General features: G+C 63.9%; 56 protein-coding genes (1 of these 56 running past the window's edge). 33 read left to right on the plus strand and 23 right to left on the minus strand.

All coding sequences use genetic code 11. The annotated features are described in order from the left end of the window. The 10 genes from RCH10_RS14280 to RCH10_RS14325 all read left to right on the plus strand — a co-directional run. Window positions 1–189, plus strand: a 189-nt coding sequence (locus RCH10_RS14280; RefSeq protein WP_409052874.1) for a hypothetical protein, incomplete at its 5' end; no start/stop codon positions are given. Between the two features lie 160 nt (window positions 190–349). Then, entirely contained in the window at window positions 350–1,054 is a 705-nt protein-coding gene (locus RCH10_RS14285; RefSeq protein ID WP_409052875.1) for a glutathione binding-like protein, read from the plus strand. Continuing rightward, window positions 1,051–1,995, plus strand: a complete 945-nt coding sequence (gene gnd / locus RCH10_RS14290) for a phosphogluconate dehydrogenase (NAD(+)-dependent, decarboxylating) (RefSeq protein ID WP_409052876.1) — start codon at window positions 1,051–1,053, stop codon at window positions 1,993–1,995. Before RCH10_RS14285 ends, gnd begins: the two co-directional genes overlap by 4 nt. Before the next feature lie 121 nt (window positions 1,996–2,116). Beyond that, window positions 2,117–2,737: a LysE family translocator gene (locus RCH10_RS14295; RefSeq protein WP_409052877.1), complete on the plus strand. Its 621-nt coding sequence runs from the start codon at window positions 2,117–2,119 to the stop codon at window positions 2,735–2,737. A 269-nt stretch (window positions 2,738–3,006) separates the two neighbouring features. Continuing rightward, window positions 3,007–3,432 (plus strand): hypothetical protein, encoded by a 426-nt coding sequence (locus RCH10_RS14300; protein WP_409052878.1) that lies wholly within the window; start codon window positions 3,007–3,009, stop codon window positions 3,430–3,432. 492 nt (window positions 3,433–3,924) lie between these two features. Beyond that, window positions 3,925–4,713 carry a hypothetical protein gene (locus RCH10_RS14305; RefSeq protein WP_409052879.1) on the plus strand — a complete coding sequence of 263 codons (789 nt, stop codon included), beginning with the start codon at window positions 3,925–3,927 and terminating at the stop codon, window positions 4,711–4,713. Window positions 4,714–4,808: 95 nt separating this feature from the next. Beyond that, window positions 4,809–5,090, plus strand: coding sequence for a hypothetical protein (locus tag RCH10_RS14310; RefSeq protein WP_409052880.1), 282 nt, complete (start codon window positions 4,809–4,811; stop codon window positions 5,088–5,090). Between the two features lie 442 nt (window positions 5,091–5,532). Beyond that, window positions 5,533–7,842 (plus strand): FdhF/YdeP family oxidoreductase, encoded by a 2,310-nt coding sequence (locus RCH10_RS14315; RefSeq protein ID WP_409052881.1) that lies wholly within the window; start codon window positions 5,533–5,535, stop codon window positions 7,840–7,842. 129 nt (window positions 7,843–7,971) lie between these two features. Further along, window positions 7,972–8,529 (plus strand): hypothetical protein, encoded by a 558-nt coding sequence (locus tag RCH10_RS14320; RefSeq protein ID WP_409052882.1) that lies wholly within the window; start codon window positions 7,972–7,974, stop codon window positions 8,527–8,529. Window positions 8,530–8,773: 244 nt separating this feature from the next. Beyond that, complete coding sequence (locus RCH10_RS14325; RefSeq protein WP_409053067.1) at window positions 8,774–10,792, plus strand: TonB-dependent receptor; 2,019 nt, start codon at window positions 8,774–8,776, stop codon at window positions 10,790–10,792. Between the two features lie 3 nt (window positions 10,793–10,795). Here the strand turns inward: RCH10_RS14325 and RCH10_RS14330 are convergent, their stop codons facing one another. From RCH10_RS14330 to RCH10_RS14340, 3 genes are all read right to left on the minus strand, one after another. Continuing rightward, window positions 10,796–11,995, minus strand: coding sequence for an acetate/propionate family kinase (locus tag RCH10_RS14330; RefSeq protein ID WP_409052883.1), 1,200 nt, complete (start codon window positions 11,993–11,995; stop codon window positions 10,796–10,798). A 39-nt stretch (window positions 11,996–12,034) separates the two neighbouring features. Further along, window positions 12,035–14,224, minus strand: coding sequence for a glycogen debranching protein GlgX (gene glgX / locus RCH10_RS14335; RefSeq protein WP_409052884.1), 2,190 nt, complete (start codon window positions 14,222–14,224; stop codon window positions 12,035–12,037). A gap of 139 nt (window positions 14,225–14,363) precedes the next feature. Then, the gene (locus tag RCH10_RS14340) at window positions 14,364–14,921 is read right to left on the minus strand and encodes a DUF4865 family protein (RefSeq protein ID WP_409052885.1); all 558 of its coding nucleotides are present in this window, start codon (window positions 14,919–14,921) and stop codon (window positions 14,364–14,366) included. A 100-nt stretch (window positions 14,922–15,021) separates the two neighbouring features. Here RCH10_RS14340 and RCH10_RS14345 point away from each other — a divergent pair, with 100 nt between their 5' ends. Beyond that, on the plus strand, window positions 15,022–15,885 hold the full coding sequence (locus tag RCH10_RS14345) for a LysR substrate-binding domain-containing protein (RefSeq protein ID WP_409052886.1): 864 nt from the start codon (window positions 15,022–15,024) through the stop codon (window positions 15,883–15,885). Between the two features lie 104 nt (window positions 15,886–15,989). After that, window positions 15,990–16,394 (plus strand): SRPBCC family protein, encoded by a 405-nt coding sequence (locus RCH10_RS14350; RefSeq protein ID WP_409052887.1) that lies wholly within the window; start codon window positions 15,990–15,992, stop codon window positions 16,392–16,394. An 18-nt stretch (window positions 16,395–16,412) separates the two neighbouring features. Here RCH10_RS14350 and RCH10_RS14355 read toward each other — a convergent pair whose 3' ends face one another. Further along, window positions 16,413–17,978, minus strand: a complete 1,566-nt coding sequence (locus RCH10_RS14355) for a cation:proton antiporter (RefSeq protein WP_409052888.1) — start codon at window positions 17,976–17,978, stop codon at window positions 16,413–16,415. Window positions 17,979–18,037: 59 nt separating this feature from the next. Here RCH10_RS14355 and RCH10_RS14360 point away from each other — a divergent pair, with 59 nt between their 5' ends. The 4 genes from RCH10_RS14360 to RCH10_RS14375 all read left to right on the plus strand — a co-directional run bounded on the left by RCH10_RS14360 (window position 18,038) and on the right by RCH10_RS14375 (window position 22,734). Then, on the plus strand, window positions 18,038–19,225 hold the full coding sequence (locus RCH10_RS14360) for a multidrug effflux MFS transporter (RefSeq protein ID WP_409053068.1): 1,188 nt from the start codon (window positions 18,038–18,040) through the stop codon (window positions 19,223–19,225). An 86-nt stretch (window positions 19,226–19,311) separates the two neighbouring features. Next, window positions 19,312–20,646 carry an MFS transporter gene (locus RCH10_RS14365; RefSeq protein ID WP_409053069.1) on the plus strand — a complete coding sequence of 445 codons (1,335 nt, stop codon included), beginning with the start codon at window positions 19,312–19,314 and terminating at the stop codon, window positions 20,644–20,646. A gap of 11 nt (window positions 20,647–20,657) precedes the next feature. Continuing rightward, window positions 20,658–22,238, plus strand: a complete 1,581-nt coding sequence (locus RCH10_RS14370; protein WP_409052889.1) for a DHA2 family efflux MFS transporter permease subunit — start codon at window positions 20,658–20,660, stop codon at window positions 22,236–22,238. Further along, window positions 22,231–22,734: a CinA family protein gene (locus tag RCH10_RS14375; RefSeq protein WP_409052890.1), complete on the plus strand. Its 504-nt coding sequence runs from the start codon at window positions 22,231–22,233 to the stop codon at window positions 22,732–22,734. The genes RCH10_RS14370 and RCH10_RS14375 overlap by 8 nt, the downstream gene beginning before the upstream one ends. Before the next feature lie 61 nt (window positions 22,735–22,795). Here RCH10_RS14375 and RCH10_RS14380 read toward each other — a convergent pair whose 3' ends face one another. From RCH10_RS14380 to RCH10_RS14410, 7 genes are all read right to left on the minus strand, one after another. Continuing rightward, window positions 22,796–23,110, minus strand: coding sequence for a hypothetical protein (locus RCH10_RS14380; RefSeq protein WP_409052891.1), 315 nt, complete (start codon window positions 23,108–23,110; stop codon window positions 22,796–22,798). Next, window positions 23,107–23,547: a MaoC/PaaZ C-terminal domain-containing protein gene (locus RCH10_RS14385; RefSeq protein WP_323500765.1), complete on the minus strand. Its 441-nt coding sequence runs from the start codon at window positions 23,545–23,547 to the stop codon at window positions 23,107–23,109. Before RCH10_RS14385 ends, RCH10_RS14380 begins: the two co-directional genes overlap by 4 nt. A 17-nt stretch (window positions 23,548–23,564) precedes the next feature. After that, window positions 23,565–23,975, minus strand: a complete 411-nt coding sequence (locus RCH10_RS14390; RefSeq protein WP_409052892.1) for a MaoC family dehydratase — start codon at window positions 23,973–23,975, stop codon at window positions 23,565–23,567. Next, on the minus strand, window positions 23,972–25,135 hold the full coding sequence (locus RCH10_RS14395; RefSeq protein WP_409052893.1) for an acyl-CoA dehydrogenase family protein: 1,164 nt from the start codon (window positions 25,133–25,135) through the stop codon (window positions 23,972–23,974). The genes RCH10_RS14390 and RCH10_RS14395 overlap by 4 nt, the downstream gene beginning before the upstream one ends. Window positions 25,136–25,148: 13 nt before the next feature. Continuing rightward, window positions 25,149–26,348 carry a CaiB/BaiF CoA transferase family protein gene (locus RCH10_RS14400; protein ID WP_409052894.1) on the minus strand — a complete coding sequence of 400 codons (1,200 nt, stop codon included), beginning with the start codon at window positions 26,346–26,348 and terminating at the stop codon, window positions 25,149–25,151. A 402-nt stretch (window positions 26,349–26,750) separates the two neighbouring features. Next, window positions 26,751–27,065 (minus strand): hypothetical protein, encoded by a 315-nt coding sequence (locus RCH10_RS14405; protein WP_409052895.1) that lies wholly within the window; start codon window positions 27,063–27,065, stop codon window positions 26,751–26,753. Window positions 27,066–27,137: 72 nt separating this feature from the next. After that, a complete protein-coding gene (locus tag RCH10_RS14410; RefSeq protein ID WP_409052896.1) occupies window positions 27,138–27,536 on the minus strand; it encodes a hypothetical protein in 399 nt (132 codons plus the stop codon). A 405-nt stretch (window positions 27,537–27,941) separates the two neighbouring features. Here RCH10_RS14410 and RCH10_RS14415 point away from each other — a divergent pair, with 405 nt between their 5' ends. From RCH10_RS14415 to RCH10_RS14425, 3 genes are read left to right on the plus strand one after another with little or no spacing between them, the layout of a single operon-like run. Next, on the plus strand, window positions 27,942–28,871 hold the full coding sequence (locus RCH10_RS14415) for a dihydrodipicolinate synthase family protein (protein WP_409052897.1): 930 nt from the start codon (window positions 27,942–27,944) through the stop codon (window positions 28,869–28,871). A gap of 30 nt (window positions 28,872–28,901) precedes the next feature. Beyond that, entirely contained in the window at window positions 28,902–29,246 is a 345-nt protein-coding gene (locus RCH10_RS14420) for an amidohydrolase family protein (RefSeq protein ID WP_409052898.1), read from the plus strand. 1 nt (window position 29,247) lies between these two features. After that, the gene (locus RCH10_RS14425; protein ID WP_409052899.1) at window positions 29,248–30,051 is read left to right on the plus strand and encodes an HpcH/HpaI aldolase family protein; all 804 of its coding nucleotides are present in this window, start codon (window positions 29,248–29,250) and stop codon (window positions 30,049–30,051) included. 9 nt (window positions 30,052–30,060) lie between these two features. Here the strand turns inward: RCH10_RS14425 and RCH10_RS14430 are convergent, their stop codons facing one another. Then, a complete protein-coding gene (locus RCH10_RS14430) occupies window positions 30,061–30,906 on the minus strand; it encodes a transporter substrate-binding domain-containing protein (RefSeq protein WP_409052900.1) in 846 nt (281 codons plus the stop codon). A gap of 208 nt (window positions 30,907–31,114) precedes the next feature. Here RCH10_RS14430 and RCH10_RS14435 point away from each other — a divergent pair, with 208 nt between their 5' ends. Together RCH10_RS14435 and RCH10_RS14440 are read left to right on the plus strand one after the other, a co-directional pair. Further along, a complete protein-coding gene (locus tag RCH10_RS14435; RefSeq protein ID WP_409052901.1) occupies window positions 31,115–32,059 on the plus strand; it encodes a LysR substrate-binding domain-containing protein in 945 nt (314 codons plus the stop codon). A 102-nt stretch (window positions 32,060–32,161) separates the two neighbouring features. Next, window positions 32,162–33,034, plus strand: coding sequence for a phytanoyl-CoA dioxygenase family protein (locus tag RCH10_RS14440; RefSeq protein ID WP_409052902.1), 873 nt, complete (start codon window positions 32,162–32,164; stop codon window positions 33,032–33,034). Between the two features lie 67 nt (window positions 33,035–33,101). Here RCH10_RS14440 and RCH10_RS14445 read toward each other — a convergent pair whose 3' ends face one another. The 7 genes from RCH10_RS14445 to RCH10_RS14475 form a co-directional block, all read right to left on the minus strand. Then, a complete protein-coding gene (locus RCH10_RS14445; protein WP_409052903.1) occupies window positions 33,102–33,809 on the minus strand; it encodes an amino acid ABC transporter permease in 708 nt (235 codons plus the stop codon). 31 nt (window positions 33,810–33,840) lie between these two features. Further along, window positions 33,841–34,680, minus strand: a complete 840-nt coding sequence (locus RCH10_RS14450) for an ABC transporter substrate-binding protein (protein WP_409052904.1) — start codon at window positions 34,678–34,680, stop codon at window positions 33,841–33,843. 69 nt (window positions 34,681–34,749) lie between these two features. Continuing rightward, window positions 34,750–35,238 (minus strand): MaoC family dehydratase, encoded by a 489-nt coding sequence (locus RCH10_RS14455; protein WP_409052905.1) that lies wholly within the window; start codon window positions 35,236–35,238, stop codon window positions 34,750–34,752. Continuing rightward, the gene (locus RCH10_RS14460; RefSeq protein ID WP_409052906.1) at window positions 35,235–36,827 is read right to left on the minus strand and encodes an acyl CoA:acetate/3-ketoacid CoA transferase; all 1,593 of its coding nucleotides are present in this window, start codon (window positions 36,825–36,827) and stop codon (window positions 35,235–35,237) included. The genes RCH10_RS14455 and RCH10_RS14460 overlap by 4 nt, the downstream gene beginning before the upstream one ends. Before the next feature lie 13 nt (window positions 36,828–36,840). Further along, window positions 36,841–37,983 (minus strand): acyl-CoA dehydrogenase family protein, encoded by a 1,143-nt coding sequence (locus RCH10_RS14465; RefSeq protein ID WP_409052907.1) that lies wholly within the window; start codon window positions 37,981–37,983, stop codon window positions 36,841–36,843. Then, window positions 37,980–38,384 (minus strand): hypothetical protein, encoded by a 405-nt coding sequence (locus RCH10_RS14470; protein ID WP_323500750.1) that lies wholly within the window; start codon window positions 38,382–38,384, stop codon window positions 37,980–37,982. The genes RCH10_RS14465 and RCH10_RS14470 overlap by 4 nt, the downstream gene beginning before the upstream one ends. 19 nt (window positions 38,385–38,403) lie before the next feature. Beyond that, entirely contained in the window at window positions 38,404–39,426 is a 1,023-nt protein-coding gene (locus RCH10_RS14475; RefSeq protein ID WP_187051884.1) for a LacI family DNA-binding transcriptional regulator, read from the minus strand. Between the two features lie 181 nt (window positions 39,427–39,607). Between RCH10_RS14475 and RCH10_RS14480 the strand changes: the two genes are divergently transcribed. The 3 genes from RCH10_RS14480 to RCH10_RS14490 are packed head-to-tail and all read left to right on the plus strand — an operon-like array spanning window position 39,608 to window position 42,238. After that, complete coding sequence (locus tag RCH10_RS14480; RefSeq protein WP_409052908.1) at window positions 39,608–40,549, plus strand: dihydrodipicolinate synthase family protein; 942 nt, start codon at window positions 39,608–39,610, stop codon at window positions 40,547–40,549. Window positions 40,550–40,562: 13 nt separating this feature from the next. Then, window positions 40,563–41,468, plus strand: coding sequence for a dihydrodipicolinate synthase family protein (locus RCH10_RS14485; RefSeq protein ID WP_409052909.1), 906 nt, complete (start codon window positions 40,563–40,565; stop codon window positions 41,466–41,468). Beyond that, window positions 41,465–42,238 carry an amino acid ABC transporter ATP-binding protein gene (locus tag RCH10_RS14490; RefSeq protein WP_409052910.1) on the plus strand — a complete coding sequence of 258 codons (774 nt, stop codon included), beginning with the start codon at window positions 41,465–41,467 and terminating at the stop codon, window positions 42,236–42,238. The genes RCH10_RS14485 and RCH10_RS14490 overlap by 4 nt, the downstream gene beginning before the upstream one ends. A gap of 48 nt (window positions 42,239–42,286) precedes the next feature. Here RCH10_RS14490 and RCH10_RS14495 read toward each other — a convergent pair whose 3' ends face one another. Further along, window positions 42,287–43,585 (minus strand): MATE family efflux transporter, encoded by a 1,299-nt coding sequence (locus tag RCH10_RS14495; protein ID WP_409053070.1) that lies wholly within the window; start codon window positions 43,583–43,585, stop codon window positions 42,287–42,289. 165 nt (window positions 43,586–43,750) lie between these two features. Between RCH10_RS14495 and RCH10_RS14500 the strand changes: the two genes are divergently transcribed. Genes RCH10_RS14500 through RCH10_RS14515 form a run of 4 tightly spaced genes read left to right on the plus strand, consistent with a single transcriptional unit; the run spans window position 43,751 to window position 47,441 of the window. Beyond that, window positions 43,751–44,389, plus strand: a complete 639-nt coding sequence (locus RCH10_RS14500) for a paraquat-inducible protein A (RefSeq protein ID WP_323495965.1) — start codon at window positions 43,751–43,753, stop codon at window positions 44,387–44,389. Between the two features lie 44 nt (window positions 44,390–44,433). Next, on the plus strand, window positions 44,434–45,129 hold the full coding sequence (locus RCH10_RS14505) for a paraquat-inducible protein A (RefSeq protein ID WP_409053071.1): 696 nt from the start codon (window positions 44,434–44,436) through the stop codon (window positions 45,127–45,129). Continuing rightward, a complete protein-coding gene (locus RCH10_RS14510; RefSeq protein ID WP_409052911.1) occupies window positions 45,130–46,794 on the plus strand; it encodes an intermembrane transport protein PqiB in 1,665 nt (554 codons plus the stop codon). Then, complete coding sequence (locus RCH10_RS14515; RefSeq protein WP_409052912.1) at window positions 46,791–47,441, plus strand: membrane integrity-associated transporter subunit PqiC; 651 nt, start codon at window positions 46,791–46,793, stop codon at window positions 47,439–47,441. Before RCH10_RS14510 ends, RCH10_RS14515 begins: the two co-directional genes overlap by 4 nt. 24 nt (window positions 47,442–47,465) lie before the next feature. Here RCH10_RS14515 and RCH10_RS14520 read toward each other — a convergent pair whose 3' ends face one another. The 3 genes from RCH10_RS14520 to RCH10_RS14530 are packed head-to-tail and all read right to left on the minus strand — an operon-like array spanning window position 47,466 to window position 51,120. After that, window positions 47,466–48,374, minus strand: a complete 909-nt coding sequence (locus RCH10_RS14520) for an alpha/beta hydrolase (protein ID WP_409052913.1) — start codon at window positions 48,372–48,374, stop codon at window positions 47,466–47,468. 12 nt (window positions 48,375–48,386) lie between these two features. Then, on the minus strand, window positions 48,387–49,874 hold the full coding sequence (locus RCH10_RS14525) for an NAD-dependent succinate-semialdehyde dehydrogenase (RefSeq protein ID WP_409052914.1): 1,488 nt from the start codon (window positions 49,872–49,874) through the stop codon (window positions 48,387–48,389). Between the two features lie 22 nt (window positions 49,875–49,896). Beyond that, entirely contained in the window at window positions 49,897–51,120 is a 1,224-nt protein-coding gene (locus RCH10_RS14530; RefSeq protein WP_409052915.1) for an iron-containing alcohol dehydrogenase, read from the minus strand. A 202-nt stretch (window positions 51,121–51,322) separates the two neighbouring features. On the opposite strand from RCH10_RS14530, the gene RCH10_RS14535 reads away from it, so the two are divergent. The 5 genes from RCH10_RS14535 to RCH10_RS14555 form a co-directional block, all read left to right on the plus strand. Beyond that, on the plus strand, window positions 51,323–51,991 hold the full coding sequence (locus tag RCH10_RS14535) for a GntR family transcriptional regulator (protein WP_323495972.1): 669 nt from the start codon (window positions 51,323–51,325) through the stop codon (window positions 51,989–51,991). A 10-nt stretch (window positions 51,992–52,001) separates the two neighbouring features. Beyond that, on the plus strand, window positions 52,002–53,582 hold the full coding sequence (locus tag RCH10_RS14540; RefSeq protein WP_409053072.1) for a sugar ABC transporter ATP-binding protein: 1,581 nt from the start codon (window positions 52,002–52,004) through the stop codon (window positions 53,580–53,582). Then, on the plus strand, window positions 53,579–54,586 hold the full coding sequence (locus tag RCH10_RS14545) for an ABC transporter permease (RefSeq protein ID WP_323495974.1): 1,008 nt from the start codon (window positions 53,579–53,581) through the stop codon (window positions 54,584–54,586). The genes RCH10_RS14540 and RCH10_RS14545 overlap by 4 nt, the downstream gene beginning before the upstream one ends. 75 nt (window positions 54,587–54,661) lie before the next feature. Then, complete coding sequence (locus RCH10_RS14550) at window positions 54,662–55,609, plus strand: substrate-binding domain-containing protein (protein WP_323495975.1); 948 nt, start codon at window positions 54,662–54,664, stop codon at window positions 55,607–55,609. A gap of 41 nt (window positions 55,610–55,650) precedes the next feature. Next, window positions 55,651–55,892 carry the beginning of a DJ-1/PfpI family protein gene (locus tag RCH10_RS14555; RefSeq protein WP_323495976.1) on the plus strand. It continues 352 nt past the right edge of the window, so the window shows 242 of its 594 coding nt (coding positions 1–242); its start codon is at window positions 55,651–55,653; its stop codon lies off the right edge, out of view.

Consider the following 55,892-nt stretch of genomic DNA (forward strand, 5'->3'; position numbering starts at 1 on the left):
ATCGCCGGCGGGGCCAGCCCGACACCGGCAAAGAGACTCAACGCCCACGCAAAGCTTCGGGCCTTCGAGCGGCGCACGACGCCTGATTCGATGCGCCGCGGGCCGGGCGCTCGACTTGTGAAAGACATCATGGCAAGGACAAATCAACGAAAGGTTTTTGAAAGCGCGTTGGTCCGACGGGATGGCTGATGCAAGCGCTGAACTTTTTTAGCAGAGATCCGAAAAGATCGTGTGCTGCCCGACACATGGGCTGCAAAAGCCGGTGCTGCCGGACCTGCCCGCCGCAGGATTTTCTGGGGTATCGCGGAGATACTCAGCGTCGGCCCATCTTTTTCGAAACCCTCCGCATATGACCGATCTTTCAACTTTCCCGATCACCAGGAAGTGGCCAGCCGCGCATCCCGACCGCCTTCAGCTCTATTCGCTGCCGACGCCCAACGGCGTCAAGGTCGCGATCATGCTGGAGGAAATCGGGCTGCCTTACGAGCCGCATCTCGTCAGCTTCGAAACCAACGACCAGATGTCGCCGGAGTTTCTGTCGCTCAACCCGAACAACAAGATCCCAGCCATCCTCGATCCCGATGGACCGGGCGGCAAGCCGCTCGGCCTGTTCGAATCAGGCGCCATCCTGCTCTACCTCGCCGAGAAAACCGGCAAGCTGATCCCGCAGGACGCGGCCGGCCGCTACGAAGCCATCGAGTGGGTCATGTTCCAGATGGGCGGCATCGGACCGATGTTCGGGCAGCTCGGTTTTTTCAACAAGTTTGCCGGCAAGGACTACGAAGACAAGCGGCCGCGCGATCGTTATGCAGCCGAGTCGAAGCGGCTGCTCGGCGTGCTCGAAAAACGCCTAACGGGCCGCGACTGGATGCTGGGCGACGCGTACTCCATCGCCGACATCGCGATCTTTCCGTGGGTGCGCAACCTGGTCGGTTTCTACGAAGCTGGCGAGCTGGTCGGCTTCACCGATTTCCCGAACGTGGCGCGCGTGCTGGCTGCTTTCGTGGCGCGTCCGGCTGTGGCCGCCGGCCTCGCTATCCCCAAGCGCGGTTGAACAAAACGAAACGGAGCACATCGATGAAGCTTGGAATGATCGGCCTCGGCCGCATGGGCGCCAACATGGCAGAACGCTTGCTGCGCGGCGGGCATCACGTCGTCGGCTTCGACCCGAATGCTGCGGCACGGACCGCGCTCGAAGCCAAGGGCGCGACATCGGCCGATGCGCTCGCGTCGCTCGTTCGGAGCCTGGAGGCTCCGCGCGTCGTGTGGCTGATGGTGCCGGCCGGCAAAATCACCGACGACACCGTCGATGCATTGCTCGCGTTACTGGCACCGGGCGACACCGTCATCGATGGCGGCAACTCCAACTACAAAGACACGCTGCGCCGCGCGATGGCGTACGCCGGCAAAGGACTGGCCTATGTCGACTGCGGCACCAGCGGTGGCGTGTGGGGTCTGCAAGAGGGCTACAGCATGATGATCGGCGGCGACGAAGCGGTGGTCGCTGCGCTGCGCCCGATCTTCGAAACGCTGGCGCCTGGCAAGGATGCGGGTTGGGGCCGTGTCGGGCCGGTCGGCTCGGGGCACTTCACCAAGATGGTTCACAACGGCATCGAGTACGGAATGATGCAGGCGTACGCCGAAGGCTTTTCGATCCTGCAGCACAAGACCGACTTCGCGCTGGACCTGCACCAGGTCGGCGAGATCTGGCGCACTGGCAGCGTCGTGCGCTCATGGCTGCTCGACCTCACGACCGACGCGCTCGGCAAGAACCCGACCATGGCCGGAATTGCCCCGTACGTCGCCGATTCGGGAGAAGGGCGATGGACCGTGAACGAGGCAATCGAGTTGGGTGTGGCTGCGCCGGTCATCACGTTGTCGTTGCTCGAACGGCTGCGCTCGCGCGACGACGACTCCTTCACCGACAAGCTGCTGGCTGCGATGCGGAATGAGTTTGGGGGGCATCCGATCAAGACGGAGCCGCCGAAGGTTTAAGGGTTCACGGTGAGGCTGGGCTGGCGCCGTAGGCGCATATCAACGACGGTGGGTTAAGACCGCAATCGGGCCAGGAGCAGACCTATCAGGATCGAAGCCATACGAATATTCAAGGTAATCAATGTCGCTCGTCACCTTCTTGTTAGCCGCTTTCCTTCTTGCGATTACGCCCGGCCCGGGTATCGCATATGTGGTGGCCCGGACGGTGTCCCGCGGCCGCCGTGAAGGTCTGGCCTCGTGCTTAGGCACTGGCGTCGGCGGAATGGCGCACGTCCTGGCTGCAGCTCTCGGCCTGTCAGTCTTGGTTGCGCAGTCAGCAATGGCCTTCAATGTGATCAAGTACATCGGCGCGGCTTACCTTGTCTTCCTCGGCATTCGCATACTCATGAGCAGGGACAGGACTGCGCAGGGCGTTGAGGTCAGCGGCTCGAAGGGTGTACATCGCGCGTTTCTCGAAGGCATCGTGGTCGAGGTTCTGAACGTTAAGACTGCGCTCTTTTTCCTCGCATTTCTTCCACAGTTCGCCTTGCAATCAGAGCCCTTAATTCCGCAGCTGGCAATGCTTGGCAGCGTCTGCGTGGCTCTCAACACCGCCGTAGATGTCGTCGCCGTATTCGCAGCCCAGAAGCTTCTTGACTCAGGAGCCGCGCGTGCAGCACGCGCTCGATGGCTGACTCGGTTTTCAGGTGGAACGATGGTTGGCCTTGGCATTTTCCTTGGCCTTGCTCGACGCGAGTCGTAGGCGGCAATCGGGCCAGAACCGGTCATACAACACGATTGCTCGAAGTGATCTTGGCAACGCTCACGGCGGTAACTTCTGCGTCGAATAGATTGGGTCAGCAGTTGAGTTGTCCGACCGCTTGAAGTGATTTTGATTGCGTTTGGATCCGTCCTCCGCGGCAAGCGCGGTCCAGAGCGCTAACCCTCCAAACGCGAAAAGCAAGGACTTCACGGATTCGGGAACTGCATATGTCCACGTCATTTGTCAGTATCAATGGCAAGGGTTTTTGGATGAACGATTCCATCCTTGAGCTCTTTTTGCGATTTGCAGCTCTTCACATTGAAGATTCGCAAGAACAGTACTCATTGGCTCATCGAATTCGCGATGACTGGCTCCTTGCATCGCGCGGCTTCATTTCAGGCTCATCAATGCTTTCCCTTGACGTTGACACCGCCACTGAGGAAGGGCGACAGGTAGTTCTAAGCGCGATTGCATCGTTGCTTGAAGCACTTCGCGAAAACACTGGCTTGATCGACAAGAACGCGCTGAACCTCATGGGGATAGCAAGCGGGCGTTGGACCGCCGGTATCCCTACAAATCTGCTGATCGAAGTTGGAGAGGCATTTGTGGCACTCGTCAACGGCCACCCCTTTGGCGACGCCGGCAGCGGGGGGGCCATGCCGGGGAGTCGATACCCCAAAGATAAAACTTCATGACAGCGAATTGCTTGGCTACTGTCGGCCAAGACCGGACCTTCGAGGCTCGTTCAGAATCGCCCGCCTGGATGGGCCAAATTCGATACCTTCATGGGAACATGATGCAGTCAACCACTTTGAAGTTCACGGCAGGCCAGCTAGCGACGACGCGCGCCATTCGCAAGTTCTGCGAGATTCACGGCCACTCAAGCGGTTGGCTTGAGCGGCTGGACGCAGTCCTTCATGCAATGGAGGCGCGCGATGCTCCCGGCGTGGCGGGCGCGTTGGCGCCATTTGCAGGCGGTGGCATGGGCTCCTTCATCGATTGGTTTCCTCAGCCATCGTCTGCAACGGACGACGACACGTACGTCGAGGTTGTATGGAACGCCCTCTACGGGCATTGGCGAGAACAGATGAGGCCGCACTGGCCAGTCAGAAGATGATGATGAATCTCAACGCCGCTTCCGGCCAAGAACGGACATCCACACCAAACAGTTTAAAAGAAAGCACTGAATGAAAGATGGCGTTGCCGTTCCTGAGGCCGTGCTATGCATCCCCGGCCCTTGGGTAGAGAGAGCGGACCTGACGAGGCAACTCGTCAAGGCAAACACGGGCTATATTTTCGCTGGCATGTTGTTGATGGACATGAAGACCAGCACCTCATGCGAGCTTCAGATGGAAGCTCGCGACGAGAGAATGTTGTTTGCTTTCAAGGTGGCTGGCCCTCACTGGGGGCAAACCGATGAAATGACGCGCATTGAGAACCACAATTCTGTCATTTATCTAATCGGTCACGGCGGCTCAGAGACCAACTTTGCTCCGTTGATGCACGCCGCGCGTGCGCTGCTAGATGCGGGAGGGTTTGGCGTCAAGGTCGAGAGTACGGGCCTTGCGCATAGCCCAGAGACGTGGCGCAGGTTCTGCGGTGATCTGCATCTTTTCAGTGTTCACGAAGCTTGCGTCCTGTACCTCACCGGCACTGACGTTTACTCGTGCGGTATGCACAATCTTGGCCTGAAGGACGTGGTCACCGCAGCAGATGGCACGGAAGACCCTGTCGAGTTACTTCGGGCCTTCACACTCTATGCCTTCGCTGAGAAAGCGGACATCCGTACTGGCCAAACCTTTTCTGTGGCTTCGGACGCTCCCGTCTACAGGATCTTAGAAGACGAGGGCGTGCTGTACGACGCTTCATCACTCTTTAAGAACCCGTATGGCTTCTGGCGCCTTGAACCTGAGGGCTCGGAGCCTGCGACAAGCACCCCCGCCAGACGTTCCTGGTGGAAGTTTCGCAAGCACTAGCCCAACGTCCGCTTTCAGGCACCGGACAGCTGCGATGGGCACGAATGCCCGTTCGGCGTCACCGTATACAGTCGGCCAAGGGCAGCCACTAAGCCATGTCATCAGACTCCGAGTTCATTCGCTTTCTACCGGCGCTGGAGTCGCCGTACTCGGCGTACTCCGGTTCGATGCCTGCAAGCGAGATTCTTCTCGGTGCGCTGAACTGGCCGACCGACTACTGGCCCGCGCTTGCGGTCGGGTGGCTGGAGCAAGGCGCACCAATCGACTCCGTAATCGCGACGAGGCTTGAAGCCATCGGTCGCGGACGACAGTACGAGCAACGGACCCGGCATCGTAGCTTCGCACTGCACAAGCGGTGGGCGAAAGCTCAGGGGTAGTGGCGCCATGGCCCTGACGGACGTCTGCTTTCGGGCATCGTGGATGTCTGCTTCGGGCCCGAAGCTGCCGGTCGCACACCCCGATCAACCGCGGCCCTCACATGGCTCAGGCCGGTGGGTTGTACTGCGCAGCGAAGTAAAGGAGGAGGCGAAGCCGGGGGACATGAGCGGAGTAGTGCACCGCGCCGGCCTGAGCCCCGCACGAGCGCATCGTCAACGCGCCGTCTTCTTGTCCTCGCCCATACCTGTGGGTCGTCGTCATTCGCGATAAGTGTTGGCGCGTACCGTCACATGGCTCGCGCAAGAGCCGTAGCAGCAATAGCATCCCTCAGTCTTACAAAGCGCGGTCCGTCTACCCTACCTGACAAGCCGCTTCCCTTGACTACCTTTCGAGACATCGATGCCTGTTGCGGCACCGGCCGTTTCAAAAAGGTAGTCCCCGATGAGCGCAGTCCCCGAATTCAAGCCCAATGACCATCCATCGGGCGGCTGGGGCTCCGTCAAGGCAGTGACGACCTACCTGATTCGGGAAGAAGCCCTGGTCGCCGGAACCAAAGCACTGCTCGTTCAAAACAAGCCCGGCGGCTTCTCTTGCGTGAGCTGTGCCTGGGCCAAGCCGTCCAAGCCGCACCTCGCCGAGTTCTGCGAGAACGGCGCCAAGGCGACCGCCTGGGAACTCACCGGCAAGCGCATGCCGGCAAAGTTTTTCGAAGAACACACATTGACCGAGTTGGAAACTTGGAGCGACCACGAACTCGAAGTCGGCGGCCGTCTCACGGTGCCAATGCGATGGGACTCCGCCACCAATCGCTACCTCGAAGTCAGTTGGGAAGATGCCTATGCCGACATCGGCGTCGAGCTTAAAAAGTTGCGCGCCGAAGACCCGAAGTCGACTGTGTTCTACGCCTCAGGTCGCGCTTCGCTGGAGGCCAGCTACATGTACCAGTTGCTGGCCCGGCTGTACGGTAACAACAACCTGCCCGACAGCTCGAACATGTGCCACGAGAGCACATCGGTCGCGCTGCCGTTGACCATCGGCGTGCCAGTGGGCACTGTCACGCTCGACGACTTCGAGCAGACCGACGCGATGTTTTTCTTCGGCCACAACACGGGCGTCAACAGTCCGCGCATGCTGCATCAGCTGCAAGACGCGCGCAAACGCGGCGTGCCGATCGTCACCTTCAACCCGCTGCGCGAACGCGGGCTGGTGAGCTTCGCCAATCCACAGTCGCCGATAGAGATGCTGACACTGGCCGAGACGAAGATCAGCACGCAGTACCACCAGCTAAAGATCGGTGGTGACATCGCAGTGCTCACCGGAATGTGCAAGTCGCTCATCGCGATGGACGATATCGCAAGGCTCGCTGGCATCAAGCGCGTGCTCGATGTCGACTTCTTGGCGGAGCACACCAGCGGCTTCGAGATGTTCGCGGCAACGGTCCGCGAAGCCTCGTGGGCCGGGATCGAGAAGGAGTCGGGACTCACGCGCGACGACATCGAGCAGGCAACGCTGGTCTATGCCAAAGCGCACGCCGTGATCGCGGTGTACGGCATGGGCCTGACACAGCACCGCAAGGGCGTGCAGAACGTGCAGATGCTGTCGAACCTGCTGCTCCTGCGCGGCAACATCGGCCGGCCGGGCGCAGGCATTTGCCCAGTGCGCGGGCACTCGAACGTGCAGGGCCAGCGCACGGTCGGCATCACGGAGAAGCCGGCGCTGGCGCCGCTCGACAAGCTGGCCGCGCTGTACGCATTCGAGCCGCCGCGCACCAAGGGGCTGAACACCGTAGAGGCCTGCGAGGGTGTGATCGACGGGTCGGTTCGCGCCTTCATCGGGCTGGGCGGCAACTTTGTGCGGGCGGTTCCGGAGACGGAGCGTGTCGAGGCGGCCTGGCGTCGCTTACGATTGACTGTCAACGTGGCGACCAAGCTCAACCGGAGTCACTTGATCCACGGCGAGGTCTCGTACCTGCTGCCGTGCCTGGGCCGCATCGAGATCGATCGGCAGGCGAGCGGCGAGCAGACCGTGGCGCTCGAAGACTCGACAGGCTTCATCCACGCCTCCAAAGGCGTTGCGGAGCCGGCCGAGTCGACCCTTCGTTCGGAGGCCTCGATCATTGCCGGCATCGCGCAGGCGACGCTCGCGCCCAACCCGATGGTGCCTTGGCAAGACTGGGTCGCCGACTACGGGCGGGTGCGCAGCGCCATCGAGGCCACGTACCCGGAAATTTTCCGGGACTTCGAGCAGCGCTTTCGCATTCCCGGCGGCTTTCAGCGGCCGATTCCGGCACGGGAGCGCATCTGGAAGACCAGCAGCGGCAAGGCCAACTTCATGGTCGTGAAGAGCCTGGTTGCCGACCCCGACGCGCCGGAGACCGACCCCGACGTGCTGCGACTCATGACCATGCGCAGCGACGACCAGTTCAACACCACCGTCTACAGCCTGGACGATCGCTTTCGCGGTGTGTACGGCACGCGCAAGGTGCTGTTGATGAACCGCGACGACATCGACCGGCTCGGGCTGGCCGAAGGCGCGATCGTGACCGCGTCGACCGCTGTCGACGACGGGCACACGCGCGAGGTGCCAGGACTGCGCATCACCGGCTTCGACATCCCGGCTGGTTGCGTCGCCGGCTATTACCCGGAATGCAATCCGCTGATTCCGCTCGCTCACCACGCCGAGCAAAGCAAGGTGCCGGCTGCAAAGTCGATTCCGGTGCGACTCCGACTTGCTTCGCCTGACTTCGCCTGACTTCGCGTTACCGTCCCGTTACCGTCGCAGAGCGATTGAATCCGCCGGCATGTTCCCCGCGTACCAAGTCTGGATTCAAATAGCATTTTTCGCTCCATGCCAACTCCGCAAGCCAGACTTTGCCACGCGTTGCCAGCTCTTCCCAGAGGGCTGGCAACGTTGGGCGAAGCGTTTCGGCTGCTTCAGTGGCTGGTCGTTGCGATCCTCGCGGTGAGCCTTCCGCTGCAAGCCGTCTCGGCTGCGGTCACGGCGATGTTGGGGGCGCGGCACACCCACCGCGCGGAGGTCACTGAAAGAATCGTCGCAAGCGACGCGAAGGATTCGATGAGTGGCTGGCGCGACTTTCGGCGCATGCAGTACAGCAATGCGCGCAGCCATCCGCATGACCGCGCTGAAGCCCAGGCTGAGGCTCATGAGTATGCCCACGCACTCGGCCTCCGGCATCATCACCAGCTCGACGACACGAGCGTGATTCTGGACGACGCTTCCGACTTTGCCGACCGCGGTGACTCGACCGACACGGCGCAAGCCAGTGCGTCGTTCGTGTTCATGGCGGCCAGCAACGACGTCGATTTGCCTCCACCCCCCGAAGCATTCGGCAAGGCTTGGAGAGTCGCACGGTCGGTTGCACCGGGCAGCGCCGACCCGTGGCGCATCGAGCGGCCGCCGCAGGCACTGTCGACCTGAACGACTGACGACAGTCGGGCGTCCCGCCGAGCGCGGCGGCGCCGTTTGAAACCTCTACCGCTCTGAAGCTCGCGACGAGTATCGCGCGACGCTGCGCATCGCCACGCGCACTCCAATGGCAACCAACCCACCCAAACAAGAGGAGATTCGCATGGCTCGAATCCAAACACTGACGCGCTCCAATTGCCGTTCTCGCGTCTTCAGCGCCACGCTCGGCACACTGTCATTGCTCGGAGGACCCGCAATGGCGCAAGACAGCCATCTGCCAGAAATCGAAGTGCGCGGCCCGCGAGACGCCACCATCGGCGCGGCCGACAGTGCCAGCGAAGGTGCGGCCGAGCGCCAAGTATTCCAGGCGCGACCGAAACTGCGCCCCGGCGACATCGTGGAAGCCGTGCCGGGCGTTGTCGCCACCCAGCACTCCGGCGACGGCAAAGCCAACCAGTACTTCCTGCGCGGCTTCAATCTTGACCACGGCACCGACTTCGCCGTGAGCCTGGACGGCATGCCCGTCAACATGCCGACGCACGGCCACGGACAGGGCTACGCCGACCTCAACTTCCTCATCCCCGAACTGGTGTCCGGCGTGAAGTACCGCAAAGGACCTTACTTTGCCGAAGGCGGAGACTTCTCGCTAGCGGGCAGCGCGTCGCTCGATTACTTCAGTGCACTCGATGCGCCGTTCGCCGAGATCAGCTACGGCTCGAATAACTACAAGCGCCTGCTGGCCGCCGGCTCACGCACCGTGGGTGACCAGACCTGGCTCGGCGCCGTCGAGCTCGTTGGCAACGACGGCCCATGGAACGTGTCGGAAGACCTGAAGAAGGCCAACGCGGTGCTGCGCTATTCGCAGGGCTCGCCGACGCAAGGCTTCAGCATCACCGGCATGGCCTACAAGAGTCGCTGGACCTCGACCGACCAGGTGCCGGAGCGCCTGATCGACAGCGGCGCGTTGCCGCGCTTCGGCTCGCTCAACCCAACCGATGGCGGCGAAACCCAGCGCGTCAGCCTGTCGGGCAAGTGGTTCAACAAGACGGCCGCAGGCGAGACCAACGTCAGCGCCTATGCCATCGCCTATCGCTTCAAGCTGTTCTCCGACTTCACCTACTTTTTGAACAACCCGGTCAACGGCGACCAGTTCGAGCAGACCGACCGGCGCAACATCTTCGGCGCGCAAGCCTCGCATGTCATGCCCAACAAGATCGGCTCGCTCGACGGCGTGCTCACCTTCGGCGCCTCGTGGCGTGGCGACCGCATCGGCGAGGTCGGGCTCTACAACACAGAAGCGCGGCAACGGCTGTCGACAGTGCGAGACGACAAGGTCTCGGAGGATCTGTTCTCGATCTACGCGCAGCAGCTGGTGTACTTCAGCGACCGTTGGCGCGGCTACGTGGGGCTGCGCGGGGACACGCTGCGTTACGACGTGCAGGGCCGCGAGCCGGTCTACGGTCCGCTCAACAGTGGCAAGGGACACGACTCGCTGGCCAGCCCGAAGGCGGGGTTGATCTTCACGCTCACGCCACAGCACGAGTTCTATCTGAACGCAGGTGTCGGCTTTCACAGCAACGATGTGCGTGGCGCCACCATCAGCGTCGATCCGCAGACCGGCCAGGCTGCAGACCGCGTGCCCGCGCTCGTGAAGGGCAAGGGCGCCGAGCTCGGCTGGCGCTTTCAGCCCAACGAAGACCTGACGACGACCGTGGCGCTCTGGAAACTCGACCTCGACTCGGAGCTGGTCTATGTCGGCGACGCAGGCTCGACCGAGCCGGGCCGGGCAAGCAGCCGTCGCGGCATCGAGGCGACGCTGAAGTGGAAGCTCAACAATGCCTTTCGCTTCGAGGTCGACGCCGCCCTGTCACGCGCCCGCTTCAAAGGGATCGCGCCGGAAGGTGAGGGCAACTACGTCGACAACGCGGTGGAGCGCGTGCTGGCGACCGGCGTCACCTATATCGATGGGCCGTGGACCGCGTCGCTCTGGCTGCGCTACCTCGGGCCACGCGCGCTCGATACGCTCAATACGGTGCGCTCACGCTCCACCACGCTACTGAACTTCGGGACCAGCTACGCGGTAAACAAGCACCTGACCCTCGGGCTGAACGTGTTCAACATCGCGGGCAAGAAGGGCAACGACATCGAGTATTACTACGCGTCGTGCACCAGCGGCGAGGTCGTCAGCGGATCGTGCAACGGCGGCGTGAACGACCGGCATGTGCATCCGATGGAACCGCGCAGTGCGCGAGTCAGCGCCAAATGGACTTTTTAGCCGCTATCTCACTTCTATATGAAATAGCACCTGACATGCCTCGTCGGCGATCACATGTTCTTCGTCGGTGTGCATGACGAGAAGCGAGATCTCGCTGTCGGGTGCGTCGATGCGAAGCTTGTGTGCGTTGTTCGCCTCGGCGTCTACGCGCACTCCCAGCCAGCCGAGATGCGCCGCAATGGCCGCGCGAACGCTCGGCTGATGTTCGCCGATGCCGGCGGTAAAGACGATGGCGTCCAGGCCGCCGAGGGTGGTGGCGATCGCCGCCATCTCGCGCGCAACGCGCAATGCGAACAGTGCCAAGGCCTGACGTGCTTCCGGTGCATCGCTGGCGACAAGCTCGCGACTGTCCTCTGAAATGCCGGAGACGCCGAGCAATCCGGAGCGGTGATAGAGCATGTCTTCGAGCGCGTCGAGGGACATGCGCTTTTCCTTCTGCAGATGCAGCAGCACGCCGGGATCGAGCGCACCGGGGCGCGTCGCCATCGGAATGCCGTCGAGCGTCGAGAACGACATGCTGGTATCGCGGCTGATGCCGTTCTCCAGGCCGCACAAGCTCGCGCCGCTGCCCAGATGGGCGACGACGACGCGGTCGCCGATATCGCCCACGTCGCCATCGCCGTTCAGTGCCAGTTGGCCGGCAATGAACTTGTACGAGAGCCCGTGAAAACCGTAGCGCTTGACACCCTGGTCGAACAGATCGCGGGGCAGGGCGAAGCGACGCACCAGGTCGCTTTGCGTGCGGTGAAACGCCGTGTCGAACGACGCGGCTTGCGGCAAGTCAGGACGCAGCTTTTGCACCGCGCGAATCAGACGCAGGCTCTGCGGCTGATGCAACGGGGCGAGAGACGACAACGCATCGATGGCCGCCAGCGTGTCGTCAGAGATCTTCGTCGGCCCGTCGAAACGATCGCCGCCATGCACCACGCGATGCGCAACAGCCAAGAGCTTGTCGGACTGGAAATGGCTCGCGAGCCAGCTGAGCGTTTCATCGATAACGTCGTGCAGGTCCTCTGTGGCGTGCGACTTCAAGGTCACCTGAAGCGGTCGATTCGCCTCCTCGATCTTCAGCGACAGCGGCTTGTGCCGGAGATCGATTGCACCCTGCCCAAACGCTCGCGCCTTGCCGTCTTCGATCGCAAAGAGCCCGAGCTTGATCGTCGATGAGCCAGGGTTGAAGGTGAGGAGTACGTCGCGTGCCATGGGTGCATCTTGTACCGACGCTCAGTCACCGCACCATCGTCAGAGCGATGCGACGAGCGCCGCGACCGCGTTCGCAGACTGCTTTTCACCGGCAGCGACAAACAGCAGCATCGACCTTCCCGTGACCGTGTAGATCGCCTCTGGCTCGAAGTCCTCGGGCTCCTGCGGGTCGAGTGCAGTGTCGATCAGGCGCGACCAATGCACACCGTCGGCACGCGCCGGCAGCTTGAACTCGATCGCGTCTTGCCAGCTGTTGATCATGATCATCACGGTCGCATCGTCGGCGGGCCGCGCGATCGAAGAAGCTTGCGCGGTGCCTTCGAGCAGCATGCCGAAGCAACGCGTTTGCGGGTCGTCCCAGTGGCCCGAATCCATCTCGGCACCATCGGGCGCGAGCCACGTCACGTCCTTGAGCTGCGTCTCTTCCTTGACGTCGCCTGACAGGAAGCGTCCGCGGCGCAGCACCGGCAATTCTTTACGCAGCTTCGTCAGACGTTGCGTAAAACGGTTGAGCGCCTGACCACGTTCGTCGATTTCCCAGTGCAACCACGAGATGTCGTCGTCCTGGCAATAGGCGTTGTTGTTGCCTTGTTGCGTACGGCCGAACTCGTCGCCGGCCAACACCATCGGCGTGCCCTGTGACAGCAGCAAGGTCGCCAGCATGTTGCGCTGCTGCCGTGCGCGCAGGTCGAGCACCGCCACATCGTCGGTGTCGCCTTCGACGCCGCAATTCCACGAGCGGTTGTCCGAGGAGCCATCGCGGTTGTCTTCGCCGTTGGCGTCGTTGTGCTTCTCGTTGTAGCTCACCGTGTCGGCCAGCGTGAAGCCGTCGTGCGCGGTAATGAAGTTGACGCTGGCCCAAGGACGGCGGCCGCGATGGTTGAAGCGGTCACCGCTGGCCGACATGCACTGCGCCAACTTGGGCGCCAGCGCTTCGTCGCCTTTCCACCAGGCGCGCACGTTGTCGCGGAACTGGTCGTTCCACTCGGCCCAGCCCGGAGGAAAGCCTCCGACCTGATAGCCGCCGGGGCCGATGTCCCATGGCTCGGCCACCAGCTTGACACTCGACAGCACCGGGTCTTGCCGGCAGCTCTTCAGGAAGCCGCCGCCTTCGTCGAAGCCGTACGGCTCGCGCGCCAGGATGGTCGCCAGATCGAAGCGAAAGCCGTCGACGCGCATCTCCGTCACCCAGTAACGCAGACTGTCCGTCACCATCTGCAGCACGCGCGGATGGCTCAGGTTGAGCGTATTGCCGGTACCGGTGTCGTTGATGTAGTAGCGCGCACCGGGGCCTTCAGCGCCGTTGCCGTCTGCACCACCGCCCGGCATCAGCCGGTAATAGCTCGCGTTGTCGATGCCCTTGAAAGACAGCGTCGGGCCAAGCTCATTGCCTTCTGGCGTGTGGTTGTAGACCACGTCCATGATCACTTCGAGCCCGTTCTCGTGGAAGCGGTCGACCATCGCCTTGAACTCGTCGATGTTGGGCCCGTCCATGTAGCGCTGGTCGAGCGCGAAGAAGCCCATCGTGTCGTAGCCCCAGTAGTTGGTGAGGCCCTTATCCGTGAGGAACGGCTGGTTCAGGAACATCTGGATCGGCAACAGCTCGACGCTGGTCACGCCCAGTTCGCGGATGTGCTTGATAGGACCGTCTTGCGCAAGGCCGGCGAAGGTGCCACGCATGTGCTCGGGCACGTCGGGCCGCCGCATGGTGAAGCCGCGCACGTGGGTTTCGTAGAACACGGTCTGGTCCCACGGGACTCGAACGTTTCGGGTCTGCTTCCACTGAAAGTGCGAATCGACCACCACGCATTTGGGCACCATGTGCGCACTGTCGCGCTCGTCGAAGCTCAGGTCGGCATCTTCGTGGCCGACGGTGTAGCCGAAGAGTTCCGGCCCCCACTTCAGCTCGCCCATGTGCGCCTTGGCGTACGGGTCCATCAACAGCTTGTGGTGATTGAAGCGGTGGCCTTGTTCAGGCTCGTACGGGCCGTGCACGCGGTAGCCGTAACGGGCACCGGGCTGCAAGCCGGGCACGAAGCCGTGCCAGACCTCGTCGGTGTATTCAGGCAATGTGATGCGGGCCAACTCCTCGATGCCGGCCTCGTCGTAGATGCAGACCTCGACTTTGGTTCCATGCGCGGTGAACAGCGCGAAGTTGACGCCGTGGCCGGTGTAAGTGGCGCCCAGCGGGTGAGCCGTTCCTTCTTCGATCGAATACGTTTGTGTCATCACTGAATCATCGCGGATGACAACGACAAACCGACGGCTTTCCGGCTCGCCGGCTCGTAGGCGAAAGCCTCTCGAAGCGGGGCTGCGACGAAATCACCGTGATGACGGAGTCGGTAGTGCTGCAGCCGAATTTGTGCAGTCAATACCCGCTACCTGTCGCCAGGTAACGCAGCTCGAACGTTCGTGCGTCGGCGATGCCTTGCAGTGCGCTGGACCAAAGCGCCGTGCGGGTCAGCTGCCAGGCATGCGGGTCGAGCCCCACGAAGACGGTGTGCAATCCCGACGCGCCGGCCATCAGCCCGGCAGCGTCTCGCTCCGTAGCTGCGAGCGCGACGAGGTCTGTGTTCGGCGGCAAGTCGATGAATTGCTGCGTGGCGAACGTCGGCGTCATTGCGCGCGCAGGGCCATGCTGGTGGGCGATTGGACTCCACGACCGCACCTTGGGCCGGCCGTACTTTGCCGCAACCGCACGGAACGAGTCAGACATGAGGAAAGCGGTCATCCCTGCAGGGTCGTTCCACAGATAAAACGGTGCATAGCGGTTGGGCGCGGCGCCCGAGCATGCCGCCACCAAAAAGGCTTTCAGGTGAAGGCCCGGCAGCCCGTCGAAGCGCGCACCGATCTCCGAGATGCGTTTGCGGACCGAGTCCAGATCGAAGTCGTCGGGAAAATCAAAACCGTATTGCATAGCCAGCATGGCGTTTCCTTGGGCGGTGAGAGAAGGATCTCAATCTAGGTCTGCCGGAACGTTTAAACAAACGATTTGTTTATCGTTAACAGTTTAGAATTTCTTACGCATGCTCTTGGATCTATCGCTTCTGCAAACGCTGGTGGCTGCTGTCGACCTCGGCGGCTTCGGCAAAGCCGCCGCTCAGCTTCATCGTTCTCCAGGTGCCATCAGCCTTCAGATCAAGGCATTGGAGGAACGAGTCGGAGCCGAGCTCTTCCGCAAGTCCGGGCGCCAGCAGGCCTTGACCGAGGCGGGCGAACTGCTTGTCGGGTTTGCCAGGCGGATGCTGCAGATCAATGGGGACGCATTGCTCGCCGTGCAAGGCGTGCATCTGGCGGGCGAAGTGAGATTCGGCATGCCGCAGGACTTTGCGGACAGTTGGCTGCCGCAGGCTCTCGCCCAGTTTGCAAGAGCGTATCCGGCTGTGCGCATTGCCGTGACTGTGGATCGCAGCCCGGTGTTGCTGTCCGCGCTGAAGTCGGACCATCTGGATCTGGTTCTCGCCTTCGGCGACGCGGACACGGCAACTTCAGAAATATTGACGAGCCTGCCCGTGCAGTGGATCGCGAGCCCGAATTTTTCGTTGGGTGCTGACGCGGCGGTTCCGCTTCTCGTGCTCGATCAGCCCTGCGGGTTTCGTCAGGCGGCGACCGATGCCCTCGACCGCGCAGGACGACCGTGGCGGATTGCGCTGACCAGTGCCAGCGTGTCCGGCATATGGGCCGCTGCGAAGGCCGGGCTGGGTGTCACCGCACGCACGACGGCGCACATCCCGCCAGAGCTTGCATCGGCAAGCGCGGCGTTGAGACTGCCCCGATTGCACAAAGTTCGGGTCTCGCTTCACCGAGACGGTGCGACGACCAACCCTGCGGCGGTGCAACTGTGGTCGGTCGTCAAGGAAGTGGTCAGCGGGCAATTGCCTCGAGTCTGAGGTTTGAAATGTGCACTGCTGTGGCTGACGATGCTTCATGCCGATTGTGCGCAAGCGAACAGAATGGACTCGCTTTTCAACCTGCCTTGAGGTTGAATGCGCGCATGGCATCCATCTACAAGCAAATCGATATCCAGGCTCCGGCCCAGCAAGTCTGGGAGGCGGTGCGCGATTGGGAGGTGGTGCACGAGCGGCTGGTGCCCGGTTTCGTCGTCGACGTCAAACTGGAACCGAAGGCGCGCATCGTCACTTTCGCCAACGGCGTGGTGGCGCGCGAAATCATCCTGGCGGTCGATGACGCGGCGCACCGGTTGGCGTACTCGGCCGTGGGCAGCCGCGCGGCACACCACAACGCTTCGGTTCAGGTGTTTCAGACCGGACCAGCCACCTGCCAGATCGTCTGGATCACCGACGTGTTGCCCGACACGCTCACCACTTCGCTCAACGCGATGGTCGAAGAGGCGTCCGCCATCATGAAGCGCACGCTGGAGCGCTCAACCACGCCGTAGTGCGAGTCAGCGGCCCGTTCAGCCTTCGACCAGCTCGAAGCTGCTCGGCGGCGAGGCGGCCAGCTCGGCCCAATCGAGTTCTTCTTCCAGCGTGTGGAACACGTCTTCTTCCATCTCGCCCGAGCGTCGCAAGTCTGCAAGCCTGGCGCGCTGTGCCGCGATGCTGCGGCGCGTCAGGTCGTCGATCTTGGCGGCTTCGCGCGGGTGCTTGCCGGCGTCGATGGCCTCGCGGTCGGCCTTCAGCGTTTCGCGCAGTGCCTCGGCCGCATCGCCGCGCTCGTTCTCGACGCTGGCCTTGCCCGCGTCGATCAGCGCGATGCGGCCGGCGATCAATTCATGGTCGAACGATTCGTCCCTTGCAAAGCGCAGCAGCCGGATCAGCGGTGCCAGCGTCAGGCCTTGCAGCACCAGCGTGCCGAGCACGACGGCCAGGGCGCTCAGGACGATCAGGTCGCGTTGCGGAAAGTGCTGCGGCAATGCCAGCGCAGTGGCCAGCGTGACCAGACCGCGCATGCCGCACCACGAGGTCAACATCCCTTGCGCCAGCGTCGGCACCTTGCGCGCGCCCTGCTTGATGGAGAAGAAGTGAAGCACGCGGTTGTAGAACATGACCCAGACGATGCGCACCACGACCACCACCAACAGCACCGCGCCCGCGAAAGCCATCGCCGGCCACAGCTCCTTTGCAGGCAACCGCTCGACAATGCCCCGGGCCTGCAGCCCGACCATCAGGAAGGCCAGCACGTTGAGTACGAACACGGTCGTGTCCCAGACCGAATACGAATGCACCCGGTCGCGCGGTGCGGTCTTCTCGGGCGCATAGCGCGCCACCGTCATCGCCAGCGCAACGACCGAAAGGACGGCCGACAGATGCAGCCGTTCAGCCAGCACCCAGGCGCCGAAGGTCGAGACGAATTCCGACAGCGTGCCGCCCAGCGAACCCGCCAGGGGTGCAGACACGGCCACCTGGATCTTGCCGATGATGAAGCCCAGCAATAGCCCGCCCGGCACGGCCAGCCACAGCGCCACCGGCGTGGTCGCAGCCGCGCCGGTGGCCGCGGGCGCACCGGCCGAACCGGCGGCCACCGATGCCACCGCCGCGCTGAAGATCAGCAGCGCGACCGCATCGTTGAGCAGACTCTCCCCCTTCAATACGCTGACTGTGGCGCGCGGCAACTGAAAGCGCGCGAGCACCGCGCTGGCCGCTGCGGCGTCGGGTGGCGCGACGATGGCGCCGAGTGCGATGGCCGCCGCCAGCGGCAGGCCGGCCACCGCGACACCGAGCCAGGCCACGGCCGCGGTCGTCAGCAGCACCAGCACCGCAGCCAACGAGATCAACGACAACCAGTAGCGCCGCAGATGCCGCGGCGGAAAGTCGAACGCCGCATCGAGCAGCGCCGGCGCGATGAACAACGCCAGCGCCAGCGAGGGATCGATGCCGATCTCCGGCGCCCAGGGCAGCGCTGCCACCACCACACCCGCCAGCGCCAGCATGGCCGGGTAGGGCACCGGCCAGCGGCGCGACACCTGGAGCAATACCAACGCGATGACCAGCAGCGTCAGCATGCTTTCGAACAAGACCATATCGAATGACCGGTTACCGGGATTGCGACAATCGCAACATGCCTTCCCGTTTTCTGAAAATGGCCCTGCTGCTGGGCCTGCTCTCCGCCATCGGTCCTTTCGCCATCGACATGTACCTTCCGGCCTTGCCGGCCATCGGGCAAAGCCTGGGGGCCGACATCGGTGCCGTGCAGATGAGCCTGACGGCGTTCTTCCTGTCTCTCGGTATCGGTCAGTTGTTGTATGGACCGGTGTCGGACATGGTCGGGCGCAAGCCTCCTCTTTATGCGGGTTTGGCGTTGTTCGCGCTTGCCAGTGTCGGCTGTGCACTGGCCACCGACATCCAGACCTTGATCGTGCTGCGCTTCATCCAGGGGCTGGGCGCGGCTGCCGGCATGGCGATTCCGCGCGCCATCGTGCGCGACCTGCACACCGGCACGGATGCGGCGCGGCTGATGTCGCTGCTGATACTCGTGTTCAGCGTGTCGCCCATCCTCGCGCCATTGGCGGGCAGCGGCGTCATCGCACTCAGCGGCTGGCGCGGTGTGTTCTGGGTCGTCATGGTGGCGTCGGTCGCGGGCATGGCGATGATGTTCATGCAGCTCGACGAAACGCGACCGCCATCGGAGCGCGTCGAGAGCAGTCTGGGCAGCGCGCTCGGTGCGTACTGGCTCCTGCTGCGCGACCGGCACTACCTCGGCCTGGTCTTCATCGGCGGCTTCGCGCTGGCCGGTTTCTTTGTCTACCTGGCCAACTCTTCGTTCGTGATGATCGACCACTACGGCCTGTCGCCGGCGGTCTACAGCGTGGCCTTCGGTGTCAACGCAGCGGCCTTCATCGCTGCCTCGCAATTCACCGGCGCGCTGGGTGAACGCTTCGGCCTGGTGCGGGTCGTGAAGTTCGGCGTGCTCGCCTGCGGCACCGTCATGCTGGCGCTGTTCGCCTATTTCGCCTCGGGCGGTGACCGGCTGGCGGTGCTCATCGTGCTGTACTTCATCGCCAGCGGCTTCATGGGGCTGGTGATACCGACCACCGGAGTGCTCGCGCTCGAAACGCATGGCGCCATCGCCGGCACGGCGTCGGCCTTGCTCGGTACGCTGCAGATGCTGACGGGCGCTTTCATGATGGCGGCGGTCGGGCTCTTTACCGATGGCCGACCGTTGCCGATGGTCGCGGGCATGGCCGCAGGGGCGTTCGTCGCTGCGGTGCTGACCTGGCTCACTCTGGGCGGCTGGCGCACGGCGCCGAAAATGGAGGAGGCCCTGTGAGCGCCGTGGCGTCCAACACGTCCGGCGCATTTAACGCCGCGCCCAAGCTCTGCGATGGCCTGGCCCAGCCGGCACGCAACCGCGCCATGATGGTGATCATCCTGGGCATCGCGGTGGCGGTGCTCGACGGCACCATCGTGAACCTGGCATTGCCCGGCATCGCGCGCGAACTCAACGCCAGTGCGTCGCACGCCATCTGGGTCGTCAACGCGTACCAGATCGCCATCCTGGTGTTGCTGCTGCCACTGGCCTCGCTGGGCGATCTGGTCGGCTATCGCCGCGTCTACCTCGTCGGCATGGCCTTCTTTACGCTGGCATCGCTCGGTGCCACGCTGTCGAACTCGCTCGGTACATTGATCGCGGCCCGCGCGCTGCAGGGCCTGGGCGCCGCCGGGATCATGAGCGTGAATGCGGCGCTGGTTCGGCTCATCTATCCGTCGACCAAGCTGGGGCGCGGCATGGCGATCAACTCGCTGGTCGTTGCCACGGCCTCGGTCGCGGGACCATCGGTCGCGGCGGCCATCTTGTCGGTGGCGTCATGGCCGTGGCTCTTCGCGCTCAACGTGCCGCTCGGCATCGCGGTGTTCTTTCTCGGCATGCAGTCGTTGCCCGCCAACCGCGTGGCGCCGGCCGCGGGCTCGCGCTTTTCGCTTGTCGACGTGGTCCTGAACATCGCGATGTTCTCGCTGATCTTCATCGGCGCCGACCGGCTCGGCGTGCGCGAAGGCGGGCAGGGCGCCGACCCGATGGCGTGGGTCCTGCTCGCGGCAGGCATCGTCGTGGGTGTGTTCTACCTGCTGCGGCAGCGCACGTTGGCGGTGCCGCTGTTCCCGGTCGACCTGATGCGCATTCCGGTGTTCGCACTGTCGATGTGCTCTTCCGTCGGCGCCTTCAGCGCGCAGATGCTGTCGTACATCGCGCTGCCCTTCATGCTGCTCGAGACGCTGCACCGTTCGCACATCGAGGCCGGGTTGCTCATCACCGCCTGGCCGCTCGCCATCGTGGTGGCTGCGCCCGTCGCGGGGCGGCTGATCGGCCGCGTCCCGGACGGTCTGCTCGGCGGCATCGGCATGGCATTGATGGCGCTGGGCCTGGCGCTGCTGGCCGCGTTGCCGGCCGATCCTTCCAACCTGAACATCGTGTGGCGCATGGCGCTGTGCGGTGCCGGCTTCGGGCTGTTCCAGTCGCCGAACAACCACACCATCGTGACCTCGCCCCCGCCGCAACGAAGTGGTGCCGCGAGCGGCATGCTGGGTACCGCGCGCCTGACCGGGCAAACGCTCGGCGCGGTCATGCTGGCCGCCATCTTCAGTGCGTGGGGTCCGCACGAAGGGCGTGGCCAGGTCATCGCCCTGGCGGTAGCAGCCGCATGCGCCGCGCTGGCCGGCGTGTTCAGCGTGCTGCGCACTCGCGGCAAGTAGAGTCTGGGCCGATGACGCAGATCGGCAAGTCCGATACGACGCCATGCCCGCCGGCCTCCCGGCCCTGGGTGCTGGCGGCCGCCATCGTCGGTTCCAGCATGGCCTTCATCGACGGCACGGTCGTCAACGTGGCCTTGCCTGCCATCCAGCGTGACCTGCATGCGACGGCTTTTCAGGCGCAGTGGGTCGTCGAGTCGTATGCCCTGCTGCTGGCGGCGCTGCTGCTGGTGGGCGGGGCGTTGGGCGACCACTTCGGGCGGCGGCGCATCTTCGCGATCGGTGTCGGCCTGTTCGCATTGGCGTCGGCAGCCTGCGCCGCCGCTGGCGACGTGCATCAGCTCATCGCGGCGCGCGCAGTGCAGGGCGTCGGCGGTGCCTTGCTGGTGCCCGGCAGCCTGGCCCTCATCAGCGCGTCGTTCCCGGAAAAAGAACGCGGACGCGCCATCGGCACCTGGTCGGGTTTCAGCGGCATCACTGCGGCCATCGGTCCGGTGCTTGGCGGCTTTCTGGTCGATCGCTTGTCGTGGACCTGGGCTTTTCTGATCAACGTGCCGATGGCCGTGGTCGTGCTCTTGCTCGTATGGCGCCACGTGCCCGAAAGCCGCAACCCGAAGGCCGGCGCGCTCGACGGTTGGGGCGCCTTGCTGGCCACCGTGGCGCTGGGTGGCATCGTCTACGCCTTCATCGAGGCACCGACGCAGCACTGGACCTCGCGCGCCGTGCTGACGGCGCTGGTGCTCGGCGTGGCCGGGACCGTTGCCTTCGTCGTGGTCGAAAGCCGGCTGCGGTCGCCGATGTTGCCGCTCGGTCTTTTCAAGGTCGCGAACTTCGGTGGCGCGAACCTGCTGACGCTGCTGCTCTATGCGGCGCTCGGCGGCGGCCTGTACTTCTTTCCGCTCAACATGATCCAGGCGCAGGGCTACTCCGCCACCGTCGCGGGTGCTGCGCTGCTGCCGTTCATCCTCATCATGTTCGCGCTGTCGCGCTGGGCCGGGAAGCTGGTCGATCGCTTCGGGCCGCGCTTGCCGCTGGTCATCGGCCCGACCATCGCGGCCGCAGGCTTCGCGCTGTTCGCGGTGCCGGGCGTCGGGGCCAGTTACTGGACCGGATTCTTCCCGGCCGTCGTGGTGTTGGGCCTGGGCATGACCATCACCGTGGCACCGCTCACCACCACCGTGATGAACGCGGTCGGGCCGGATCTCGCAGGCGTGGCGTCGGGCGTCAACAACGCGGTGTCGCGTGCCGCATCGGTGCTGGCAATCGCGGTGTTCGGCGTGGTCATGGCGTGGGTGTTCGATGCCGCGCTGATGGAGCGACTGCATGCGGTCGGCGCTTCGCCTGCGGTCACGGAATTTTTGCAAGGGGAACGCGACAAACTCGCAGGCGCCTTGTTGCCGGCCGGGCTCGATGCGGCGACCACAGCGGTGCTCAAGCATGCGGTGGCCGCAGCCTTTGTCAGCGGCTTTCGCTGGGTCATGCTGCTGTGCGCCGGGCTGGCGTTGTTGAGCGCGGCGAGCGCGTGGTGGATGATCAGTGGCAAGGCGGCGCCGGTCGAAGCCGCCGCTCTCGATCGAAAGGTTCTCGATGTCTGATTTACCCGAGCCGTTGGCGGTGATAGCTGCCCGTGTCGGCGCCGTTCTGCGTGCGCGCGGAGAAACCGTTGCGGTCACGGAATCATCGGCTGGCGGACTCGTCTCCGCAGCGCTGCTTGCGATCCCCGGCGCGTCGGCCTATTTCCTCGGTGGCGCGGTCGTCTACTCGCGCCGTGCCGGCAAGGGTTTGCTTGGTCTGACCACCGACGACATGGCCGGTCTTCGGGGAGAAACCGAGCCCTATGCGCAGCTCGTTGCCGGCAAGGCACGCGACATCCATCGCGCGACCTGGGGCATCAGCGAGAGCGGTGCCGCGGGGCCGGTCGGCAGTCCGTACGGCGACCCGGCAGGCCGCGTCTGTCTGGCAGTAGTTGGCGATTCTGTGGCGTTGGAAACCGTGATGACCGGCGAGACCGACCGCGCGATGAACATGGACTTGTTCGCGCGCCATCTGCTCGCGTTGTTCGAGCGAACATTGAACGCATCCACAACCTGAGCGGACAAAACGATGTGGCTGCACAACGTCGCTGCCACGACGCAACGCGCGAGCGGGGCCGCTACTTTCCCATCGGCGCGAAGCGCTGCCGCATGAAGTTGCGCACATGCGGCGTGAAATCCATAAATCCCTTCACTGCATGGAACTCCGGCGTGTCGTAGACCCAGTCGCCGGCCACTTCATAGATGGCCGCGTACTTGGGGCCGCCTTCGAGCGACACGAAGCGCCGTGCCGACAACCAGCCAGGGCAGGCCAGCAGCGCGGGCACGTGCACTTCTTCGTACCAGCGGTTGAAAGCGTCCTCATGCGCGGGATCGACATCGACGCGGACCATGTGAAGTTGAGGCGCCGCAACCGCAGTCGAGATGCCCGTCATGCCGCCACCTTCGGCTTCACCCGCGGGAACTTAAGCGTGGCCTCGGCCTTCAGCACTTCCTTGTCGGCTTCGTTCACCGCGCTGGCCTGCCAGGTCACGGTGCGCGTACCGGCGTTCATCTGTGCGATCCAGACCTTGAACTCGATGGTGTCGCCGTAGAACACCGGCCCGGTGAACCAGAAGCGGTCTTCGATCGACACGCCCAGCGTGCCCGCGAGTTCGGCGGTCAGCACGCTGGTGCAGATGCCGGCAACCATGATGCCGGGCGCAAGCCGCTTGCCGAAGCGCGTGGTCTGGGCATAGCTGTCGTCGACGTGCACCGGGCCGAAGTCCCCGGTGGCCGCGATGTAGAGCGCGCCGTCGGCTTCGGTGATGGTCTTGCGCACCGACACGCAGTCGCCGACATGCAGGCTGTCGAAGGGTTTGAGTTCGTACATGGCGCTGATTCGTTTTTTCAGCCGCGCGCTTGCACGGGCACAAGCCTGGCCGTGCCTTGTGCCATCACCTCACCGGTAGACTTGGTGCACCGCACGCTGCAAGACACGGCGTCGTCCGCAACGTCGAGCACCTCGATGCGCGACTCGACCGTCTCGCCCACCAGCACCGGCATCGCGAAGTCGATCTGCAAGCCGCCGAGCCGCCATGCGACGCCGGCGACGCGATTCAGCGCCGTGGTCGCCAGCGCGATCGCGCTCAGCTCGAAGGCCAGCATGTTGTCGAAGCCGGCCGCCTCGGCTGCGCGCTTGTCGACGTAGAGCGGCGCCATGTTGCCGCTGATGCCGGTGAACATCGCCTGCTCGGCGACGGTGAGGGTCTTGCGAAACGACATGGCGTCGCCGACCTTGAGCGCGGGCCGCCCGTTCAAAGCACGAGCCCGTTCTTGATGACGGCCTTGGCGATCAGCATGCGGTGGATCTCCGACGTGCCGTCGTACAGGCGAGTCACGCGGCTGTCGCGGTAGATGCGCTCCAGCGGCAAGTCCTTGCAGAAGCCCATGCCGCCGAAGACCTGGATGCCGCGGTCGGCCACGCGGCCGATCATCTCGGAGGCATAGAGCTTGACCATCGACACCTTGTCGCGCGGCTCGCGGCCCTGGTCGAGTTCCCATGCCGTGTTGAGCACCATCATCCGCGTCGCGAAGATCTCGGTGGCCGAGTCCGCGATCATCTGCTGCACCATCTGGAAATCGCCGATGGGTTGGCCGAATTGCTTACGTTCGGCCGCATAAGTGCGCATCATCTCCAGCACGCGCGACGCCATGCCAACGGCACGCGCGCCGATGTGCGCGAGCCGGATGCCGGCCACGCTGTTCATGATCAGCTTGAAGCCGCCGCCGACTTCGCCCAGCACCGCATCAACCGGAATGCGGCATTCGTCGAAGGAGAGTTCGGCATGGCCGTAGCCGCGGTGGCCCATCATCGGCTGCACGCGGTTCACGCTGAAGCCGGGAGTTCCCTTGTCGACCAGGAACAGCGTGATGCCGCCACGGGCCCGCTTCTCCTTGTCGGTGAGCGCCATCACGATCACGTAGTCGGCGATATCACCGTCGCTGATGAAGTGCTTGCCGCCGTTGAGCACCCAGTGGTCGCCATCGAGTCGCGCGGTGGTCGATATCGATGCGGCGTCGGAGCCGGCGCCCGGCTCGGTGATGGCCATCGCGCAGATCTTGTCGCCCTTCACCGTAGGCAACAGGTACTTCTCGCGCTGTGCGGCATTGCAGGGCAGCAGCATCGGATAGACCTGGCCGAACACGCGGCGGATGAGTGCATCGGAGGTCTTGCCGAACTCTTCTTCGACCAGGCACATGGTCACGTTGTCGAGCCCGCCGCCGCCGCAGTCTTCCGGCATGTTCATCGCGAACAGGCCCAGCTCCTGCGCTTTGCCGCGCACGCGCTGCAAGGCTTCGAGCGGCACGTGGCCGAGCGCTTCGGTTTCGTTTTCGAGCGGCTGCACTTCCTGGGTGACGAAGCGGCGCACGGTGTCGACGAGCAGTTGCATGTCGGGCGGGGTGGAGAAGTCGAACATGGGATGGATGTGATCAGTTGGAGGAGGGCGCCGGCGGTTCGCCGACCGCTCGCGAAGCAATCAGCGCATCGATCTCGTCGGCGCCATAGCCGATCTCGCTAAGCACCTCGCGCGTCTGCATGCCGAGCCGTTGCGGCGCCCATCGCACGGGAGGCGCCGCGCCGTCGTAACGCAACGGGTGGTTGAGCATCGTGATCGGCGCGCCCTCGACGCTCTCGGCATCGATGAACACGCCCAAGTGCGCGAGCTGCGCATCGTCGCGGAGCTCGTCGTAATCTTTCACCGGCATGTGCCAGATGCCGCGCGCGGCCAGCAACGGCAGCCATTCCGCGGTGGTGCGCGCGGGCATGCGCTGCGCGACGATGCGCGTGATCTCGGTGCTCTTCGAAAAGCTGTCGGCGGTGTCGAAACCGGCGAGTTCGGGCAGGTCGAGTGCCACTGCCAGATCGGCCGGCGCCGCCATCGAGATCGCCATGTGACCGTCGGCTGTCGCGTGGATGCCCGACGGCCCCGATCCGCACCAGCTCGCAAGCCCGTGCGGGCCGCGCGAGGTCGCCGAGCGCGCGCCGTTCATCCACGCCGTCATCGACTCGGCCTGCAGGTCGATGGCCGATTGCAACAGGCTGCCTTCGACCAGGCGACCTTGCCCGGTGCGCTCGCGCGACAGCAGTGCGGCGAGGATGCCCATCGCCAGCAACGACGCGGCGTGCTGGTCGACGATGACAGGGCCGGCCGGCGTCGGCGGCCCGTCGGCGCGTCCGGTGCGTGCGGCGAATCCGGAGCGCGCTTGCAGCAACAGGTCTTGCCCCGGCAAGTCGCGGTCAGGCCCGCTGGCGCCGTAGCCGCTGACCGATGCGTAGACGATGCGCAGGTTGAAGGCCTTGACCTGTTCGTAGCCCAGGCCCAGGCGTGCCATCGCACCGGGCCGGAAGTTCTCCATCACCACGTCGGCGTTTTCCACCAGCTTGCGCGCGACCGCCTTGCCAGCCTCCGACTTCATGTCGAGCGCCAGGCTGCGCTTGTTGCGACCGGTCGTCAGCAGGTTCACGCTCTGGCCCGCAACGAAGTGGTTGGCGACCGCCCAGTTGCGGTGAAAGGCGCCATCGAGCGGCTCCACCGCGATAACGTCCGCGCCCATGTCGGCCAGCAGCTGAGCCGCCATCGGGCCGGCGTGGAAGTGGTTGAAGCTGATGACCTTGAAGCCGGAGAGCATGGGGGTTCCTGAAGAGCGGGGCTGCTTTTCAGAATAGTCGCGGCGCGGCGCGGGAAGGCCGTGGCGGCCTATTCAAATTCCGCGCGGGACTATCAGTGGACTGGATAGCTGTCGCGCGGCGTCACTGTGTCGCGTCCGCCGGTCGGTTGATTCAGCTAGAAACGGTCCTTCAGTGCCGCGGGCCGAACGACCATTTAAGACTGATTGCCGACGTCCAGTTCCGCGCATCGAATGGCCGCTTGGGCACCTGAAGCGGACCTGCGCAACGACCGCGGAGGTCACCTGAAGTTGTCCGGGGCACAGCCCTCACCCCGCCCCACGACATGCAATCTATGTTGTGGAGCGAGCGTCAGGCTAGTGGCCCAAAGCAGAAGTTCGCTTAGGCCGGATTCTGCCCGATGCTCAGACCTCTTGGAGCTGCTCGGCCAGCAGAACAAAGGTGCTGCTTCCGGCGGTGGACTCGACTCCCCAAGGCCTCGTCGTCGACACACGGACCAACGCCCGGCCTGCTGCGTCCACACACTCCAACTCGACCTCGCAAGCCAGAACGCCCGGCCGGGGGAGCCCAACGACGATGACCGGTGTGGCACTCACGACGGCGTCCTTTTCAACGAACCGATGGGCATGGCCTTGCGCGTCGACCAGGAGGCATTCCACCAGGCGTGGATACGCGCTGTCGTCAACGAGGCGCGTGATTTCGACGGTGATGGCTTTCAACGGGCACCTTTTCTGTGGCTCTGGCGAACGTCTGCAGTTGGCCGAAAGTTGGCATACCGCACATAGGCTGAACTACCTCTGCCAACGTTTATATACAGCGTGCGTAAGCAGAGCAACAGCTAGCCCGCACACAAGAAACCACTGCGCAAATAAGCGTTCCGCATCGAGCAGTAGAAACAACATTCCCGGAAGCACACCCAAAGCCGTGGCGGCACTCCAAGTCGCCCATCCGCATTGGTGAAGAGCGGAGTAAAGAGGTGCCCCCAGTAGGAAAGCAGGGCCGCAGCCTATAACAAAAGCATAAGTGAACGTCAGTGCAGCAGCATTCGGCGTCGACAAAACCGGAGCGTCTGCCACGTAGTTCTGTGTCCCAACAAATGCTGCAGCCGCAAGCGACACGACGAGCAAGGCGACGAGCGCGGCCATCTCCGTTCTTTTGAGAATATTGAAAAAGTTCAAGGCGAAGAACACGTAGTTAGATAGTGGTTGTTGAAAGTCCGGTTGTGGCCGATAGTAGCCCGCCGCTGGCACGGCACGACCGACAGCAACCGCTGCATAGCGGTCATCGAAATTACCCGCGCAACTCGTCGGTTCGGACTAGCACCAGACGATCGCAGACCGCAGGAAAGACCTGGTCACCCCGCCCGTTCAATAGCGCGCGTCATGGTTGTGGCCCTGGCCCCGCAAAGACGGCCGGCAGTAGTCGCGCAAGCTGTCTTTCCAGCCGACGTGCCCAACTTCATGATCTGCTCACATCCGCGATAGCGTCAGCCCACTGCAGCCTATTCGACGCACTTATAGTCCCGCCCCCAAAACGCATTGATCCGCTCTGCGCCGCGCGGCTAAGGTGGCCGCAGTCTTCTACCGCGTGCCGCCATGTCCTCCGAACCCTTCGACCACTTCCGCGGCATCCACGCCGCCACCGTGTGCCCGCTGCTCCCCGATGGCAGCATCGACGAAGACACTCTGGCCGCACACCTGTCCTCGGTGTCACGCGCCGACGGCATCACCGGCCTCCTGATCAACGGCCACGCCGGCGAGAACTTCATGTTCGGCCGCGAAGACAAGCGCCGCGTGGTCGAGATTGCCCGCCAAGCGTGTCCGGCACACACGCTGCTGGTGTGCGGCATCAACGCCGAAGACAGCCTCGAAGCGCAGCGCCATGTCGACGACGCGGCGCAGGCCGGTGCCGACGCGGTGCTGGTGTTCCCGCCGTTCTCCTGGGCGCTTTCGCAGGATGCGGACTTGGCCGTGCGGCACCACCGCATCGCCACCGCCAACAGCCGCCTGCCGCTCTTTCTCTACCAGGCCGGCGTGCGCGCCGGCACGCTCGGCTACACGGCCGACGTGCTGGAGCGGCTGGTGCAGTTGCCCAACGTCATCGGCATCAAGGAGGGCAGCTGGGAGAGCGCCGCTTACGAGGCGAACCGGCGGATGGTGCAACGCGTCGCGCCGAACGTGATGGTGATGGCGTCGGGCGACGAGCACTTGCTGACCTGCTTCGCGATCGGCACCGAAGGCAGCCTGGTGAGCCTGGCCTGCATCACGCCGGAGTTGGTCGTCGGCCTGTACCGCGCGATGGAGGCGGGCGACCTCGCTGCGGCGCGCGCTTTCAACGACCGCATCTATCAATTGGCGAAAGCCATCTACGGCACCGCACCGGGCGGCCATGCCAACGCGCGTCTCAAGGCCTGCCTGAAGCTCCTCGGCCGCATCCCGAGCGATGCGATGCGGCCGCCGATGGGCCCGCTGCCAGCCGATGAAATCGCCATGTTGGCGCAGGCGTTGCGAGCCGCCGGACTCTGAAATTCGCGAAGACTCCCACACAAGAAGCCCATGACCAAAACCCTGATCCGCAACGGCCGCATCGTCACTGCGGTCGACGACTACCGCGCCGACTTGCTGCTCGAAGACGGCCAGATCGCCGCCATCGGCAAGCACCTCGACGTCGGGCCTGACACGCAGGTGATCGACGCCGCCGGTCTGCGGGTGCTGCCCGGCGGCGTCGATGTCCACACGCATCTCGACAACACCTTCGGCGACTCGACCACCTGCGACGACTACGAGTCGGGCACGCGCGCGGAGGCCTCGCGCGGCGAACTCATCGTCGACGGCGAGCAGTGGCTCGGTCGACCCGGACGCGGCCAGTTCCAGGTGCGCGGTGAAGTAGGAGGCTACTGAGATGGCACCGATCGTTCCCAAGGTCTCTCAGATGATCCGACCCAACTTGGCGCGCCGTCGTTTGGAGGCCGGCGAGACCGTTCTCGGCATGGGTGTGCAGCAGTTCACCGGCGCTGCGGTGGCCGGCCTCGCATTGCGCTGCGGCTTTGACTTTCTGTTCATCGACATAGAGCATTCGCCGGTCGATGCCGCCGCTGCGGCCAATATTTCTGCGGCTGCTTTACCGCTCGGCATCGCGCCGCTGGTGCGTGTGCCGGGCAAGAACTCGCCAGACATCTCGAGGCTGCTCGATGGTGGCGCGCAAGGCATCATCATTCCGCACGTCGACGATGCCGACGAGGCCGCCGCGGCGGTGCGCGCCTGCAAATACCCGCCTTACGGCATGCGGTCGTTCTTCGGCCTGCAGCCGCACTTCGACTACAAGCGCCATCCGGCACCAGACGCTATGGCGGCTGCCAACGCCGAGTTGCTGTGCATCGTGATGCTCGAATCGCCACGCGCTATCGCGAATGCCGACAGCATCGCCGCGGTGCCGGGTGTCGACGTGCTGCTCATCGGCAGCAACGACCTCTCGCTGGAGTTGGGCATCCCGGGGCAGCTCCAAGATCCGGCCATCGAGGCCGCTTTCGCAACGGTCATCGCTGCTTGCAAGGCACATGGCAAGCACGCAGGCCTGGCCGGCATCGTCGACCCGGCGCTGCTGCGCCGTCACATCGAGGCCGGCATGCGCTTCGTGCTGACCAGCAACGACATCGACTTGCTGCTGGCCGCTGGCGAAGCACGCGTGGCCTCGCTGCGATCCTGACGCCGCCGATTACACCGGGCCGGTGCCACGGATTGCAATGACTTTCTCCGGCAGCTTGGTCATGCCGTACTGGTCGAGCACGCGGTCGTAGGTGCCGTCCTTGATCATGTCGTTGAAGGCCTTGACGACGGCATCGGCCACCACCTTCGAGCGAAAGCTCATCATGGTCGGCGAGGCACCCTGGGCCGGCAACAACATCGTGACCTGACCGGCTTTCACGAAAGCACCCCCCGCGTAGTTGGGGAACGCGGCGACGTCGAACTGGCCGGCACGCAAGCCGGCCATGACTTCGCTGGCGGTCGGGAAAGACAGGATCTTGAGCGACTTGCGGCCCTTGGCGACGTTGTCTTTCTCGCGCTCCTTCAGCCAGCGCTCCTGGTACGAATCGGCCTCTACGCCGATGCTGAGATCGGTGAGCGCTTCCGACGACGCAATGGTTCGCTTGCTGCCCGGCAGCGCGACGATGTCGATCGCGGCCATCGCGTACGGAATGGTCCACATCACCTTGGAGCGTTCTTCGGTGAAGAACATGCCGGTGTTGATCCCGTCGAAACGGGCGGACTTCAGCGCACCGATCATGGCCGGGAAATCCATCCGGACGGTCTCGGCCTTGAGGCACAGACGCTTGCCGAGTTCGGCGGCGAGGTCGATGTTCATGCCCTTCAATTCGCCTGATGCATCGACGAACTGCAGTGGCGGCAGTGTGGGGTTGGTCGACAGCATGATCTTGCCCTCGGAGACCAGCTCGGTCTTCGGGATGGTGGGGGTGCAGGTCTGTGCGGAAACGACCATGCCGGAGAGCGGACCGGCGAGCACGGCGATGGCAATGACGCTGCGCAGAAGGGCGAATTTCATGATGATTCCTGGATTGACGAAGAGACCTGCGCAACGAGCGTCGCGGCTGGAAAATAAAAAGAATAGCGAGTGCGAAGGAGTGCGTTCAATTCAGTTGAAGGGGCGGACTATAGGCCGCCGATATACGTCGTGATGGTGCGTACGGCGCACCGAAATCGACCGCTATCATGGTGCGACCCAATGCTCTGTCGGGTCTGAATCCATCGCCATGTCCGACCCTCAATTTCGTTCGCTCATCAACCTTCGTCAGCTAGAAGTGCTCCGCGCGGTCATGCGCTACCGGACCACCATCGGCGCCGCTGAAGAGCTCGGCATGTCGCAGCCGGCGGTGAGCAACGCCATCAAGCTGACAGAGAGCAAGCTCGGCATCGCGCTGTTCGACCGGGTGAGCAATCGGCTGGTGCCGACGGCAGATGCGCAACTGCTCATGGCCGACGCTGAGCCGCTGTTCCTCGTGCACGAAGCCGTGCAGCGCAAGGCCTGGGATTTGCGCACCGGGCGCGCCGGCGTGTTGCGCATCCACACAACGTCGGAGCTTTCGCAGTACCTCATTCCGCCGGTGCTGGCGCTCTTCATGGCCGACCATCCGGACGTGCAGGTGACGATCGAAGCCATGCGGATGGAGCCGTTGCTCGAAGGTGTCGAAAGCGGCAGCGCCGACCTCGGCATCGCGATGAAGCCTCCGGTGCGCCCGAGCCTGACGCGCGAAGTGCTCGTCGAGGCCGAGATGATGTGCATCTCGCCGAAGGGCGACGTGCTGGCGGGGTTGCCCGTGCTGACGCCCTTCGATCTGCGGGGGCGCCGCGTTGTCGGGCCGCCGCCGGTAAGCCCCCTGGGCGCCATGATCGCGCAGGCTTTCGAGCGTTCGTCCCATCACTATCACCCAGACATCGAGGCGCGCTTCGCCAACATCGTGAGCCCTCTGGTCGCCAGGGGATTGGGCATCGGCTTCGTCGATGAAATGACGGCGCATCAATCGACGGAACCGGCCTTCGACGTGCATCGCTTCAGGCCGCGCATCGCGATTCCGGTGTGCGGGCTGTTCGTGCGCGACAAACCCCGCGCAAGGTTGGCGCAGGCGTTCATCACGCATGCGTTGCAGTACATGCAGAGCCGCATCGCGCGCAGCGACGACAAAGAGGACACGGCTTAACTTTCGAGTCGGCGCGTCAGCGCCTCGAGCGTGGTGTGCACTTCGTAGACGTTCTGGAATGGATCATGCTTCGGCAACACCATTGCCCCGCAAAGGAATCCATTGAGCGCCACTGCCTCCGATCAAACCGTCCACCCCGTCACGTTGTCGGCCCGCTATCAAACCGATGGCTTCCAGTTCCCCATCCGTGCGCTGAGCCCGGAGAAAGCGGCCGACTACCGCCGCAAACTGGAGGCCTCGCAAGCCTCGCTCGGCGGCAAGTTTCAAGGCCTGTACACGCAGAAGCCTCACCTGCTTTTCACCTGGCTGGCAGACCTCGTGCGCGAGCCCGCGGTGCTCGACCTGGCGCAGCAAGTGGTGGGGCCGGACATCCTGCTCTGGTCGACGGAGTTCTTCATCAAGGGGGCGGGTGACGAGCGCTTTGTGCCCTGGCATGTCGACGACACCTACTGGCACATCGAGCCGCAGATCCAGGTCACGGTATGGATCGCGCTGTCTGACGTCAATGCCGACAACGGGCCGCTGCGCTACATCCCCGGCAGCCACGTTGCGCCCCGCCTCGAAATAGTTACGCAGGCCAGCGAGAAGAACATGCTGATCAGCGGCCAGGTTGCCAAAGGCGTGGACGAATCGCGTGCGGTCGATGTGCTGCTGCGCGCCGGTGAGGTGTCGGTGCATGACAGCCGCACGCTGCATGCATCGGGCATGAACAAAGGGTGGGACAGCCGCATCGGCGTGGCGGCGCGCTACCTCGCGACATCGGTGCGCAGCCTGACCGAGCGGGAGTCGGCTTCACTGGTGCGTGGTGTCGATATCCACAACTATTTCGATCACGAGCCGGCGCCTGCGAGCGACCTCGATGACGCCGCGCGCGCCGCTCATGCCAAGGCGGCCGACATGCGCTTGCGCAACATGTACGGCGCCCGCCACCGGGATCAGCCGGCGCTGAAGACGATCGGCGCCAAGACCGATTGATCGACTAAGTCGAACGCCGGCGCTGCTGGCCACTCTTGGCCGGCAGCTGCAGCCCGCAGCTCCGGCGTCAGGCCGCGACCGGCGCGCGCATCGCGGGCATCCTCTTTTCGTCGGCTGCATAGCCCTTGCCATAGTGCCGTTCGAGGCGGCCCTGCACGATGTCCCACAGCGAAGTCAGGACGAGGTAGAAGGTGGCGGCGACGCAGTACAGCTCGAGCACTTCGAACTTGGCCTGCATCACCACCTGGGCGCGGCGCATCAGCTCTTCCATCGAGATGACGGACGCCAGCGACGTGGCCTTCAGCAACCCGTTGAACGAGTTGCCGAGCGGCGGAATGATGATCCGGATCACTTGCGGCAGCGTAACGAGCCTGAGCGTTGCAAAGCGCGACAGACTGAGCGCTTTGGCGGCTTCGATCTGGCCCTTGGCGACGGCCGAAAAACCGGCCCGTATCGTCTCCGACAGGTAGGCCGCCTCGTTCAGGCTGAGCGCCAGTACGGCCGAGGTGAGCACGTCGAATCGAATGCCCAGCTGTGGCAGGCCGGTGTAGATGATGACGATCTGCACAAGCAGCGGCGTGCCGCGAAAGATCCACACATAGAGCCGCGCCGGCACCGAGAAAAGCCGGTCGCTCGACATGCGGCCGAGCGCCAGCGGCAAAGCCAGCGCCAGGCCGAGGATGATCGTGGCAACCGTCAGCCCGATCGTGATCCCGACACCCCCCAGCAAGTAGGGGTTGATCAGGTAAGACAGATAAGCATCGAAATTGAACACGGTCGGCCCTTGGCGGAATCAGCGAGACGGATTACTTGGGGGCAGGGCCTGGGCCGCGGATGTCGAAGCTCGGGTCTTTGAGGCGCGTCATTTTGAACTTGTCGAACAGTTTGTCGTACGTGCCTTCCGTCTTAATCTGCTTGAGTGCATCCGACACGGCGAGCGCGGTGGTCTTGTCGCGGAAGTCCAGCGTGATGTCGGTGCCGTAGATGCCGCTGACCCAGACTTTGGCGATGCCGCGTTCGACATACGAGAGCGCGGTGTCGTCGGAGTTGATGGCGGCTTCGAGCTGGCCGGCGCGCAAGGCGGCGGTGGTTTCCGAAGCGGTCTGGAAGGTGCGGAAGTCAATCGTCTTCAGGCCCTTTTCGACCATCAGTGCGTTGAACTCGCGCGACTTGCGTTCCTGGTAGGTGCCGGTTTCGATGCCCACCACATGACCCGACAGGTCTTCGAACTTGGTGATCTTGAACGTGCTGCTTGGCGTGGTGAAGATGCTCATGGCTTGCTGGCCATAAGGGATCATGAACATCAGCTTGGAGCGTTCTTCGGTCCAGAACATCCCCGTGTTGATGGCGTCGAACCGGCCGGCTTGCAGCGCGGGCACCATCGGCGGCATGTCCATGCGGACGAACACGGCCTCCAAGCACAGCTTCTGCGCGACGGCACGGCCGAGCTCGACGTTGAGGCCTTGCAGTTCGCCCTTGTCATCGACGAACTGTTGCGGCGGCAGGGTCGGGTTGATCGACATCTGCAGCTTGCCGGGCGCGACCAGATGGTCGGCCGAAACCTTGGGCGCGCAGCTTTGCGCCATGGCTTGCCCGCACAGCGTGGCACCGATGAAAAGGCTGCAGATCAATTTGGAGAGTTGCATGAGAGTCTTTCGTGAACGCCGGGATGGGTTGAATTAACGGGAAGGGAAGGGAGACTGACGGCAAACGACTCAGGGCGCGGTGTCGGCGGGCCGACACAAAACCAGCGCCGTATGCACTGCCTCGATCACGCTGTCGCCGCATTGATTGATCAACTGCAGCGCCTCTGTGACCACGCCGCGGCCACCGCGTGCGGACATTCTTTTTTCGGTGAAGCGGAACACCACGTGAACCTCGTCGCCTGCAACAACGGGTTGCAAGAAGCGCACCCGATCCCAGCCCAGCGAGGCGATGGAGCTGTTCTCGTAGATCTTCATTTCGGTCTTGAGGCCTTCCATGAGCGCCACGCCGAAAAGGCCATGCGCGATCACGCCGGGAAAGCCGCGCGAGCGCGCGTAGGCGGCATCGGTGTGCAGCGGATGGTGGTCGCGCGTAAGGCCGCAAAAGCTGCCGATGTCTTCGGCATTCACCACGTGGCTGGCGCTGCGCATCTCGGCGCCGATGACGACGTCCTCGAAGTAGACGTCGGGGTAGGTGGTCGCTGAGGTCGTGCTCGTCATGACGATTCTTGCCCGGCAATGTGGCGCGGCGCCTGTGCGATGAAGCTCTCGCGAATCCCCATCGGTCCGGGCCGGAAAATGCGCTCGTCCATGGTCTTGATCGATTCGCTGATACGCACCGCAAAGCCAATCTGGTCGAGCACGTCTTCCTGCAGCCGCACGCCCGGAGCGATCTCGGTCAGCACGAGGCCAGTCGGCTCCATTTCGAACACGGCGCGGTCGGTGATGAAGGTCACGTGCTGTCCGCGCTCGCGAGCCAGGCGACCCGAGAAGCTGATCTGGTCGACCTCTGGGACGAACTTTTTGAATTTGCCGTCGCGGCGGATGGAGAGCGCGTTGTCGACCACGCCGATATCGAAGTCGCCACCGGTCAGCGAGCCGTTGAACACCAGCCGCTTCGTGTTCTGCGTGATGTTGATGAAGCCGCCGGCGCCGTCATAGCGCTTGCCGAAGCGGGTGACGTTGACGTTGCCGTGCCTGTCGACCTGTGCAAACGACAGGAAGGCGCAACTCAGGCCGCCGCCGTCGTAGAAGTCGAACTGATACGACTGGTCGAGGATGACCCGCGGGTTGACCGAAGTGCCGAACTCGCGTGCATGGCCCGGCACGCCACCGACCGCACCCGACTCGACGGTGAGCGTGATCATCTCGTCGATGCCTTCCTCGGCCGCGACATTGGGGATCATGGCCGAAAGGCCGACGCCGAGGTTCACCACGTCGCGCGGGCGCAGCTCGAAGGCCGCTCTGCGCGCCACCACGCGGCGCGCGTCCAGCGGGTCGGGCGCGATGCTCGAACTTGGAACGATGGTCTCGCCGCAGCGCGCCGGATCGAAGTGGGTCGCGTAGGTTTGCATCTGATCGGGCTGCACCACGAAGTGGTCGATCAGGAAGCCGGGGATCTTCACCATGTGCGGATGCAGCGTGCCGCGCTTGACGACACGCTTGACCTGGCAGATCACGGTGCCGCCGGCGTTGTGCACGGCCTGCGCCATCGACAGGTCTTCTCGCGCAGTGGCTTCATGTTCCATGCTGACGTAGCCGTCTTCATCCGCCGAGGTGCCGCGGATCAGCGCCACTGAAGGCACGCCGGGCGCGCGATAGAACAGATAGTCCTTGCCGTCGATGGCGACCAGTTCGACCAGCTTTTCAGTCGTGCGCGCGTTCATGCGGCCGCCTTCCTGCCGCGGGTCCATGTACGTTTCCAGACCCACGTGCGTCAGCACGCCGGGCTGGCGGCCGGCCATCGCGCGGCACAGGTGCGTCATCACGCCCTGCGGAAAGTTGTAGGCCTCCAGTTCCTGGTCGAGCACCAGCTTCATGAAGGGCAACTGCATGCCGAAGTTACCGCCGATCACGCGCTTGACGAGGCCCTTGTGCGCGAAACGGCACATGCCTTTTTCTGTCAGCGCACCGACGCCGGTGATGTGGAAGAGAGTGATGCCGTGCGGCCCGTCGCCGGACAGGAAGCGGCGTTCGATGGCTTCGAACACGGCCTCGGGTACGCCCGAACCGCCGTTGCCGCCGGCCAGCACCATGTCGCCGTCTTTCAACAGCGCAGCGGCTTCGTCGGGGGTGATGCAATGGATCATGGTCGCGGCCCCTTCAGGCCAGTTCTTTCTCGACCTGCTTGGCGATGATCAGGCGCTGGATCTGGTTGGTGCCTTCGTAGATCTGGGCGAGGCGCACGTCACGGAAGATTCGCTCGATCCGATACTCGCGCGAGTAGCCGTTGCCGCCATGCACCTGCAGCGCGTTCGATACATGCTTCATCGCCATGTCGGTGGTGAAGAGCTTGGCGTGCGCCGCTTCCTTGGCGTAGGGCAGGCCGGCGTCGAACACGCGCGACGCGTAGTGGATGAGCAGGCGCGCCGCGGCGATGTCGGTCGACATGTCGGCCACCATGAACTGAATGGCCTGGAAGTTCATGATCGGCTCGCCGAACTGCTTGCGCGTGGTGGCGTAGGCCACCGCGTCTTCCATCGCGGCCTGCGCCATGCCCAGCGCCATCGACGACATCAGGAGGCGACTGAAGTTGAAGTTGCCCATGGCCGTCTTGAAGGCCTGGTTCTCGGCGCCGATGAGCGCGGTCTTGGGCACATGCACGTCCTGCAGCACGATCTGGCAATCCTCCAGGCCGTGCATGCCCAGCAGTTCCTCGTTCTTGCCGCGGCTCACGCCCGGTGACGACGCATCGACCAGAAAGCAGCTGATCGAACGGTGGCCGGCTTCCTTGCCGGTGCGCGCGAAGACCATGATGCGGTCGGCCACGCCACCGAGGGTGACCCAGGCCTTGGTGCCGTTGAGAACATAGCCGTCGTCGGTCACCCGGGCGGTGGTTTGGATGCTCGCGGCATCGGAGCCGAAGTCGGGTTCGGTCATGGCGGTGGCGAACACGATCGATCCATCGAGGATGCCGGGGATCAGCGCCTTCTGGCTCTCGTTGCCGTGATGGTGAAGAAACAGCGCTGCTTCCACGGGGATGGCGAAAGCATTGCCGATGGCGGCCGAGCAGCGCGCGATTTCCTCCATCACGAGGCAAAGGCTGACCGTGTCCAGGCCCGAGCCGCCCGACGATTCCGGCAGGCTGATGCCAAACAGGCCCAGGCCAGCCATGCCGCGATAGAGCGTGCGGTCGAAGGTGTCTTCGCGGTCGATCGCGGCGGCGCGCGGCAGAACCGCGGCCTCGGCGAAACGGCGTGCGGTATCGCGCACCGACATCTGGTCTTCGTTATAAAAATGATTCATGGCGCAGCAGAGGTTTTGGCGCTTTCGGAAACCTCGTCGCTCGCTAGGTGGCCTTCGTGCGCCACCTCGTCGCGCTCGCGGTCCATGAAATAGATGGCGACGTTGTGGGCCGCCGTGTCGAAGCACGCGGCGATGGCCGGCGTCATGGATTCGGCAACGGCGCGGCGCTGGTCAGCGCTGCGGCGATACGCATGCACCTTCACGAAGACGCGGCTGTCGCTCGCGGGCAGGCCGAACTGGCCGGCGTGCGCGTAGTCGCCGTGGGCGATCGGTACGAAATAGATCGTCACCGTCGAGGGCGCGACATCGAAACCACGGACGATGCCCTCGGTGACGGCCTCGACCACTTTGCGCTTTCCGGTGTCGGCGGCGCGTGGCGCCAGAACTTCTACATAGGGCATGGGTTGCTTTGGGGATGTTTCAGGTCGTGCTCGAGGTGTTGGGCAGTGCGCTGCACGAAGCGCGTTCGACGAGCCGCGAGCCGATGCGGTATTCGCGGCCACTGTTGGCCACGCCGCCGAGGCGGGACATAAGACGGTCGACCGCGAGGTTCGCCATGTCGGCGGCACCGCTGTCGACAACGCTGATGGCGGGGCGATGCCACTGAAACCAGGGCGAGTCTTCGTAGAACAGCAAAGACAGGTCCAGTGAGATGGCGAGGCCGCGCTCCGAGATCACGCGCAGCACGCCGACTGACGACTCGTGGTTCGCCACGAACAGGGCCGTTGGCGGCGCTGGAAGCGACAGCATCGCGTTGGCGCCCGCCACGCCGGTCTCGGGGACGTAGCGACCGCGGTGGATGAGGGTCGGATCGATGGGCAGGCCCGCTTCCTGCATGGCCCGGGTATAGCCCGCGAGCCGTTCCTTGCCCGAAGTCGTATCACCAGGCCCCACGATCAAACCGATGCGCCGATGTCCCAGACCCAGCAGGTGTTGTGTGCCGGCGTACGCGCCATCCATGTCGGCGGCCAGGATGGATTCGAGCGACGCACCGGCCACACGCCGCACGGCGCAGATGACCGGAATGTCGGCGTGTTCCATGGCCAGCAGGGCCGCGCCATTGGCGCCGGTCGGCACGGCAATGACGCCGTCGACGTTGTGGTCCACGAGGGTCTTGAAGATCTCGCGTTCCTGCTCGGCATCGTCGTTGCTGATGCTCAGGATGACCTGGTATCCGAGAGTCTGCATGCGGGACTGCACGACCGAGGCCAGCACGCGAAAGGATGCGTTTTCAAGGTTGTGGACTGTCAGCCCGATGAGGCGCGACTTGCGCGTCCGGAGCGCGCGGGCTGCCGTATTGGTGCGATAGCCGAGCGCTGCGGCGACGGCGACCACGTGCCGTTGCGTCGCCTGGTTGGTCAGGTTCGAGCCGGCGAGGGCGCGCGACGCAGTAGCGATGGAAACGTCTGCGGCACGCGCCACATCGCGCAGGGTGACGCTCATGGCTGAAACAAATAAACAGCTAAAAATGAAAACGATTGCATTCTCTTACTGTAAGTCTTGCACAGCGTACAAGTCAAATTTGACCCTAGCTATTCCCCTTGAGGTTAGGCGAGTTATTGCAATCGATTCCAGTCATGTTGCATACTTCCGGCACCTTACCTACAGGGTTTCATAGGGCTTCATGACATTCCCGGTTTCCGGCGTGGGCGGCATCTGGCCCGCCACGCTTACCCCCTTTGCGCCCGGCGGCGCCATCGACGACGTCGCGCTTGCGGCCCATGTGCATGAAGTGGCGTCCACCGCCGGCGTGCGCGCCGTGGTGGTCAATGGCCACGCTGGCGAAACTTCGTCGCTCAACCGGCTGGAGCGCGCGCATGTGGTGGACGTGGCCGTGCGGGCCGCCGGCCGGATACCTGTGGTCGCGGGCGTCGTGGCGGAAGACACGCGTGATGCCTGCGCGCTGGCGGTCGACGCGGCGGAGGCGGGCGCCTCGGCACTGCTGCTCTTTCCACCGATGCTGTTTGGAGGCGGTTCGGCCCTGCGTCCCGAGATGGCGCTGCGCTTCGTCAAGGACGTAGCCGGGGCCACGCGATTGCCTATCGTGCTGTTTCAGTTGTCGCGTTCTTCGGGCATCGCTTTTTCCACCGGCCTGCTGGTGCGTTTGTGCAGCGAAGTGCCCGATATCGTCGCCATCAAGGACGGTACCGACGTGCCTGAACTGTATGAAGACAACCTGCGCGCCATCCGCCGCCTCGACCGTCCGGTCACGATGCTGACGACCAACAACAGCTGGCTTTTCGCCTCGCTCACCTATGGTGCCGACGGCATCCTGTCGGGCATCGGCAGCGTTGCCGCGCCGTTGCTGGTCGAACTGCACGAGGCCGTCGCGGCCGGCCGGCTCGACGCCGCCCGAGCCGTGAACGATCGGCTGGTGCCGCTGTGCCGCGCCTTCTATCGCGCACCGTACCTCGACAGCCACAACCGCATGAAGACCGCGCTGCACATGCTCGGGCGCCTGCCGCATCCCGATCCGCGCCTGCCACTGCTGCCGCTCGCCGACGATGACAAGACTCGCATCCGCGCCGCGCTGGTCGCGTCCGGACTGCTCGACAACAAATGTTGAGGACGACCGAAAAATGAACCACTTTCGCGGTACTTACACCATCATGGTGACGCCCTTCGATGCGGCGGGCGAGGTCGACGTTTCAGCGCTGGAGCGCTATGTCGACTGGCAGATCGAATCGGGCATCCACGGGTTGATCCCGCTGGGCTCGACCGGCGAGTTCCTGTCGATGACCGACGACGAGATCGAGCTCGTCGCCAGGACCGTGATCGACCGCGCAGCCAATCGCGTGCCGGTGATCATCGGTACCACTGCCGAAGACACCCGCGTGGCTGCGCGCAAGAGCCGCATGGCCGAGTCGCTCGGCGCGGACGGCGTGATGGTGCTGCCGCCGTTCTATTCCACGCCGACCGACGACGAGATTTACCAGCACTACAAAAGCATTTCGGACGCCATCGGCATCCCTATCATGGTCTACAACAATCCGGCCGTGACCAATGTCGACCTGAAGCCGCCACTGGTCGCGCGGCTCTCGCAGATCGACAACTGCCGCTACATCAAGGAGTCGACGCTCGAGGTCACCCGCGTGCGAGACATCATGCGGCTGTCGGACGGCCGCATGGCCGTGTTCGGCGGGATCATGGGCTTCGAGTCGTACGTCGAAGGCGCGGTGGGCTGGGCGGCCGTGCCGTCGAACGGCGCACCGGCCGAGATGGCCCGGCTCTACGATCTGGTGATGGCCGGCAAGCTCGCCGAGGCACGCGCACTGTCCTTCAAGTATTTTCCGCTGATCGATTTCGTCGCCGGCCAGCAATACGTGGCCGGCACCAAGGCGCTGCTCACGGCCATGGGCCTGCCGGTCGGTGGACCCCGCCCACCGCGGCTGCCGATGAGCCCCGAAGGCATTGCCGCCGCCCGCCGAATCGTCGACGAACTTGGCCTGCACATAGAGCCTTCAACTTCCGGAGTCCGCGCATGAACACGCTTGCAGAAATCCAGCCGCAAAACGCTGCCAACGACCTGGTCATCCGCATGGTCAACGTGCAGAAGTGGTTCGGCGAATTCCAGGTACTGCGCGATATCAATCTCGAAGTGCGACGCGGCGAGCGCATCGTGATCTGCGGCCCTTCGGGTTCCGGCAAGTCGACGCTGTTGCGCTGCATCAACCGGCTCGAGGAACATCAGCAGGGCAACATCGTCGTCAACCGCGTCGAACTCACCAACGACATGCGGCGCATCGACGCGGTGCGTCGCGAGGTCGGCATGGTGTTCCAGCACTTCAACCTGTTCCCGCACCTGACCATCCTCGAGAACTGCACGCTCGCGCCCATCTGGAGCAAGAAGTACGCGCCCAGGGAAGCGAAGGAAGTCGCGATGGCGTACCTCACCAAAGTGAAGATCCCCGACCAGGCGAACAAGTACCCATCACAGCTTTCTGGCGGCCAGCAGCAGCGCGTGGCGATCGCCCGTGCCCTGTGCATGAGCCCGAAAGTCATGCTGTTCGACGAGCCGACCTCTGCGCTCGACCCGGAGATGGTCAAGGAGGTGCTCGACACGATGGTCTCGCTGGCCGAGGACGGCATGACGATGCTGTCCGTCACCCACGAGATGGGCTTCGCGCGCCAGGTCGCCAACCGCGTGATCTTCATGGACCAGGGCACCATCCTTGAGGAGGGCGCGCCGGCAGACTTCTTCGGCAATCCGCAGCATGAGCGCACGCGGCTTTTTCTGAGCCAGTTGCTGCACTGACCAACAGGCTGCGAAGGCGGAAGAAACGGACGCAGGCTGACGCCCGTATCAAACCAACCGCTTGATCGCCTTCTTCCGCCACACCGCCCGGTAGTAAGTCGTTTGCAGAATCAACATCGCCACGAACGCAGCCGGGTAAGCCACCCACACCCCGTTCAGCCCGATGCGATGGCTCACGACCCACGCCACTGGCACCTCGACACCGACGATGCACACGATGGAGATCAGCGTCGGCACCAGCACCGAGCCGCTGGCCCGCATGATCCCGGACAGCGCCGACGCCATGCCGAAGATGACAAGGCTCCACAGCATGATGTGCAGCAGTGATTGAGCGATGTCGATCACCGGCGCGCTGGTGATGAACAAGGCCATCAGGTGACGCGAGAACAGATAGCCCAGCAGCACCAGGCCACCGGTCAGGCACAGGTTCATGACCAGCGCCGTCCGCGCGATGGCGCCGAGCCTGTCGGCACGACCCGCACCAATGGCCTGGGCTCCCAGGATCGATGCGGTGATCGCGATCGAGATGGCCGGGAACTGCACGTACGCCACCACCTGATTGACCGCACCATATGCCGCCGTTGCGCTCGACCCGTAGCTGTTGACCATCGACAGCAGCGCGATTTCGGCCAGCGCGATCACGATGGTCTGGACACCTGTCGGCACGCCGATCTTGAGCACGGCCTTGAGCAGTTTCGGGTTGATTCGAAGGTGCCGCATGAAGTCCGCGTCGGGCGCCAGCGGGCTCTTGCGGTGGCGCAGCCGCCAGCCTAGCCACAGCGTCGCGACGACGAAAGCCACCGTGGTGGCCCAGGCGCCACTCGCCACACCGAGTTGCGGCAAGCCGCCCCAGCCGCGAATCAGCGCGGGCGTGACGAGGAGGCCGGTCAACGTCGAAATGAACAGCGTCATCAACGGTGTGACGGTGTCACCGACGCCGCGCAGCATGGCCGTCGACAGGAGGAACAAGAAGAGCCCCGGCATCGCAATCAACATGATGCGGGCGTAGCGCGTCGAGTCCGCAAGCACGTCGGCCGGCGTGCCGAGCACGGCCAGCATCGGCGTCGTGAAAACGCCGCCGAACAGCGCGACCAACAGGCCCATCAGCACGCCGACTGTGAGCGTCGTGCCGGCCACGGCCTTGACCTTGTCGACGTCGCCCGCGCCCCATGCCTGGCCGATGAGCACCGACGCGCCGGCGCCGAGCCCGATGACGAAGGCGATGAAAAAGAACATCACCGGAAAGAAGCTCGACACCGCCGCCAGCGCGCCGACGCCGAGCATCTGGCCGACGTAGATGTTGTTGAGCGTGCCGGACAGCGACTGCAGGATGTTGCTGAGCAACATCGGCGCGAGGAAGAAAAGAAAGGTCTTCCACAACGGACGGGCAGAGCGCCCGGCGGGATCGGTCAGGTCGGATGTCGCGACGCGTGGCGCCTTTTGGTCTGCAAACATGCGGAGGATTCTGCCCGCTCGCATGACCCGTTCGCTGGCTTTGGGCAGAATCGCCGCATGACTGAACTTCCCGGGGTGACGGTGTGCGATGGCTGCGACGCGGTCTATCGGCACGCGACCCTGCGACCCCGTGAGGTGGCGCGCTGCCAGCGCTGCGGCACCGAACTCGCACGCAATGCCGGCGAGCAAAAGCGCCGCATCCTTCCGCTCACGGTGGCGAGCCTGATCCTGTTCGCGATCGCCAACCTGTTTCCCATCGTCGAGATCGAATTGCAGGGTCGCCGCAGCCAGACCACGTTGTTCGGCGCGGTGGTCGCGCTGACCGGGGAGGGCATGTCGCCGGTGGCGCTGCTGGTGCTGGCGACAACCTTGCTGTTCCCCCTCATGCAGCTGCTGATCCTTTTCTATCTGCTGGTGCCGCTCACGCGCGGCGCACGGCCGCCTGGCTTCGCGCTGCTGGTGCGCGTGCTCCAGTCGCTCCGCCCGTGGGGAATGATCGAAGTTTTTCTGCTGGGCGTGCTGGTCGCCATCGTCAAGCTGTCGGGCATGGCGACGGTGGTGGCAGGCCCGGCACTGTGGGCTTTTGTCGGGCTCACGGTGCTGCTGACCTCGGTGGTGTCGTTCGATCCGCGGGCGTTCTGGGAGATGGCGTTCACGAATCCGTCGACCGAGCTTCCATCGGAGCCAGCATCTTGAAAGTGCCCAATTCGCTCAACGCTTTCGGCACACGGGTGGCCGGGCTGGCCGGCAACGCATCGACGCACACTTGCGTCGACGAAGGCAGCGGCACGCTGGCCACCGCGGCCGAGCTCGGGCTGCGCGAATGCCATCACTGCGCCACCGTGTGGCAGCAGGCTCACGACGGCGAGCCGTGCGGTCGCTGCGGTACGCGCTTGCGCACGCGCAAGCCCGACAGCATCCGCCGCACCTGGGCCTTGTTGATCTCCGCGGCCGTGATGTACGTTCCGGCAAACCTGCTTCCGGTGATGATCACGACCAGCCTGTTCGGCACGCAGCAAGACACCATCCTGAGCGGCATCATCTTTTTCTGGGTGTCGGGCTCCTACGGGCTAGCAGCGCTGATCTTTACGGCCAGCTTTCTGGTGCCGCTGTTCAAATTGGCGGCATTGTTTGTGCTGACGGTGATGGCGCAACGGCAAAGCGACTGGCGCCAGCTCGAGCGGGCCAAGCTCTATCACGTACTCGAAATCATCGGCCGATGGTCCATGCTGGACGTCTTCGTGGTGTCGCTGCTGGCAGGGCTCGTGCGCATTCAGGGCTTTGCCGAAGTCACGGCGGGCGTCGGGATCGGCGCCTTCGCCGCGGTGGTGGTGCTCACCATGCTGGCGTCCATCAGCTTCGATCCGCGGCTGATATGGGACAGCGACAGAAAATCAGATGAATCGAAAACCGGATCGAATAAGCGAGTGCAATGAATGAGTGAAGAGCGAAACGCGGAGCCCGTGCCGGCGCCCGCGCCGAAGCAGTCAGGTATTCCCGACGTACCCGCGCCGCGCGTGGTGCGTCGCCGCGATTGGATACCGTCGCTGATCTGGTTGATTCCGGTCGTCGCGGCGCTGGTCGGCATCACGCTGGTGGCCCGCATCCTTTGGGAACGCGGACCGGAAGTGGTGCTGACGTTCAAGACCGCGGACGGCCTCGAAGCCGGCAAGACCGCCGTTAAATACAAGGACGTGCAGATCGGCATGGTCGAGCGCATCCGGCTGGCGCGCGATCGCTCGCACGTTCGCGTGCTGGTGCAGCTCAACAAGGATGCCGATGGCTTCACGGCCGAGGACACTCGCTACTGGGTAGTGAGGCCGCGGCTCGATACGTCCGGCATTTCCGGCCTGGGCACCTTGCTGTCGGGCGCCTATATCGGCGCCGACGCCGGAGTGTCTAAAGAAAGCAGCGGCGAGTTCGCCGGACTCGAGGCGCCCCCGATCATCACGCGCGATACCAACGGCACGCAGTACCAGCTGCGCTCGCGCGACATCGGCTCGCTCGACATCGGGTCGCCGGTCTATTTCCGGCGCGTCAAGGTCGGGCAGATCGCGTCGTTCGACCTCGATGGCGATGGCCGCGGCGTCACGCTGCGGGTCTTCATCAACACGCCTTACGACAAGTTCATTGGCGTCAACACACGCTTCTGGCACGCCAGCGGCATCGATGCTCAGCTGAGTGCCAGCGGTTTCACGCTGCGAACCCAGTCGCTCACGACCATCCTGCTGGGCGGCATCGCTTTTCAGGCACCGGATGATGCGCAGGGGCCTGTCGCCAAGGGCGAAACGACCTTCGCGCTGGCCGAAGACGAGCAGACTGCCATGAAGGAACCCGACGGCCCGTCGCAGAACCTGCTGATGTACTTCAACCAGTCGGTGCGTGGTTTGTCGCCGGGCGCGCCGGTCGACTTTCGCGGCATCACGATCGGCGAGGTCAAGTCGTTGGGCGTGCAATTCGATCGCAGCGAGCGTGCGTTCCTGATGCCGGTACTGGTCACGGTGTACCCCGACCGGCTACGGCGTGTCGATGGCGCACGCGACATGCCCGACCAGCAGGCCGAGCGCAGAGAGCGTGTCTCCGCGCTGATCGCGCGCGGCCTGCGCGCCCAACTGCGCACCGGCAACCTGCTCACAGGGCAGGTCTATGTAGCTCTCGACTTTTTTCCGAAGGAGAAGCCGGTCAAGGTCGACATGACCAGGAACCCGATCGAGGTGCCGACGGTTGCCAACAGCCTGGACGAGATCCAGACCCAGGTGCAGGAGATCGCGACCAAGCTCAACAAGATTCCGTACGCGGAAATCTCGGGTGATCTGCGCAAGACCCTGGCCACGCTCGACACTACATTGAAGAGTGCCGAGACCACGGTGACCCGCATCAACAACGACGTGACGCCCGAGATCACCGCGGCCATGAAGGACGCGCGCAAGACGCTGAACACCGCCGAGCGCACGCTCGCAGACGACTCGCCGCTGCAGCAGGACGTGCGGCAAACGCTGCGTGAACTGACGCGTGCCGCCGGTTCGATCCGCGTATTGACGGACTACCTCGAACGCCACCCCGAGTCGCTGTTGCGCGGCAAACCGGACGACAAGAAATGAAGTTGCTTTTGAGTTCAGCGGTGTTGGCCACGCTGGCCGCCCTGGTCGTGGCCGGCTGTGCAGGCCAGCCGACGATGTACTACACACTGGCCAAGCCGGCGAGCACTGCGGCCACTGCGAAAGCTGCGGATGCGAGCAACGCGTTCCCGGTCAGTAATGGCGCTGCGCCGCTCTACATCGAACTCGCACCACTCTCGATGCCGGAGAGTCTCGCGCGGCCGCAGATGGTCGTGCGGCAGAACGGTGACCGCAGCGCGCAGGTCAATGTGCTCGAGCAGCATCGTTGGGCGTCGTCTTTCGAGGACGAGCTGCGCGATGCGCTGTCGAGTGGCGTGGCCAGTCGCCTTGGTGCTTTCGATGCAAGCAAGGGTGGGCGCCAGACGTCGCAGCCGGTTTACCGCATCGCAATACAGGTTCGCCGCTTCGACGCCATAGAAGGAACGCGTGTCGACGGCAGCTTTAGCTGGACCGTAAAGCGCTCCGATGAAACCGTGCCCACCGCTTGCAGCTTCGACACGAGCGAGCCGGTCGGTGCAGGCATCGACGCCGTGGCGCAGGGGGCGCAGCGCGTGACGGCGACGGCCGCCTCTGCGATTGCGCGCAGCGTGACCGCGGCCGGGGTCAAGCCGGGCGGCGCCTGCGGCTGACCGTCGGCGACCGCGACGCAAAGCTCAATCGGCGCGAATGCGGCCCTCGACCAGGCGATGCAATGCGTCGCACAACAAGCTTTCGGGCTTTTCGAACCCCTCGATCGCGGTGAAATGATCGGCGTTGGTAAGCGGCAGCAGTTCGGCGTAGTTGTTCTTGTCCAGCCACGCGCGATGCATTTGAGTGGATTGCTGTTCGAACGAGGGCTGCTCTAGCGTGCCCCAACTGAGGACTAGGGGCGTGCGGGACGGGCGCACCTGATGCCGTGGCGAGTTGCGGGCCACGAGCCCTTCGTCAAGCTGAATCGCTGGCTGTAAATAGCTATAGCGCAATGGAGCGATGTCGAACAAACCGCTCACGAGAACGGCGCCGGCAAACGGGTCTGCCGGCAGTCCATAGCGCTCCTGCCACGGCGTACAAAGCAGCATCGCACCCAAGTGCCCACCGGCTGAATGGCCACCGATCACAATCCGTTGGGGATCTCCACCATGCTGATCGATATGGCGGATGACCCATGTTGCCGCGGCCCGCACCTGCCGCACGATCTCGTCCAGCGTGACGGCAGGGCAGAGCGCGTAGTCGACAAGCACGGTCGTGAAGCCCAAGGCGTGCGGACCGAGCGCCATGTGGCTGAAGTCGCGTGCCGCATTGGCGCGCCAATACCCGCCGTGGATATAGAGGAAGACCGGAGCGCCCGGTCGGCGCGCCGGCACGATGTCCAAAGTCTCCGCGAGCGTGGGGCCGTAGGGCACGCCAGCGATATACGGAAGGCTGCGACGCGCTGCTTCGCTCTGTTCTGCATAGTGTCGCAATGAAGCGTCGAGATTGACGGCACGCAGGCGCGGGTTGTAGGCCTCGTTGATGGCATCCAGGCTGGGAAAGCCATGGGGCAACGACAGCAGTTCCCCAGATTGCGCAAGCAGGGCGGTCATGGACGCAATGCCTCAGAACGTGGCGGCAATGTATTTCGCCTCCATGTACTCGGAGATGCCGTGGTGCTGCCCGCCCTCCCGGCCGAGACCACTCTGCTTGACGCCGCCAAATGGCGCGGCAGGATCGGAGACCAACCCACGGTTGATGGCGATCATGCCGGCCTCCAATTCCGCGGCAACTCGCATACCGCGTCCCACATCGCGTGTGTACACATAGGAAGCCAGGCCGTACTCGGTATCGTTGGCACGCGCAATGACTTCAGCCTCGGTCTCAAAGCGCGTGATGGGCGCAACCGGGCCGAAGATCTCCTCGTGCGCCATCAGGGCACCGGCTGGAACGTCGGTCAATACGGTTGGCGGATAAAAGAAGCCTTTGCCATCCGGAACCGCGGAGCCGCACACCACCTGGGCGCCGCGCTCTATGGCGTCCTGAACCAGCCGATCGATCTTCTGAACCGCCTTGCGCGTGATCATCGGACCGCATTCGGTGTCTGCATTTGCACCAGGGCCAACTTTCAGGGCGGCCATCCGTTCAGCCAGACCCCGTGCGAACGCGTCGTGGATGCCGGACTGCACATAGATACGGTTGGCGGCCGTGCAGGCCTCGCCCGCATTGCGCATCTTGGCGATCATGGCGCCGTCGAGTGCGGCTCCCAGATCCGCATCATCGAAGACGATGAAAGGCGCGTTGCCACCCAATTCCATCGCGCAAGAGACGACGCTTTTGGCGGCCTCTGCGAGAAGGCTGCGGCCCACGCTGGTGGACCCGGTGAACGAGAGCTTACGCACCCGCGGGTCGGCCAGCATTGCAGCTGTGAAGGGGCCGGGTTCTGACGTGGTGAGAACATTCACCACGCCAAGCGGCACGCCCGCTTCTTCGTACAGCGCGGCAAGGGCATAGGCCGTTAGCGGCGTCTCGCTGGCGGGCTTCAGGATGACCGTGCAGCCCGCCGCGAGGGCTGGCGCGATCTTGCGGGTTGCCATGGCCGCAGGAAAGTTCCACGGCGTAATCAGTACGCAAACGCCGATTGGCACGTAGTCGACGATGATGCGGTTCGCTCCCGACGGCGCCGTGCCGAACTCACCTGTGATGCGTACCGCCTCTTCGCTGTTCCAGCGAAAGAACTCGGCGGCGTAGGCCACTTCCCCGCGGGCATCGCGCAGTGCTTTGCCGTTCTCTGTCGAGATGAGCAGGGCGAGCATCTCTGCGCGCTCGGTCATCAGCGTGTAGCAGCGGCGCAGAATTTCCGAGCGTTCGCGCGGCGGAGTTTTGCGCCAACGCGGTGCCGCCAGGGCAGCCGCCGCCACGGCCGCGGCGGCATCTTCGAGGGTGGCATCCGGTACCGCGGCAATCACGCTCTCTGTGGAGGGGTCGACGACGTCGATGGTCCGCCCACTGCTGGCTGCGCGCCACTGGCCGCCGACGTAGAGGCCTTGCGAAAGCAAGTCGAAGTCAAGCGCCTGCGCGCCAGTTTGTGCAAAGGGAGGGCGTGCGTTCATCGGGTGATTCCTGGAGGTAAGTTCAACGTGCCGCCGCGGCGAGATCGCCGTCGAAGGCCGCCTGGACGAGCTGGTGCATGCCGGCAAGGTCGATGGCGCGCGGGTTGTTCTTGACCAGGCGCTGGATGCCGATGGCTTGCTCGCAAGTCCAGTCGATCTGGTCTGCCGTCAGGCCCAGCGCGGCAAGGGTGAGCGTGATGCCGATGGCTGCAAACAGCCGGCTGACTTCGCGGATGGCGGCATCGGCCTGTTCGTCGGTGCTGCCGGTAGGCGCCAGACCCAGTGCCTCGCCCACCTCGGCGAAAGCCGAAGCAGACACGCGACGGTTGTAGCTCATGACGTAGGGCAACATCGTCGCGACGCCCAAGCCGTGTGCAGTATCGGTCAAGGCACCTGCCGGATACTGCACCGCGTGCGCTGCCGCCGTGCCGGCAGTGCCAAAGGCACAACCGGCGGCCAGTGCACCCATCATCACATCGGCGCGGGCCGATTCATCCGAACCATCGGCCACGGCCTTCTCGAGGCTGCGCCCAAGCAGTCGGATCGCGTACAGGGCGAATTGGTCGCTCAGTGCACTCTTGCCGATGAAGACGTTTTGTTGCGCCAGTTCATGGCCGGGCGGCTTACGGGCCGCGGTGAAGGCCTCTATGGCGTGGGTCATGGCATCAGCACCGGCGATCGCGGTGAGGCTGGGCGGGCAGGTCATCGTGAGATCGGGGTCGCAAATCGCCGCACTGGGAATCAGGAAGGGGCTGGATACGCCGATCTTCAGCGTGCGCTCCGGATCGCTCACCACCGCGACGGGGGTGACCTCGGAGCCGGTGCCGGCGGTAGTCGGAACCGCGATGATGGGAAGCACCGGGCCGGGCACCTTGAATTCGCCGTAATAGTCCTGTAGTGCGCCGCCATGGGCGAGCAGCAACGACACGCATTTGGCCATGTCCAGGCAACTGCCGCCACCGATGCCGATCACTAGGTCGGGCTGAAAGGACCTGACTTCGTCAGCGCACAGCGCCACGCTGTCACGCGGCACGTCAGGCTGTACACCGTCATGCACCAAGACTTCTATGGAGGCAGCCTTTAGAGCGGCCATCATTTCGCCGAATACGGGTGTCGCGGCGAGGCGCGCATCGGTGCACACCAGCGCGCGCTGGCCCAGGCGGCGGGCGACGGCCGGCAGCGCGTGCCGCTGGCCTTTGCCGAACAGAATTTCTCGAGGCAGTCTCAGTGCGGCAAAGAGTGTCATTGTCGTTGTCCTTCAGGAGTGATTGCGAGGGTGGAAGCATGGGCCTGCAGCTCGAGCGGCTGGCTTTTGGTCAAACACCAAAGCCATCCCTATATCGGATCGTATAGGATATAGTATCGTACGATGCAGCCTTTGCGGCCAGTCAAAACATCTACCTAATCAAAGAATTCCGAGTTCCATGACTTCACTCAGACCGGCGGAGATGACGCCTGACAGCACCGCTATCCCACGCGCCGGCAGCTTGGCAGAGGACGTTTATGAAGCGATCTTCGGACAGCTCATGGCGCTGAAGATCGCGCCGGGCTCGCGCATCACGGTGGACAGTCTGGTCAAGGAATTTGACGTCTCTCACACGCCGATTCGCGAGGCGCTGGGCCGTCTCGAAGGGGAGGGTCTGGTGGTCAAGCAGCATCTCGTCGGCTACCGCGCTGCCCCTCAAATTACGCGGCACCGTTTCGACGAGTTGTATGAACTGCGCCTGCAACTGGAGCCGCACGCCGCGGCCAAGGCGGCAGCTGCGATGGACGAGAGGAAGATGTCTGTACTCCGCGAGGCGGCCGGTGGCATGTCTCGTGGTGACACTGCCGACGAACGGCTGCGCTACTCCGCGTTCGCCCGGCAGGACGGCGTGTTCCACGACAGCATCATGGCGTTCGCAGGCAACGAGCTGATCAGAGAGACGCTCGCGTTCCAGCACACCCACTTCCACATCTTTCGTTTGATGTTTCACCGACGCGTCACCGAAGAGGCGCTGGATGAGCATCAGGCATTGCTCGATGCATTTGCCGCGGGTGACCCGCAGGCCGCCGCTGCGGCGATGCGTGCGCACATCGAGCATTCGCGCGACCGTCTCCTGCCAGCGTTCGACTGAAGGCGTGAACATGCTCTTGCAGGACCACGGAATGCAGACATCGTGCGCAACACCGCTTCATCAGGTCGACGCACCAGCCGCCATGCGCCCGTTGTTGCGCGCGGACGCCTTGAGCAAGCGGTATGGTCCAGTCACAGTGCTTTCGGACATCACGCTCGATATCCGGGCCGGTGAGATTCACGCCGTCATCGGCGAAAACGGCGCCGGAAAGTCGACGCTGATGGGGCTGCTGTCGGGCTACATCAGCCCTAGTGCAGGCACGCTAATACTCGACGGCCAGCCGGTGCACTTCGCTACACCGCACCAGGCGCAACAGGCCGGCATCGTGCTGGTACACCAGGAAATTCTGCTGGCCGAAGGGCTGACCGTGACGCAAAACCTGTTCCTCGGCCGAGAGCTTGGCCGCATGGGAATGGTGGACGACCGCACGATGCGCCGCATGGCAGCCGAGAAGTTGGCTGAACTCGGTTGCCACGTTTCGCCGAATGCACTGGTGCGTGATGTGCCGCTGGCCGAGCGGCAGCTGATACAGATAGCCCGGGCCTTGCTGGACGAGCACCGGCTGGTGATCTTCGACGAACCCACCGCCGTGCTGACCGGCGACGAAGTCGAACGCCTATTGACCATCATCTTCAGCCTGAAGGCGCAGGGCATCGCGGTGCTCTACATCAGTCACCGGCTCGATGAAGTGCAGCGCGTCGCCGACAGACTGACGGTGCTGCGCGATGGCCGCATGGTCAGCACGCACCCTGGCCACACGCTGAGCCAGATGGACATGGCGCACCTGATGGTCGGGCGCGAACTGGCCTCGCTGTATCCGCCTCGTGCCTTGCGGTCGACGACCGAGCCGATGCTCGCGGTGCGAAGCGCCTGCGTGCCGGGGTGGGTCAAGGACGTGTCCTTCACGGTCCACAGGGGCGAAGTCCTCGGCTTCGCCGGCATGATCGGCGCGGGGCGTACCGAGTTGTTCGAAGGCATCGTCGGGCTGCGTCCAGCCACGGCGCAGGTGGAACTGCATGGCAATCCCGTGCATCTCCGCTCGCCGCGCGAGGCCATCGATGCGGGTATCGGCTACCTGACGGAAGACCGCAAAGGCAAGGGCCTGTTGCTGCAGGAGCGGCTGGCGCCCAACCTGACGCTGTCGGCTCTGGGCCGATTCCATCCGGGGCCCTGGCTGCGCAGGCGCGCCGAAGAGCGTGCATTGACACAGAGCATCCAGGACTACGACATCCGGCTCAAGAGCCCACGGGTGCGGGCCGGCCAGCTGTCGGGCGGCAACCAGCAGAAGCTGTTGCTGGCCAAGGTACTTCTGACCGGGCCCTCGGTGGTCATCATCGACGAGCCGACACGCGGCATCGACATTGCCAACAAGGCACAGGTTTACGCCTTCATCCAGCGGCTCGTGGGCGAGCGCAAGGCGTGCATCGTGATCTCGTCGGAGATGCAGGAACTGATCGGCATTTGCGACCGCATCCTGGTGATGCGCCAGGGCCGAATCAACGGAGAGGTCTCCGGCAAACAGATGACCGAAAAAAACATTGCATTGCTGGCGACCAGCGACGTCCAGGTCCACCAGGAGAGCCGTACATGAGCGCCATTCCACACGTTCCCCCAACTGTCGCGAGCGCTCGCGAACGAGAGTTCGCGATCAGCTGGACCGACGCAGGACCCTTCCTCGCACTCGGTGCGCTGTTGATGATTGGCTATCTGGTCAATCCCGATTTTTTGTCCGCCACCAACCTGAGCAACGTGGTTGCGCGCAGTGCCTTCATCGCCATCATCGCGGTCGGCGCTACCTTCGTGATCTCTTCGGGCGGACTGGACCTGTCCGTCGGCTCGATGGCCGCTTTCATCACCGGCGTCATGATCATGTTCATGAACGGGTTGGCGTCCGGTTACGGCGGATGGGCCATCCCCCTGGGCATGGGCGTGGCCCTGCTGGTCGGTCTGGTCTGCGGCCTCGTGAACGGACTGATCGTCACCGTCGGCAAGATCGAGGCCTTCATCGCCACGCTGGGCACGATGGGCATCTTTCGCGCTCTCATCACCTACCTGTCGGACGGCGGCACCATTCCGATCGACCGCTCGCTGCGCGACATCTACCGGCCCGTCTACTTCGGCACGGTTGCGGGGGTACCGATCCCCATCCTGATCGCGCTCGCGGTTGCGGCGGCAGGCGCCTTCATCCTCTACAAGACGAAGTACGGCCGGCGCTGTGCCGCTGTGGGCGCGAACGAGGACGTGGCCCGTTACTCGGGCATTTCTATCGTGAAGACACGCACCATCGCTTTCATGATCCAGGGCGCCTGTGTCGCGATTGCGGCCATGTGCTACGTGCCGCGTCTGGGCGCGGCTACCCCGACCACCGGACTTTTGTGGGAGCTCCAGGTGATCACCGCGGTGGTCATCGGCGGCACCGTACTGCGCGGCGGTACCGGGCGTATCTGGGGCACGTTGGCCGGCGCGGTCGTGCTAGAGCTAATCGCCAACCTGATGGTGCTTTCCGACCTGGTCTCCGAGTACCTCGTCGGTGCCGTGCAGGGCGCAATCATCATCATCGCGATGCTGATCCAGCGATTCTCCAAATCGAAATAGCCTCGTTCGGACCCCACGAGGCAGCGGTGTGGGGGTCCATGCAGTTTTCAAATCTACATAAGTACGGAGACAAACATGTTCAAGACAAAGTGGATCGCGGGCTTGGCGCTGGGTGCGCTGTTGGCGGCGGGCGGAGCGCATGCACAGAAGAAGACGGTGGCGGTGTCGATTCCGGCGGCGGACCATGGCTGGACGGCCGGCGTTGTTTACCACGCGCAAGCTGCAGCCAAGGAAATCAACAAAGCCTTTCCGGGCATCGACGTCGTGGTGAAGACCTCTCCCTCGGCTTCGGCTCAAGTCAGCGCACTGGAGGATCTGTCGGCCAGTCGCAACCTTGCGGCCCTGGTCATCCTGCCTTTCAGTTCAGAAGAACTCTCCGGCCCGGTGAAGTCGGTCAAGGGCAAGGGCGCGTTCATCACCGTCGTCGATCGTGGTCTCAACGATCCTTCGATACAGGACTTGTACGTTGCCGGCGACAACATCGCCGTGGGCCGCAACACAGCAAAGTTTCTGGTCGACAAACTGGGAGGTAAGGGCAACTTGGTTGTGTTGCGCGGAATTCCTACCGTGATCGACGAGGAACGCATAAAGGGCTTCCAGGATGCCATCAAGGGCACTGAACTCAAGGTGCTGGACATCCAGTACGCCAACTGGAACAGTGACCAGGCCTTCAAGCTGATGCAGGACTACCTGGCCAAGTATCCGAAGATCGATGCCGTCTGGGCCAACGACGACGACATGCTCCTGGGTGTGTTGGAAGCGATCAAGCAGTCCGGCCGCAAGGAAATCAAGTACGCACTGGGCGGCAATGGCATGAAGGAGATCATCAAGAAGGTGATGGACGGCGACGCCGTGACGCCTGTCGAGACGCCTTATCCACCTTCGATGATCAAGACGGCGATCTATCTGACGGTGGCAAACCTGGCAGCCCAGGCGCCCGTGCGTGGTGCAGTCAAACTGGATGCGCCGCTCATCACCAAGCAAAACGCCAAGGAATATTACTTTCCGGATTCGCCGTTCTGACTCCCCACAACGCAGCAATCATCAACCGAAAGAATGACACCATGCCCGGAAAAAAAATCCTGATGCTTACTGGCGAATTCACCGAGGAATACGAAATCTTCGTATTCCAGCAGGCGATGGAGGCCGTGGGCCACACCGTCCACGTGGTCTGCCCTGACAAGAAAGCCGGCGACTTGATCAAGACGTCGCTGCACGACTTCGAGGGCGATCAGACCTACACCGAGAAAATGGGTCATTACTTCACCATCAACAAGACGTTCTCGGAGGCACAGGAACAACTCGA

This window comes from Variovorax sp. GrIS 2.14 (assembly GCF_046115955.1).
Classification (GTDB): Bacteria; Pseudomonadota; Gammaproteobacteria; order Burkholderiales; family Burkholderiaceae_C; genus Variovorax.

Coding starts and splice junctions, on each gene's coding strand:
- RCH10_RS14285 (WP_409052875.1), top strand. CDS start 350: ATGACCGATCTTTCAACTTTCCCGATCACCAGGAAGTGGCCAGCCGCG.
- RCH10_RS14295 (WP_409052877.1), top strand. CDS start 2,117: ATGTCGCTCGTCACCTTCTTGTTAGCCGCTTTCCTTCTTGCGATTACG.
- RCH10_RS14300 (WP_409052878.1), top strand. CDS start 3,007: ATGAACGATTCCATCCTTGAGCTCTTTTTGCGATTTGCAGCTCTTCAC.
- RCH10_RS14305 (WP_409052879.1), top strand. CDS start 3,925: ATGAAAGATGGCGTTGCCGTTCCTGAGGCCGTGCTATGCATCCCCGGC.
- RCH10_RS14310 (WP_409052880.1), top strand. CDS start 4,809: ATGTCATCAGACTCCGAGTTCATTCGCTTTCTACCGGCGCTGGAGTCG.
- RCH10_RS14315 (WP_409052881.1), top strand. CDS start 5,533: ATGAGCGCAGTCCCCGAATTCAAGCCCAATGACCATCCATCGGGCGGC.
- RCH10_RS14325 (WP_409053067.1), top strand. CDS start 8,774: ATGGCGCAAGACAGCCATCTGCCAGAAATCGAAGTGCGCGGCCCGCGA.
- RCH10_RS14330 (WP_409052883.1), bottom strand. CDS start 11,995: ATGGCACGCGACGTACTCCTCACCTTCAACCCTGGCTCATCGACGATC.
- glgX (WP_409052884.1), bottom strand. CDS start 14,224: ATGACACAAACGTATTCGATCGAAGAAGGAACGGCTCACCCGCTGGGC.
- RCH10_RS14340 (WP_409052885.1), bottom strand. CDS start 14,921: ATGCTGGCTATGCAATACGGTTTTGATTTTCCCGACGACTTCGATCTG.
- RCH10_RS14345 (WP_409052886.1), top strand. CDS start 15,022: ATGCTCTTGGATCTATCGCTTCTGCAAACGCTGGTGGCTGCTGTCGAC.
- RCH10_RS14350 (WP_409052887.1), top strand. CDS start 15,990: ATGGCATCCATCTACAAGCAAATCGATATCCAGGCTCCGGCCCAGCAA.
- RCH10_RS14355 (WP_409052888.1), bottom strand. CDS start 17,978: ATGGTCTTGTTCGAAAGCATGCTGACGCTGCTGGTCATCGCGTTGGTA.
- RCH10_RS14360 (WP_409053068.1), top strand. CDS start 18,038: ATGGCCCTGCTGCTGGGCCTGCTCTCCGCCATCGGTCCTTTCGCCATC.
- RCH10_RS14365 (WP_409053069.1), top strand. CDS start 19,312: ATGATGGTGATCATCCTGGGCATCGCGGTGGCGGTGCTCGACGGCACC.
- RCH10_RS14370 (WP_409052889.1), top strand. CDS start 20,658: ATGACGCAGATCGGCAAGTCCGATACGACGCCATGCCCGCCGGCCTCC.
- RCH10_RS14375 (WP_409052890.1), top strand. CDS start 22,231: ATGTCTGATTTACCCGAGCCGTTGGCGGTGATAGCTGCCCGTGTCGGC.
- RCH10_RS14380 (WP_409052891.1), bottom strand. CDS start 23,110: ATGACGGGCATCTCGACTGCGGTTGCGGCGCCTCAACTTCACATGGTC.
- RCH10_RS14385 (WP_323500765.1), bottom strand. CDS start 23,547: ATGTACGAACTCAAACCCTTCGACAGCCTGCATGTCGGCGACTGCGTG.
- RCH10_RS14395 (WP_409052893.1), bottom strand. CDS start 25,135: ATGTTCGACTTCTCCACCCCGCCCGACATGCAACTGCTCGTCGACACC.
- RCH10_RS14400 (WP_409052894.1), bottom strand. CDS start 26,348: ATGCTCTCCGGCTTCAAGGTCATCAGCTTCAACCACTTCCACGCCGGC.
- RCH10_RS14415 (WP_409052897.1), top strand. CDS start 27,942: ATGTCCTCCGAACCCTTCGACCACTTCCGCGGCATCCACGCCGCCACC.
- RCH10_RS14420 (WP_409052898.1), top strand. CDS start 28,902: ATGACCAAAACCCTGATCCGCAACGGCCGCATCGTCACTGCGGTCGAC.
- RCH10_RS14425 (WP_409052899.1), top strand. CDS start 29,248: ATGGCACCGATCGTTCCCAAGGTCTCTCAGATGATCCGACCCAACTTG.
- RCH10_RS14430 (WP_409052900.1), bottom strand. CDS start 30,906: ATGAAATTCGCCCTTCTGCGCAGCGTCATTGCCATCGCCGTGCTCGCC.
- RCH10_RS14435 (WP_409052901.1), top strand. CDS start 31,115: ATGTCCGACCCTCAATTTCGTTCGCTCATCAACCTTCGTCAGCTAGAA.
- RCH10_RS14450 (WP_409052904.1), bottom strand. CDS start 34,680: ATGCAACTCTCCAAATTGATCTGCAGCCTTTTCATCGGTGCCACGCTG.
- RCH10_RS14455 (WP_409052905.1), bottom strand. CDS start 35,238: ATGACGAGCACGACCTCAGCGACCACCTACCCCGACGTCTACTTCGAG.
- RCH10_RS14460 (WP_409052906.1), bottom strand. CDS start 36,827: ATGATCCATTGCATCACCCCCGACGAAGCCGCTGCGCTGTTGAAAGAC.
- RCH10_RS14465 (WP_409052907.1), bottom strand. CDS start 37,983: ATGAATCATTTTTATAACGAAGACCAGATGTCGGTGCGCGATACCGCA.
- RCH10_RS14470 (WP_323500750.1), bottom strand. CDS start 38,384: ATGCCCTATGTAGAAGTTCTGGCGCCACGCGCCGCCGACACCGGAAAG.
- RCH10_RS14475 (WP_187051884.1), bottom strand. CDS start 39,426: ATGAGCGTCACCCTGCGCGATGTGGCGCGTGCCGCAGACGTTTCCATC.
- RCH10_RS14480 (WP_409052908.1), top strand. CDS start 39,608: ATGACATTCCCGGTTTCCGGCGTGGGCGGCATCTGGCCCGCCACGCTT.
- RCH10_RS14485 (WP_409052909.1), top strand. CDS start 40,563: ATGAACCACTTTCGCGGTACTTACACCATCATGGTGACGCCCTTCGAT.
- RCH10_RS14490 (WP_409052910.1), top strand. CDS start 41,465: ATGAACACGCTTGCAGAAATCCAGCCGCAAAACGCTGCCAACGACCTG.
- RCH10_RS14495 (WP_409053070.1), bottom strand. CDS start 43,585: ATGTTGCTCAGCAACATCCTGCAGTCGCTGTCCGGCACGCTCAACAAC.
- RCH10_RS14500 (WP_323495965.1), top strand. CDS start 43,751: ATGACTGAACTTCCCGGGGTGACGGTGTGCGATGGCTGCGACGCGGTC.
- RCH10_RS14510 (WP_409052911.1), top strand. CDS start 45,130: ATGAGTGAAGAGCGAAACGCGGAGCCCGTGCCGGCGCCCGCGCCGAAG.
- RCH10_RS14515 (WP_409052912.1), top strand. CDS start 46,791: ATGAAGTTGCTTTTGAGTTCAGCGGTGTTGGCCACGCTGGCCGCCCTG.
- RCH10_RS14520 (WP_409052913.1), bottom strand. CDS start 48,374: ATGACCGCCCTGCTTGCGCAATCTGGGGAACTGCTGTCGTTGCCCCAT.
- RCH10_RS14525 (WP_409052914.1), bottom strand. CDS start 49,874: ATGAACGCACGCCCTCCCTTTGCACAAACTGGCGCGCAGGCGCTTGAC.
- RCH10_RS14530 (WP_409052915.1), bottom strand. CDS start 51,120: ATGACACTCTTTGCCGCACTGAGACTGCCTCGAGAAATTCTGTTCGGC.
- RCH10_RS14535 (WP_323495972.1), top strand. CDS start 51,323: ATGACGCCTGACAGCACCGCTATCCCACGCGCCGGCAGCTTGGCAGAG.
- RCH10_RS14540 (WP_409053072.1), top strand. CDS start 52,002: ATGCTCTTGCAGGACCACGGAATGCAGACATCGTGCGCAACACCGCTT.
- RCH10_RS14545 (WP_323495974.1), top strand. CDS start 53,579: ATGAGCGCCATTCCACACGTTCCCCCAACTGTCGCGAGCGCTCGCGAA.
- RCH10_RS14550 (WP_323495975.1), top strand. CDS start 54,662: ATGTTCAAGACAAAGTGGATCGCGGGCTTGGCGCTGGGTGCGCTGTTG.